At 45.0% G+C, this 57,671-nt stretch carries 47 protein-coding genes and 1 tRNA gene (2 of these 48 cut by a window edge); 21 read left to right on the top strand and 27 right to left on the bottom strand.

What is annotated here, in order from left to right; all coding sequences use genetic code 11:
- Both CXF83_RS04105 and CXF83_RS04100 read left to right on the top strand, forming a co-directional pair.
- A protein-coding gene (locus CXF83_RS04105; protein ID WP_101097980.1) for a VCBS domain-containing protein crosses the window boundary here: on the top strand, positions 1-10,164 show its 3' portion. The gene continues 3,264 nt to the left of window position 1, outside the view; only the last 10,164 of its 13,428 coding nucleotides appear in the window; its start codon lies beyond the left edge, outside the window; its stop codon occupies positions 10,162-10,164.
- A gap of 278 nt (positions 10,165-10,442) precedes the next feature.
- A complete protein-coding gene (locus CXF83_RS04100; RefSeq protein ID WP_101090271.1) occupies positions 10,443-11,591 on the top strand; it encodes a putative sulfate/molybdate transporter in 1,149 nt (382 codons plus the stop codon).
- 185 nt (positions 11,592-11,776) lie between these two features.
- Here CXF83_RS04100 and CXF83_RS04095 read toward each other — a convergent pair whose 3' ends face one another.
- Positions 11,777-13,192, bottom strand: a complete 1,416-nt coding sequence (locus CXF83_RS04095) for an aminotransferase-like domain-containing protein (RefSeq protein WP_101090272.1) — start codon at positions 13,190-13,192, stop codon at positions 11,777-11,779.
- A 267-nt stretch (positions 13,193-13,459) separates the two neighbouring features.
- Here CXF83_RS04095 and deoC point away from each other — a divergent pair, with 267 nt between their 5' ends.
- Positions 13,460-14,233, top strand: a complete 774-nt coding sequence (deoC, locus tag CXF83_RS04090; RefSeq protein WP_101090273.1) for a deoxyribose-phosphate aldolase — start codon at positions 13,460-13,462, stop codon at positions 14,231-14,233.
- A gap of 182 nt (positions 14,234-14,415) precedes the next feature.
- On the top strand, positions 14,416-15,051 hold the full coding sequence (locus CXF83_RS04085) for an alternative oxidase (RefSeq protein ID WP_101090274.1): 636 nt from the start codon (positions 14,416-14,418) through the stop codon (positions 15,049-15,051).
- 647 nt (positions 15,052-15,698) lie between these two features.
- Here CXF83_RS04085 and CXF83_RS04080 read toward each other — a convergent pair.
- From CXF83_RS04080 to CXF83_RS04065, 4 genes are read right to left on the bottom strand one after another with little or no spacing between them, the layout of a single operon-like run.
- A complete protein-coding gene (locus tag CXF83_RS04080) occupies positions 15,699-16,670 on the bottom strand; it encodes a polysaccharide deacetylase family protein (protein ID WP_101090275.1) in 972 nt (323 codons plus the stop codon).
- Positions 16,671-16,680: 10 nt separating this feature from the next.
- On the bottom strand, positions 16,681-17,214 hold the full coding sequence (locus CXF83_RS04075) for an ester cyclase (RefSeq protein ID WP_232775025.1): 534 nt from the start codon (positions 17,212-17,214) through the stop codon (positions 16,681-16,683).
- A gap of 3 nt (positions 17,215-17,217) precedes the next feature.
- The gene (locus CXF83_RS04070; RefSeq protein ID WP_101090276.1) at positions 17,218-18,324 is read right to left on the bottom strand and encodes an alkene reductase; all 1,107 of its coding nucleotides are present in this window, start codon (positions 18,322-18,324) and stop codon (positions 17,218-17,220) included.
- Entirely contained in the window at positions 18,321-18,722 is a 402-nt protein-coding gene (locus CXF83_RS04065; RefSeq protein WP_101090277.1) for a hypothetical protein, read from the bottom strand. Before CXF83_RS04065 ends, CXF83_RS04070 begins: the two co-directional genes overlap by 4 nt.
- A gap of 102 nt (positions 18,723-18,824) precedes the next feature.
- On the opposite strand from CXF83_RS04065, the gene CXF83_RS04060 reads away from it, so the two are divergent.
- A complete protein-coding gene (locus tag CXF83_RS04060; RefSeq protein ID WP_101090278.1) occupies positions 18,825-19,739 on the top strand; it encodes a LysR family transcriptional regulator in 915 nt (304 codons plus the stop codon).
- A gap of 17 nt (positions 19,740-19,756) precedes the next feature.
- Here CXF83_RS04060 and CXF83_RS04055 read toward each other — a convergent pair whose 3' ends face one another.
- On the bottom strand, positions 19,757-19,981 hold the full coding sequence (locus CXF83_RS04055) for a DUF3955 domain-containing protein (protein ID WP_101090279.1): 225 nt from the start codon (positions 19,979-19,981) through the stop codon (positions 19,757-19,759).
- Positions 19,982-20,239: 258 nt separating this feature from the next.
- Here CXF83_RS04055 and CXF83_RS04050 point away from each other — a divergent pair, with 258 nt between their 5' ends.
- A complete protein-coding gene (locus CXF83_RS04050) occupies positions 20,240-22,294 on the top strand; it encodes a TonB-dependent receptor plug domain-containing protein (RefSeq protein ID WP_101090280.1) in 2,055 nt (684 codons plus the stop codon).
- 391 nt (positions 22,295-22,685) lie between these two features.
- Here CXF83_RS04050 and CXF83_RS04045 read toward each other — a convergent pair whose 3' ends face one another.
- From CXF83_RS04045 to CXF83_RS04030, 4 genes are all read right to left on the bottom strand, one after another.
- Positions 22,686-23,660, bottom strand: a complete 975-nt coding sequence (locus CXF83_RS04045; protein ID WP_101090281.1) for a sensor domain-containing diguanylate cyclase — start codon at positions 23,658-23,660, stop codon at positions 22,686-22,688.
- A 222-nt stretch (positions 23,661-23,882) separates the two neighbouring features.
- Positions 23,883-24,419 (bottom strand): response regulator transcription factor, encoded by a 537-nt coding sequence (locus CXF83_RS04040; protein ID WP_101090282.1) that lies wholly within the window; start codon positions 24,417-24,419, stop codon positions 23,883-23,885.
- Positions 24,416-25,720 (bottom strand): sensor histidine kinase, encoded by a 1,305-nt coding sequence (locus CXF83_RS04035; protein ID WP_101090377.1) that lies wholly within the window; start codon positions 25,718-25,720, stop codon positions 24,416-24,418. Before CXF83_RS04035 ends, CXF83_RS04040 begins: the two co-directional genes overlap by 4 nt.
- 50 nt (positions 25,721-25,770) lie before the next feature.
- A complete protein-coding gene (locus CXF83_RS04030; protein ID WP_101090283.1) occupies positions 25,771-26,688 on the bottom strand; it encodes a dTDP-4-dehydrorhamnose reductase family protein in 918 nt (305 codons plus the stop codon).
- 103 nt (positions 26,689-26,791) lie between these two features.
- On the opposite strand from CXF83_RS04030, the gene CXF83_RS04025 reads away from it, so the two are divergent.
- Positions 26,792-28,681, top strand: coding sequence for an alkaline phosphatase D family protein (locus CXF83_RS04025; RefSeq protein WP_101090284.1), 1,890 nt, complete (start codon positions 26,792-26,794; stop codon positions 28,679-28,681).
- Between the two features lie 10 nt (positions 28,682-28,691).
- On the opposite strand, the gene CXF83_RS04020 is transcribed toward CXF83_RS04025, so the two are convergent.
- The 3 genes from CXF83_RS04020 to CXF83_RS04010 form a co-directional block, all read right to left on the bottom strand.
- Positions 28,692-29,609: a pseudouridine synthase gene (locus CXF83_RS04020; protein WP_101090285.1), complete on the bottom strand. Its 918-nt coding sequence runs from the start codon at positions 29,607-29,609 to the stop codon at positions 28,692-28,694.
- A 100-nt stretch (positions 29,610-29,709) separates the two neighbouring features.
- Positions 29,710-30,300, bottom strand: a complete 591-nt coding sequence (locus CXF83_RS04015) for an LON peptidase substrate-binding domain-containing protein (RefSeq protein ID WP_101090286.1) — start codon at positions 30,298-30,300, stop codon at positions 29,710-29,712.
- A 159-nt stretch (positions 30,301-30,459) separates the two neighbouring features.
- Positions 30,460-31,515 carry an alpha/beta hydrolase gene (locus CXF83_RS04010; protein WP_101090287.1) on the bottom strand — a complete coding sequence of 352 codons (1,056 nt, stop codon included), beginning with the start codon at positions 31,513-31,515 and terminating at the stop codon, positions 30,460-30,462.
- 266 nt (positions 31,516-31,781) lie between these two features.
- Between CXF83_RS04010 and CXF83_RS04005 the strand changes: the two genes are divergently transcribed.
- The 3 genes from CXF83_RS04005 to CXF83_RS03995 all read left to right on the top strand — a co-directional run bounded on the left by CXF83_RS04005 (position 31,782) and on the right by CXF83_RS03995 (position 35,388).
- On the top strand, positions 31,782-32,243 hold the full coding sequence (locus CXF83_RS04005) for a YhcH/YjgK/YiaL family protein (RefSeq protein WP_101090288.1): 462 nt from the start codon (positions 31,782-31,784) through the stop codon (positions 32,241-32,243).
- 24 nt (positions 32,244-32,267) lie between these two features.
- On the top strand, positions 32,268-32,801 hold the full coding sequence (locus tag CXF83_RS04000; protein WP_101090289.1) for a protein tyrosine phosphatase family protein: 534 nt from the start codon (positions 32,268-32,270) through the stop codon (positions 32,799-32,801).
- A gap of 301 nt (positions 32,802-33,102) precedes the next feature.
- Complete coding sequence (locus CXF83_RS03995) at positions 33,103-35,388, top strand: aminotransferase class V-fold PLP-dependent enzyme (protein ID WP_101090290.1); 2,286 nt, start codon at positions 33,103-33,105, stop codon at positions 35,386-35,388.
- 83 nt (positions 35,389-35,471) lie between these two features.
- Here the strand turns inward: CXF83_RS03995 and mepA are convergent, their stop codons facing one another.
- The 7 genes from mepA to CXF83_RS03960 form a co-directional block, all read right to left on the bottom strand.
- Positions 35,472-36,353: a penicillin-insensitive murein endopeptidase gene (gene mepA, locus CXF83_RS03990; protein WP_232775024.1), complete on the bottom strand. Its 882-nt coding sequence runs from the start codon at positions 36,351-36,353 to the stop codon at positions 35,472-35,474.
- 531 nt (positions 36,354-36,884) lie between these two features.
- Positions 36,885-40,142, bottom strand: coding sequence for an efflux RND transporter permease subunit (locus CXF83_RS03985; RefSeq protein WP_101090292.1), 3,258 nt, complete (start codon positions 40,140-40,142; stop codon positions 36,885-36,887).
- A gap of 11 nt (positions 40,143-40,153) precedes the next feature.
- A complete protein-coding gene (locus CXF83_RS03980; protein WP_443018861.1) occupies positions 40,154-41,467 on the bottom strand; it encodes an efflux RND transporter periplasmic adaptor subunit in 1,314 nt (437 codons plus the stop codon).
- Positions 41,468-41,492: 25 nt separating this feature from the next.
- A complete protein-coding gene (locus tag CXF83_RS03975; protein WP_101090293.1) occupies positions 41,493-42,809 on the bottom strand; it encodes a TolC family protein in 1,317 nt (438 codons plus the stop codon).
- Between the two features lie 355 nt (positions 42,810-43,164).
- Entirely contained in the window at positions 43,165-43,602 is a 438-nt protein-coding gene (locus CXF83_RS03970; protein WP_101090294.1) for a hypothetical protein, read from the bottom strand.
- A gap of 138 nt (positions 43,603-43,740) precedes the next feature.
- On the bottom strand, positions 43,741-43,917 hold the full coding sequence (locus CXF83_RS03965; protein ID WP_101090295.1) for a DUF3012 domain-containing protein: 177 nt from the start codon (positions 43,915-43,917) through the stop codon (positions 43,741-43,743).
- A gap of 86 nt (positions 43,918-44,003) precedes the next feature.
- Positions 44,004-44,363 carry an STAS/SEC14 domain-containing protein gene (locus CXF83_RS03960; RefSeq protein WP_101090296.1) on the bottom strand — a complete coding sequence of 120 codons (360 nt, stop codon included), beginning with the start codon at positions 44,361-44,363 and terminating at the stop codon, positions 44,004-44,006.
- A 192-nt stretch (positions 44,364-44,555) separates the two neighbouring features.
- On the opposite strand from CXF83_RS03960, the gene arfB reads away from it, so the two are divergent.
- From arfB to CXF83_RS03935, 5 genes are all read left to right on the top strand, one after another.
- Positions 44,556-44,978 carry an alternative ribosome rescue aminoacyl-tRNA hydrolase ArfB gene (gene arfB, locus CXF83_RS03955; protein ID WP_101090297.1) on the top strand — a complete coding sequence of 141 codons (423 nt, stop codon included), beginning with the start codon at positions 44,556-44,558 and terminating at the stop codon, positions 44,976-44,978.
- 93 nt (positions 44,979-45,071) lie between these two features.
- Positions 45,072-45,524: a type II 3-dehydroquinate dehydratase gene (gene aroQ / locus CXF83_RS03950; protein ID WP_101090298.1), complete on the top strand. Its 453-nt coding sequence runs from the start codon at positions 45,072-45,074 to the stop codon at positions 45,522-45,524.
- A gap of 15 nt (positions 45,525-45,539) precedes the next feature.
- A complete protein-coding gene (gene accB, locus CXF83_RS03945) occupies positions 45,540-45,998 on the top strand; it encodes an acetyl-CoA carboxylase biotin carboxyl carrier protein (RefSeq protein ID WP_101090299.1) in 459 nt (152 codons plus the stop codon).
- Positions 45,999-46,097: 99 nt separating this feature from the next.
- The gene (locus CXF83_RS03940; protein WP_101090300.1) at positions 46,098-46,760 is read left to right on the top strand and encodes an SDR family NAD(P)-dependent oxidoreductase; all 663 of its coding nucleotides are present in this window, start codon (positions 46,098-46,100) and stop codon (positions 46,758-46,760) included.
- Between the two features lie 100 nt (positions 46,761-46,860).
- Positions 46,861-47,214: a hypothetical protein gene (locus tag CXF83_RS03935; protein WP_101090301.1), complete on the top strand. Its 354-nt coding sequence runs from the start codon at positions 46,861-46,863 to the stop codon at positions 47,212-47,214.
- 9 nt (positions 47,215-47,223) lie between these two features.
- Here CXF83_RS03935 and CXF83_RS03930 read toward each other — a convergent pair whose 3' ends face one another.
- Positions 47,224-47,865 carry a DsbA family protein gene (locus CXF83_RS03930; protein ID WP_101090302.1) on the bottom strand — a complete coding sequence of 214 codons (642 nt, stop codon included), beginning with the start codon at positions 47,863-47,865 and terminating at the stop codon, positions 47,224-47,226.
- A 289-nt stretch (positions 47,866-48,154) separates the two neighbouring features.
- On the opposite strand from CXF83_RS03930, the gene CXF83_RS03925 reads away from it, so the two are divergent.
- Together CXF83_RS03925 and CXF83_RS03920 are read left to right on the top strand one after the other, a co-directional pair.
- A complete protein-coding gene (locus CXF83_RS03925) occupies positions 48,155-48,589 on the top strand; it encodes a DUF3859 domain-containing protein (RefSeq protein WP_101090303.1) in 435 nt (144 codons plus the stop codon).
- A gap of 85 nt (positions 48,590-48,674) precedes the next feature.
- Positions 48,675-49,541, top strand: coding sequence for an AraC family transcriptional regulator (locus CXF83_RS03920; RefSeq protein WP_101090304.1), 867 nt, complete (start codon positions 48,675-48,677; stop codon positions 49,539-49,541).
- 262 nt (positions 49,542-49,803) lie between these two features.
- Here CXF83_RS03920 and CXF83_RS03915 read toward each other — a convergent pair.
- Positions 49,804-49,894, bottom strand: a tRNA-Ser gene (locus CXF83_RS03915).
- Positions 49,895-49,938: 44 nt separating this feature from the next.
- Entirely contained in the window at positions 49,939-50,070 is a 132-nt protein-coding gene (locus CXF83_RS22950; RefSeq protein WP_257982779.1) for a hypothetical protein, read from the bottom strand.
- Positions 50,071-50,169: 99 nt separating this feature from the next.
- On the opposite strand from CXF83_RS22950, the gene lepB reads away from it, so the two are divergent.
- Together lepB and CXF83_RS03905 are read left to right on the top strand one after the other, a co-directional pair.
- Positions 50,170-50,838, top strand: coding sequence for a signal peptidase I (gene lepB / locus CXF83_RS03910; protein ID WP_101090305.1), 669 nt, complete (start codon positions 50,170-50,172; stop codon positions 50,836-50,838).
- Positions 50,839-51,004: 166 nt separating this feature from the next.
- Positions 51,005-51,517, top strand: coding sequence for a TlpA family protein disulfide reductase (locus CXF83_RS03905; protein ID WP_101090306.1), 513 nt, complete (start codon positions 51,005-51,007; stop codon positions 51,515-51,517).
- A gap of 67 nt (positions 51,518-51,584) precedes the next feature.
- Here CXF83_RS03905 and CXF83_RS03900 read toward each other — a convergent pair whose 3' ends face one another.
- Entirely contained in the window at positions 51,585-52,103 is a 519-nt protein-coding gene (locus tag CXF83_RS03900) for a hypothetical protein (RefSeq protein ID WP_101090307.1), read from the bottom strand.
- 233 nt (positions 52,104-52,336) lie between these two features.
- Here CXF83_RS03900 and ubiD point away from each other — a divergent pair, with 233 nt between their 5' ends.
- Both ubiD and fre read left to right on the top strand, forming a co-directional pair.
- A complete protein-coding gene (gene ubiD / locus CXF83_RS03895; protein ID WP_101090308.1) occupies positions 52,337-53,818 on the top strand; it encodes a 4-hydroxy-3-polyprenylbenzoate decarboxylase in 1,482 nt (493 codons plus the stop codon).
- A 76-nt stretch (positions 53,819-53,894) separates the two neighbouring features.
- Positions 53,895-54,605: an NAD(P)H-flavin reductase gene (gene fre, locus CXF83_RS03890; RefSeq protein WP_101090309.1), complete on the top strand. Its 711-nt coding sequence runs from the start codon at positions 53,895-53,897 to the stop codon at positions 54,603-54,605.
- Between the two features lie 110 nt (positions 54,606-54,715).
- Here the strand turns inward: fre and CXF83_RS03885 are convergent, their stop codons facing one another.
- The 3 genes from CXF83_RS03885 to CXF83_RS03875 all read right to left on the bottom strand — a co-directional run.
- The gene (locus tag CXF83_RS03885; protein ID WP_101090310.1) at positions 54,716-56,002 is read right to left on the bottom strand and encodes a winged helix-turn-helix domain-containing protein; all 1,287 of its coding nucleotides are present in this window, start codon (positions 56,000-56,002) and stop codon (positions 54,716-54,718) included.
- A 231-nt stretch (positions 56,003-56,233) separates the two neighbouring features.
- Positions 56,234-57,079, bottom strand: a complete 846-nt coding sequence (locus tag CXF83_RS03880) for an ABC transporter permease (RefSeq protein ID WP_101090311.1) — start codon at positions 57,077-57,079, stop codon at positions 56,234-56,236.
- Positions 57,076-57,671: the 3' portion of an ABC transporter ATP-binding protein gene (locus CXF83_RS03875; RefSeq protein WP_101090312.1), read on the bottom strand. 409 nt of this gene lie beyond the right edge of the window; the window shows 596 of its 1,005 coding nt (coding positions 410-1,005); its start codon lies off the right edge, out of view; it ends in the stop codon at positions 57,076-57,078. Before CXF83_RS03875 ends, CXF83_RS03880 begins: the two co-directional genes overlap by 4 nt.

Raw genomic sequence — 57,671 nt, 5'->3', positions numbered from 1 at the left:
ATCCGTATCAACGGTACCAACGATCTACCCGTGGTGAGTCACATCAGCTCAAGGGTGATAGATGAAGGTGGCGCTAGCGTTACTGGGAAGATCGCAGCTAGCGATCTCGATCACAGTGATATGGCAACCTTCGCCACCAGTTATCAGCATGCAGGCTTTAGCCTAAAAGCTGATGGTTCATATACATTAGATCCCACCGATCCCAGCTTTAATCATTTAGCCGTCGGTGAGCATGAAACGCTGATCATTCCAATCACTGCCACTGATAACAATGGCGGCAACAGTGCACCGCAGAACCTGATTATCAAGATCGATGGCACAAACGATCTACCCGTCGTCAGCCACATCAGCTCTAAAACGGTTGATGAAGGTAATGCAAAGATAACAGGTCAGATCGCAGCGACCGATCTCGATCACGGTGATACAGCAACCTTTTCTACCAGCTATCAACACGCGGGCTTTAACCTAAAAGCTGATGGTAGCTACACACTTGATCCCACCGATCCCAGTTTTAATCATTTAGCCGTCGGTGAGCATGAAACACTGATCATTCCCATTACTGCTACCGATAACAATGGCGGCCAAAGTGCACCACAAAACCTGATTATCAAGATCGATGGCACCAACGATCTACCCGTGGTGAGTCACATCAGCTCAAGGGTGATAGATGAAGGTGGCGCTAGCGTTACTGGGAAGATCGCAGCTAGCGATCTCGATCACGGTGATACAGCAACCTTTTCTACCAGCTATCAACACGCGGGCTTTAACCTAAAAGCTGATGGTAGCTACACACTTGATCCCACCGATCCCAGTTTTAATCATTTGGCCGTAGGTGAGCATGAAACACTGATCATTCCCATTACTGCTACCGATAACAATGGCGGCCAAAGTGCACCACAAAACCTGATTATCAAGATCGATGGCACCAACGATCTACCCGTGGTGAGTCACATCAGCTCAAGGGTGATAGATGAAGGTGGCGCTAGCGTTACTGGGAAGATCGCATCAAACGATCTCGACCATGGTGACACAGCAACTTTCAGCACTAGCTTCAGCCACGCAGGATTTAGTTTAAATCCAGATGGTAGCTACACACTTGATCCCACCGATCCCAGTTTTAATCATTTGGCCGTAGGTGAGCATGAAACACTGATCATTCCTATCAGCACCACTGATAACAATGCTGGCAACAGTGCGCCGCAGAACTTGGTGATCCGAGTCAAGGGTACTAACGATCTACCTGTGGTGAGTCAGATAAGCTCTAAAACGGTTGATGAAGGTGATGCCAAGATAACAGGCCAGATCGCATCGACTGATCTCGATCACGGCGATAGCGCGACCTTTGCCACCAACTACAGGCACTCAGGCTTTAGTTTAAATCCGGATGGTAGCTACACACTTGATCCCACCGATCCCAGCTTTAATCATTTAGCCGTCGGTGAGCATGAAACCCTGATCATTCCGATCACTGCCACTGACAACAATGCTGGCAACAGTACGCCGCAGAACTTGGTGATCCGCGTAAATGGCACCAACGACTTACCTATCGTGAGTCACATAAGTTCGAAGATGGTTGATGAAGGTAGCAAGCCAATTACTGGACAGATAACTTCGACCGATGTTGACCATGGTGACACTGCCACTTTCAGTACTAACTTCAGCCACACAGGGTTTATCTTAAATACAGATGGCTCGTATACATTAGACCCTACGGATCCAAGCTTTGATCATTTAGCACAAGGTGACCATCAAACCTTAATTATTCCAATCATTGCGACGGACAATAACAAAGGCAATAGCGTCTCTCAAAATCTGATTATTCGAATTGATGGTACCAATGACGGTGCAATCATTAGTGGAGTCAATACAGGTAATGTAACTGAAGAGTCACAGCTGCAAACGAGCGGAAAACTAACCGTTACTGACGTTGATGCAGGAGAAGCACATTTTTCAAATACCGATATTAGCGGCGCTCTCGGCACCCTGCATTTAACAGATACTGGTGCATGGACTTACGATTTAGATAATAAAAACCCAAAAGTACAAACATTAGCACAAGGCCAAAGCACAACCGATACCGTCACAGTGCAGTCGGTTGATGGCACCAAACATCAAATCACTATTACGGTAAATGGCAGTAACGATAAAGCCATTATCACTGGCGTAGATACAGGTAATGTGACTGAAGATGTAAACCCCTATTCCAATGTGTCTGCCTCTGCACATATGATCCACACTCGTGGTCAACTCACGATTACCGACACAGATTCAGGTGAAGATCACTTTGATTTTAAGACCTTCATTCACGTCGCAACGAACCCCGAATGGGCGCCCTATCACAGTCAACTCGGCGGTAGGGTCAGTATGACTAAAAACGGTGAGTGGGAATATGAAATTGATACCACTAAGCCGCAAATCCAAGCATTAGGGGCTGGAGAAACACTCAAAGACAGTGCCGTTATCGAGTCTACTGATGGTACCAAACATACCATTGAGTTCACCATTCATGGCACCAATGATGTGCCAACGTGTTCATCGGAAGTGGTGTTATCAACGGGCACTGAAGATACCGACATCATTCTCACTCAAGCGCAATTACTAGCCAATTCAAGCGACATTGATAACAACGACCTAAACCAATTACATGTCGCTAACTTAACCGCTGATCATGGCACTATCACCGTCAATAAAGATGGATCCTTTACCTTACACCCAGATAAAGACTATAACGGCCAAGTCCAGTTCAGTTATGACGTTAAAGACCTCCATGGCGGCATGGCGCATACAGGTGCATCCACTACATTAACAGCAATCAATGATAATCCTGATGTTTCACCATTAACCGATAGCATCAAAGAAGGGGCAAGCCATAACCTAGACTTGCTAACAGGCGCCACCGATATAGAAGGCGATACGCTACATATCGATCAACTGTATTATTCTATCGATGGTGCACCGAGTACGGCACATTTACCAGCGGGCCTATCTTTAGCTGCTGATGGTCATACCTTAATTATTGATGCTACAAACCCAGCTTATAACCATCTTGCCAATGGTCAATCACTCAAAATTGCAGTTTCTTATCTCGTCGAAGATGGCCATGGTGGCCAAAGCCAACAAACAGCAGATTTAACGATTCAAGGAACAGACGATAAAGCCGCCCTCGTATCCAACATCATTCAGATGACTGAAACACAGGCTATCGATAGCCAGCATAATATGTACAGAGGAACACTTCAGCTTATCGACCCAGATAGTGGTGATAAAACGCACTTTGAATACAGCGGAACATATTTAGGTAAAGGTTTTCCCCCTGGTGATCTCACTGTTCGCGCTGATGGCTCTTATCAATTTATCTTACAGTCCGCCAACAATCGTTATGCTGATGACCATATTGCTAGTTTACGTACTGGCGAATCGATGCAGATCCCTTACGAAATAAAAACCAGCGACGGGCAGTCGCTGACAATCATGGTGAAAGTGATTGGAGAAGATAACCAAGCAAGAATTGAAGTTGCCCCCGGCTCAAGTCTCACTAACCACGGCTATGAAGATCGCACTTCAGCGAGCGACCCCAATCAAATATGGAGTGGCGGTAATTTACATGTAATCGACCCCGACCACGATCAAGCAGGTTTTATTGCACAAAATATCTCTACATCAGAAGGAGGGAAATTTTTCATCAACCCTCGCGGTGACTGGGCTTACACTATCGATAATTCAAAAATTCAACATCTTGGTCAAGGCGAATCTTATCAAAAAACCTTTTCTGTTGAATCTATCGACGGTAGTGCACATCAAGATATTACCGTAACGGTACATGGCACCAACGATGCGCCAGTTGTTTCCGCCGAAGTACGCATAGCTTCGGGCATTGAAGACACTAGCATGCAACTGAGCACTGTTGAGTTACTCGCCAACGCAACTGATATTGATCACAATGATGTGGGCCAATTAAGTATTGCAAATTTAGTCGCTGATCACGGCGTCATTATTGACAATAATGACGGTACTTTTAGTTTTACTCCTGAGAAAGACTATAACGGCCAAGTACATTTCAGCTATGACGTAAAAGATGCACATGGCGGTTCAACTCATACTGGTGCAACAACTACGTTAACAGCTGTTCAAGATAACGCCGTTATTACAGGACAAGATTCAGGTAGTGTCACTGAAGACAGGCATGTTTCTCCTGCAGTTTCATGGTTTGGTAATATGATCGAGACTCAAGGGCAGTTGCATATAACTGATGCCGATTCAGGAGAGAACCATTTTGAATTTAGGTCATTTATCACAGATGCAATGCACCCACAATGGGCCCCCTATACCAGTAATCTTGGTGGTCATCTCAGCATAGGGCCTAAAGGTTTATGGGAATACAAAATAGATACAAGTAACGCAGTTATACAAAAATTGGGCGCTGGTGAGACGGCTCTTGATAAGGTTGTTGTTCACTCAATCGATGGCACTGAACATGAAATTCAAATAACCATCCACGGAACCAACGATGTGCCTTATTGCAGCTCAGAAGTTCAATTAAGCTCGGGTACCGAAGACAAGGATATACACCTCACAAAATCAGACCTACTGATTAACGCAACAGACATTGACCACAATGATATTGGCCAATTAAGTGTCGCTAACTTAACCGCTGATCATGGCACTATCACCGTCAATAAAGATGGCTCCTTTACCTTACACCCAGAGAAAGACTACAACGGTGCAGTTCACTTTAGCTATGATGTAAAAGACCCACATGGTGGCGTAACGCATACAGGTGCAACCACAAGTCTAGCCGCTGTTAATGATGCAGCAAAGGTCACCGAATTCAACACAGAGAGCATCGTTGAAGATGCTCCTCATAGTAGTGTCTTTGCCCATGAGAAATATCAAATCGCCAGCGGAAAACTGAATGTCGCTGATGCTGATGCTGGAGAAGATCACTTTCAATACAGTCAATTTGGCGAAACCGCTATTAGCGACCCATTTCAGGGTCACCTAAGAATAAGTTCAGCAGGTTCTTGGAACTATGAAGTCAAAAATAGTGCGCTGCAATACCTTGCTGCAGGCCAAACTGAAACTGTCGTATATCGCGTTAATACCGCAGATGGCACCCCTTATGATCTGCACATAAAAGTAATCGGCACTAACGATACTCCAACGGTTACCGTTATTACCTTGCCCCATGGTACAGAAGATGTCAGCTATCAAATGCAAGCAAGTCAATTAGGTTTTACCGATGTTGATTCAGGCGATACTTTGCACAGTGTTGCCATCACCAGCGCGCCTGACGCTTCCACACAAGGCTCATTTTATCTCGATGGCAAAGCGGTTACTGCCGGTCAAACCATTGCCGCTGGCGACATAAGTAAAATGCAGTTTGTTCCAGTCAAAGACTTCAATGGTGACGTTGATTTCAAGTACACAGTTAACGATGGCCACGCCGATTCAGTTGAAGCCAGTAACACTATCCATATCGAACCCGTGGCTGATCTCGCGATCATCTCTGGTGATACCTCAGGTCAAGCAACTGAAGATAGCCATATTGTTAATAGCGCATTCTTACAAGCCAGCGGCCAACTTAACGTCACCGATGCCGATACGTTAGAAAATAGCTTTCAAGCAGAAAACCTTCACCAGCAATCAGATGGAAGTGCATCAATGGGCGGTTTAGCCATGCAAAAAGATGGCAGCTGGAGCTATGTTGTCGATAATGCCCGCTCAGAAATTCAGTCGCTAGGAGTTAATCAGCAATTAACCGAAAAGTTCACCGTACATTCGGCCGATGGAACTGAACAAGAGTTAATGGTGACGATACATGGCACTAACGATGCGCCAAGCTTAAGTTTTAACAGCACCACGAATACTAGCGGTCAGCTTTTAGGCAGTGATATTGATAACGGTGATGCTCAGCAACTGCAATACGATGCCATTCGACCCCACGGTCAATTTGGTAGCATAAGCGTTGATTCAGTTTCTGGTGCCTATAATTACCAGCCTTCGAACTCAATAGCAGGTATGAGTTACGATCCACAAACTCATACCTACACTGGCCACGAGGTCTTTGAAGTACGAGTCGGCGATAGCCATGGTAGTGAAACAAGAGAGTTTTTAACCTTCACCGTAACCGCTACAGTGTCAGCACCCGCGATAACGGGTGGCCAACCCACTGTCAGTACTGCGATTAACACAAGCCCAATGTTAACGACGCAAGCGCCAACAGGAGTCACTAATACGCCACCCGCAAACAGCGTCAATTTAGACTTAATGGCCAGTAGTGATAGCGGCACTTCAAATACGGACAACTTAACCAACGACAATACGCCAACAATCACCGGTACTACCGATGTTCCTTTCTCTAGGGTCACTATTTATGACGGCAATACCCCTGTTGGCCATGCGCTATCTGATGCCAACGGTGATTACAGCGCCAACCTTGCAAGCCTTGCAGACGGTACCCATAATTTATCTGCCAAGGCATTAGCGCCATCATCTGTTTTACCTGTCGTGTCCCCACTACTCGATATCAAGATTGATACCAGTATGGCTGTGCCTACCGTAGACTTAACAGCGACTGCCGATTCCGGTATCTCAGATCACGACAACCTGACCAATGCTCACACTCCCATTATCACAGGAACAGCGGAAGCTAATTCAACGATAACCATTACTGACGAACATGGCGCTACCGTTGCCACAGGATATGCCGATGCTAGCGGGATGTACCAGCTCACAACCAGCAACTTAGCAGAGGGCGCACATTCAATAACAGTGGAAGCAACCGATACGGCTGGTAATCAAAGCCATGCAAGCCTATCCCTTGAAGTGGATTACACCGCTCCCACCATAGCTAAGGTCAATTTAAAGATTGAAGCGGTCCATCAACCAACATTTAGTGGCAGTGTCAGCTTAGACACCGCACAAGTCGATATAGTAGTAAAACAAGGCAGTCAAATCATTGAAACCCTGCATGCCACGTTAGACGGCAAAGGGGGCTACAGTGTTGATGCCAGCAACTTACTCGATGGCGCTTACGTTGCCTATATTCAAGCAACCGATAATGCAGGTAATCAAACGCCATCAGGTGCAGCAGGTATATTTGATCGCTTCAGTGTAGATACCTATGCCGGTGCGCCAACTATCAGCTTTGAAACTGCAGGCGCTGATCATATCTATAATGCACAAGAGGTCGCTGCTGGAGCCGTTAGCACTATCACTGCAACCGTTCATCTACCCGCAGATACTCGCTCTGTTGATAGCATCACGATTAACGGCAATAGCCACCAAATCAGCAATGCCGAATTTATGGCAGGCAAAGTGGAGGTAGAAGTTGCCCCAGGCACCACTGTAATCGCAAGTATCACCGATAGGTTAGGCAATATCTCTGCATTGACCAATGCAACGGCACCAAGCGCTGACCTGCTAGCCAATTCATTAACCTTATCCCTGACTCACGATTCAGGCGTTACTGGTGACCAGATAACCAACGATGGCTCATTAACTATTACCGGACAAGAGGCTGGCGCCAACGTTGAATATTCCAACGATAACGGTGTCCATTGGAGTCAAAGTTTTACCCCAATATCAGGGCGAAATACAGTCACAGTGAGGCAGACGGATACAGCGGGCAATGTATCTCCAAGCACCCAACTAAGCTTCACCTTGGACAATCAAGTCGCAGCGCCCAGTATTTCATTACAACATGATACCAGTGCTCATTCAGGGCAACATGCCGATCTCATCACTAAAGATGGTCAGTTAAATATTGCCGCCGAAGCTGGCGCTAAACTCGAATACTCTGTCGATGGCGGACATAGCTGGACAACGCAGTTTACCCCTATTGAAGGCCAAAATAATCTGCAAGTGAGGCAAACTGATATTGCCGGAAACACCTCGGCAGCCACCAGTTTTAGTTACACCTTAGACACCACCCCTGTAACAGTCGCTGTTGATCCGATCTCAAAAGATAATGCACTCAATACGGTTGAGAACAATCAATCCCTGGAGATCACTGGCACCACTTCTAACATTGCAGCCGGCGATCAGGTTTATGTTAAGTTCGATGACAACAGTGTTTACCTTGCAACGGTTAAAGCAGATGGAACTTGGCGCCTAACGCTCAACGCCTCCGAGCATCAAAGCCACATGGCCACAGATAAAAACTACCCCATTAAAGTAGGCGCGGTCGATGTTGCTGGCAACGTAACACCAGAAATAACCACCCATTTATTGCTTGATACCCAGAATCCGATTCCCCACATCAGCGTAAACCCGGTCACTGCCGACAACATTATTAATCTCGCTGAGTCAGGGCGAAATATCGAGATCAGTGGCCAAGTCAGCGGTGACTTTAATGCGGGAGATGCTATTAGCTTAAGCGTCAACGGCGCAGCGATTAGCTCGCTTACAGGGTCTGTAGATGCTCAAGGGCATTACTCAATTTCCGTTCCGGCACAGACCTTAATGAGAGCCAATATCCACAGTATTTATGCCTCGGGGCAGCAACAAATTCACTCAATTGAAGCTACCGTGATCACCACAGATAGCGCCGGTAATCTCGGCAGTGCCACCACTGGCACCCAAGCCTTTACAATTGATACTCAGGCAAGAGCAGCTATTACGTTAGATAACATCACTAGCGATAATGTGATTAACGCACAAGAGAGTGGCACGGATATCAGCGTGACAGGTCAAGTCAGTGGCGATGCCCACCAAGGCGATATCGTCAACTTTGCTGTCGGGCAACATAGCTATAGCGCAACCGTTGGTCAAAGCGGTCACTTCAGCGTTAATATCGCAGGTGCGGAGCTAGCCTCCAACGCATCAATCACCGCAAGCGTAACCACCATCGATACTGCTGGTAATCCTGCTACCGCCAGCCAAGTCATGCACTATGCCACCGATACACAAGTGGATATGCCAACCATTACCTTCGAAAACCCTGGCAGTGATAACGCCTACAGCAAAGCGGAAATAGCTCAAGGTCATGCAGGGACGATTACCGCTACAATTCATGCTGCAGCTGATGCCAAAATAGGCGAGCATCTTAGTATTAATGGCGTTGACCATGTACTAGATGCCAACAGTTTAGCCCACGGTATCGCCCTTGAAGTTGCGCCCAGCAGCATAGTAAAAGCCGTCATGACTGATGAGCACGGTAACGTGAATTCGGCCTTAAACATGGCTGCAGGTGCTAAACCTGAACCCATAGTGGTAACCGCACCACCCGGCAGCCATCACATCGGTGCATCTTTGGGAGTACCAACATTAATACCGACACAAACCCCTGTTCCTGTTGCTGAACAAGGCTGGAAAATATTGGTTAATGGCCACTATCAAACTAGTTACTCCAGCCAGTGGGGAACACTGACCATTAACCCGAAGACGGGTCAATTGAACTACCAAGAACATGCTGATACTCATACCGGGCCACACGGTTCTGCGACAACTGTTGGTGTGCATGAAGATAGATTCGAAGTGGCGCTACAGGGCTCACATCATGATGATGTCATCATGCATGTTCAGGTGAATATATTGAGCCGTGGCCCAGGTCATAGTGGCAAGCTAACCTTAGGCTCTGAAGTGCTCGATATGACGGTCACTCCAACCTACAATCATCCTGCTCCAACAGCTGCTGATGCTCATGATGTACCCCAAAGTGATTTCATTACTGATGTCAGCGTAGATCTAGATGCTATCGTCGTTGCTGATGATTCTGATTTCAATGCAGCAGCTCATACCGAGTATGAAGAACCGTCAACAGCGAGTGCAGCAGAGCAAGCGGAAGCTGATCCAGCAGCAACCTCGCAGCCAGTATCAGCAACACCAGTGGTGGTGAGCGCTGCCGTAACAAGCGACCCTATCGATCACTACTTGCAGATGGTTGGCATGAGCCATCAAGATCTGGCGCCAAAAACAGATAACCCATCGATGAACGAATTACCCGAGATGCAGGTATTAACCAGTGGTGAACCTGATGCCGATATGTTCGATACCAATCAAGTCGATGCGTTTGATAACCCACTGCTTGATGACGACAAGCATGACGCACACCATAAGGACTTAACTACTCTTGATGATGTAATTGAACATCAAAGCGTTGATCAAGCGAACGATGATGACCTGCTCCATCAAGCATTAAACGATATGCATAATCAGCTTTAAACATGCTATATCTCAGCAGTAAGTAAGCCGATGAAAGCAGTGATCACTCTATCACTGCTTTTTTTCATCTCTACCCACTCAATGATATAGCACTAAAGGGGTAGTTGAGGACTCACGAATATTAGACCTATTGACCACAATGTTTACACTCATGCGTCAACTTGTCTCAGTGACTTTGGAAAATAGCTTACTCAATCGGGTTTTACGGTGTATTAACCGTTAAATTCTTGGCACTAAACTTGCGATGGTTAACGGGTTCTTTTCCCACGGCAAGTTATATGAGATGTAAGCCCAACCGCTTTGATAGTGTTAACCAATATTCAGGAGAGTTTAGCGGCGCCTTCGCCGATTTAGGTACCTTTCTACCCTTAGTCCTCGGCCTTATCGCCTTAAACCATTTTTCCCCGCAAGGGATCTTTATGGGTTTTGGTTTGTTCGCCTTATTTACTGCATTCTTCTATCGTCGCCCCATTCCAATACAGCCGATGAAAGTCATCACAGCACTGGTGATAGCTCAAGGCTTAACACCTGGAATGTTACAGGCTAGCGGCATGATGATGGGCGTTATTTTACTGGTTCTCGCTTATAGCGGCGCCATTAAATGGATGGCAAAGCAACTCTCTCCCGCCATTAGTATCGGCATTCAGTTAGCGATTGGTATTCAACTGATTTGGATGGGCGGACAGATGATGAGCCAAACCTGGCTTATCGGACTCATTGCCTTTGCACTGCTTTTTGGCAGCAAATTCTTACCACTGCGCTATTTAGCCATGCCATTGGTGATTACGATGGGTATTTTATGGCAACTAAACAGTGGCACCGCGCCAAGTTTTGATCTTTCAAGCTATACCCCATGGCAACTGAGCTGGCCAAGTCTCGATGAATGGAGCTCTGCCGCTGGTTTGTTGGTACTGCCACAACTGGCGCTAACGCTCACCAATGCAGTAATAGCAGTCTCTGCGATAGCAAAAGAGAAATTCCCAAATGACGCTAAAGATAATTTTTCACCAGAGCGTTTTGCCACCAGCTCTGGTTGGGCAAACTTACTGTTAGCGCCGTTCGGTGCCACCGCAATGTGCCACGGCGCAGGCGGGCTTGCAGTACAGTATCACTTTGGCGCTCGTACTTGGTTGGCCCCGACTATATTTGGCTCAAGCTGTTTATTAATCGCTGCTTTTTGGGGGCAAGGCATTGCCAGCTTGTTATCGCTTATTCCACTGGCGGTATTGGGCAGTTTACTGGCGATTGCGGGGACTCAATTGGCGTGGTCAAAACGCTTTATCGATGGTAAGCCTTTTTGTATTTTTGTGATTTTATCAACCGCTGCAATTTGCCTGCTCGTTAATACTGCAGCAGGACTTGCCGCAGGAATACTACTTGAGACGGGTCGCCGCCAGTGGCATTTGTATTCAGATTTGAAACAATGAAGCTAACGCCATCGTCAGAAATAGTTCACTAAAACTTGTCGCTAAGTAGATAACCAACAGTCAAGTAATGGGGAGTCGGCTCCCCATCATTTTGAAGCGATTTTCAAGTGAAACGCGATAGTGTTATTAAACAAGGAAAAGGAACTAGCGGCTTTATTCACCGCTTCTTCGTGATGATGCTTACCTTATTCATCCAGCATATTTTGGATAAGTTCGGCTAATCGTTTTATCGCACCAACTTCCCGATCCGAACACTCAAATGACGAATTAAGTCGAAAACAATGATTAAACTGTTTGCTCGCGGAAAACATTTTTCCTGGAGCAATACTGATACGCTCTTTCAAAGCTCGCTGGTAGAGCGTTGTCGCATTCAGATGCTCTGGTAATTCAATCCACAAAAAGTATCCTCCTTCAGAGTAATGGATACTCACATTGGCGGGAAAGTATGTCCGTAACACCTGCCAGTTAGCGAATTTACGTTGCTCTAATTTCCTACGCAGTTGGCGTAAATGTTTCTCGTAATTACAGCTGGATAGATATTTAGCAAGCGCAAGTTGGATAGGAGTACTCGCAGATAATGTGCTCATCAATTGAAGTTTTTGGATCGGCAGTGCCATGCGTCCTGCGGCCACCCAACCAATTCGAAAACCAGCAACCAGACACTTAGAAAAAGATGAACAATGCATTGTCATCCCCTGCTGATCAAAGGCTTTCGCTGGCAATGGCTTCTTGCCACCAAAATACAGTTCACTATATACATCATCCTCTATCAGGTAGACGTTGTAATCAGCAAGCAACTGAATTAAAGCCTGCTTTTTCTCATCAGACAAGCTACAACCCAACGGGTTTTGGTGATTTGTCATTAACCAGCATGCTTTTACCGAGTGGGATTGCAGCGCTTTTTCAAGTGCCTCAAGATCAATTCCATCTTGAGGATGTGTTCTAACAGATAGCGCACGTAAATTCAGCTTTTGCAGTGACTGCAATGCACCGTAAAAGGTCGGTGACTCCACTACAACCCAATCACCGGCTTGAGTCACAGCTTGAAGACTCAAATTCAACGCTTCAAGCGCGCCTGCAGTGATCACAATCTCGTCAGGATGCACATTCATCCCTTGTGCAGCATATCGTTTGGCAATCAGTTGGCGTAAGTCTTCATTTCCAGGAGGCAGATTATCCAGTGCGCTCGATGTTGGCATGTTACGCGCCGCGGTCATCAGAGATTTGTTGACTTGATGGCGAGGATAAAGCTTGGGATCAGGATAAACAGAGCAAAAATCGACTAGATGCGGCGTCCGATTCGCTTGTAACACATCAAAAATAAAGTCGTTAATATCGATATTTTCAGTTGTATGAATTGTCACTTCCGATTTCTTTGGACTCAGGTATTGGACTTGAGGTGCGACAAAATACCCTGACCGAGCATGAGAAACTATCCACCCTTGGCTTTCCAGTACCTGATAAGCGTGCAGCACTGTCATTAGGCTCACGCCTGAGATCTCAGTCTGTTTTCGTAACGAAGGCAGCTTATCACCCACCTTCCAAATACCATTTTGAATTTGACGACGAATTTGCTCTACTAAATTTTCATATTTTGCCAACGAAACGACTCCTTCTATACCCAGCTCTCAGCACAATAGCAGCTAATATCTAATCTGTTATAGATAAAAGAGCCATTTCTGTATCTATTATAGTTTGCAGTCTGTTCCTATAATCGCCTCACTTTCATTTTGAACCAAAGATCACTTCCAGCCTTGGGTCGCATATCAATCTGACACCAACGTTCAGATAAGCATTTAACGGCATAGCGACAAATAAAACACCAAGCATTAGACATTCGATAAGCAACAACTCAACAGGAAATAACCATGAGTAATTTAAAAACAGCCGCGCTACGTGCACTTAACTTAATGGATCTGACGACGTTAAACGACAATGACACAGATGAGACAATCATCGAGCTGTGTAAGAGTGCTAAAACGACTGTCGGTAATACGGCAGCAATATGTATCTATCCACGTTTTATTCCTGTTGCCAAAAAACAACTGCATCTACAAGGTACGCCCGACATTCGGATTGTCACCGTCACTAACTTCCCTCACGGCAATGACGATATCGAGATTGCCGTTGCTGAAACGAGAGCCGCTATCATGTACGGCGCAGATGATGTAGACGTCGTATTCCCATACCGTGCTCTGATGGCCGGCAATGAAGATGTCGGCTTTGAACTTGTTAAGCAATGCAAAGCGGTTTGCGGTGACACTCTGTTAAAAGTCATTATCGAATCTGGTGAGCTGAAAACTGCTGCGTTGATCAAAAAGGCATCTGAGATTTCAATTAGGGCTGGAGCTGACATCATCAAAACGTCCACAGGTAAAGTGCCCGTTAACGCCACCCTTGAAGCTGCTGAAATTATATTGTCGGTTATCAAGCAGATGGGCGTTGAAAAAACAGTTGGCTTCAAGGCATCTGGTGGCGTACAGACCACTGAAGAAGCCAAAAAGTACTTAGATATGGTTGATAGTATGTTTGGTGCTGAATGGGCTGACTGCATGCACTACCGTTTTGGCGCCTCTAGCCTATTAAAGAACCTGCTTTATACCCTTGGGGAAGGTGAAAAAATAACTGCAGGCGATTACTAGTCCTATCTCTTGTACCGCCTCTAGGGACTGCAACCGCTACCAGACTAAATAGCTAAAGATAATGTAGTCATACAACAGGGTAGTGATGGCAATCTGTTAATTAGATATTCGCCAACAAATCCATTGGTTTATTACATCATCAGATTGGGATCACTGCCACTTAAACACAGGAAAACTCACCTATGTCAGATTTTGAATTGAAACACAAAACCGCTTCCAAACTGTCGGAACATGTGGCCTATAAAATCACCCAATGCCTCAAATTTTTGTTAAATATATTCTATGGCAAAAAATACGCGAAACGTGCCGTGATTTTAGAAACCATTGCCGCTGTACCAGGGATGGTAGCGGGCATGTTTAATCATCTAAAAGCCTTACGCCGGATGAAAGATGATGAAGGCTGGATCCGTGAATTACTTGATGAGGCAGAGAACGAACGCATGCATCTGATGATATTCTTAAATATTGCCAAACCTAGTTGGATTGAGCGAGTGTTAGTGTTGCTCGCCCAAGGGGCTTTTATTATGGTGTATGGTTTGATATATGTACTTTCTTCTAAAATTGCCCATCGGGTGGTGGGTTATTTTGAAGAAGAAGCCTGTAAAAGCTACAGCGAATACCTAAATAAAATTGATGCCGGAGAAGTAGAGAACCTAGCTGCACCAAAAATTGCCATCGACTATTATCAGTTACCGTTAGATGCCATGTTGCGAGATGTGATTGTAAAAATCCGCGACGATGAAGCTAAACATCGCGATCAAAACCATTTATTTGCCGATGCGTATGAAAGCCACGATCTACCTGCACATCAGCTTTAATACCAATTGCACTAAGTATTTGACCAATTCAGAGCGGCCGACGTTTAAAGCAAATGGCAAAATCCTTTAAGCTTCGTTGTGGGTTTTAGATATACGACTAAATGGTCTATTTGGTTCCATACAAAATATGCTATTGCCTTCCTTCATGGAGATCAAGTGAGGAGGTACGAGTCCACGGATGGACGAAGGTAGAATAATGCAGGAGCAATTACCGAGGACGGGCAATGAAAACATCAATTTGATTAGACAATAAGAAATAGAAAAACGACACAATCAAAACTCATTATATCGTCGTCCTCTCAACAACAGCGGTATGATGATCGTCAATACCGCTGTTATTTTGTCACTAGGGGTTGTTGATCTTTGGAGCTTGGTTTTTGTTCGAATTCAATGATTTTAGTACAAGGCTTGAGCGATGCTGCTTAGCTGGCTAAGCGAAAAGCTTGTAACGCAGTAATAGAAATATTGAAACGAACCCGAAGGCCCGCGCTTCTTGGCTATTTTTACGGTGTTGTAGGCTATTTGTGGAGAATAACTAAACGACATAGCCTCCGCCTTGTCAAAATAGCCAATAAACTGCGGCAAAAACAACCATGAAAGATCAACAGCCCCTAGAGTTCCTAATTATTAAGCCAAATATTTATACATCATCTAGGCTCATTCATCGGGGTATCAGTTTGCTTAAGTGCCCATTGTGCGATGGCATCTTTACGCATAAAACCAACATTAGCGTGACCTTTCGCGTAATGAATAAATTTATCCAATGCATTAACCAATCCCGGTGTACCACCAATACGATCATGTACACTGATTGCCATCATGCGCCTTCTCTGATCTCCCTCTTGATACAGCACATCAAACTCATCTTTTAGCTCCTGTAAAAAAGCGGCTGCTGTCATCGCAGTATTACCACCAAATCGACCGATATCATTGTTCCTCAAAGTATAAGGAACCACTGCAAATGGTTTATTATTGACAGGTGTAACTGAAGGTTCATCACGCGATAAGTCATCAATATGATAGATAAACCCAAGATCTTGCAAAATTTCTAAGGTTTGCGGACTATGGCGCATCCAAAAAGCATTAAATCCAAGCGGTCGTTGACCTGTGATCCGCTTCAGGGTATCAACACTTTCCTCATAGGATGCCCGCTCTTCTGCTGGAGACATATTGAACTGAGGAGACCACGTCTGTCCATGCCCCGAAATTTCATGTCCTTCATCCGCAACTTGTTTAGCCAGTTGCGGATGACGTTCAGCAGCGAGCCCTACCATATGTGATGTTATCTTAATGTCATGTTTTTTCCATAACCTAAGTAAACGAGGAATCCCTTCTTTCATACCATAGGCATACCAAGAAGGCGTAATGGTGTCTTGAAAACCTTCAGCCATGGGTGGAAAAGGCCCTTCGGCATCTAACGGTTGCGCCCCCGCCTCAAATTGCATTGAAATAGAGATGACCAAACGCTCGCCTTTAGGCCAATATTGATTTGCAGAACCGCCACTATCTTTTGCATCAGAAAAAGCTAAACTAGGAATGACTGCTTTGCTTGCTCCGCTAACAGATAACCCCACAGCTATGGCGCTACCTGCAACTAAAAAACGTCTACGTTCATTCATCTTGCGCCCCTTAAAACTCCATTTGAGTAAACAGACTGTTGTAGTCTTCTAAATGCCAATTGTCCGTAATCAAACCATCTTGCACTCGGTATATATCCACAGCGGCAAAATTAATTGGCTGACCTTTACCTTGATGTTGACCAAACTGACCACTGAAATGTCCTTTAAATCTCAAGCGAACCACTGCACGATCTTTTACGATTAATAGCTGCTCAACCTCCGCGGTTAAATCGGGGACTGCTTGTCGAAAGCTTTTTGATGCTTCCAATACCCCAGCAATCCCTTGCTGCCGACCTTCGGGTAAGGTGCGATCAATAAAATGAGGTGAGAGTGCAATGCTGGCGAACTTCTCATCACCCGTATTCCAAAATTGCGCATAGGCTTTAGCGGCAGCTTCAACTGCGGGTGCATTTTCACTCTCATCTTGAATAACCGTTGCCGCGCTCACAGCAACAGGGACATAGAGTAGTAAGGCAAATAGCCCCCATAGCCCAGCTATTTTATGTTGTATGGCTTTAGCCATAATCCACTTAGCCAAAACCATAATTTATATCCTTTCAAAATCAGCATACACAGGATAATCAATATAACCCGCCGCTCCGCCGCCGAATAAAGGCCCTTTATCAAAGTCAGCCAAAGGCAGTTGATGTTGTAAACGATAAGGCAGATCTGGATTGGCAATAAACGAACGCCCAAAAGCGACAAGGTCAGCGTAACCTTTTTCAATCACTGCGCTGGCACGTTCAACATCATAGCGACCCGCCACAATAATGGTGCCATTGAACACTTGTCTTAGCTTGATACGAAAACTCTCAGGGATCTGCGGCGCATCGTCCCAATCAGCTTCAGAAAGATGTACATAAGCAATCCCCTGCTGGCCTAAATACTCTGCTGCCAATAAAATTGTCTCTACAATTTCGGGACAAGCCATATCTTTAAAGGTGACAAACGGTGCCAATCTAACCCCCACTTTATCAGCACCTATTTTTGCACTGACCGCGCTAATGATATCCAATAGAAACTGAATACGCTTTAAGGGTGAGCCGCCATACGCATCGGTTCTATGGTTGGAATTGGTCCGTAAGAACTGGTCTATCAGATAACCATTGCCACCGTGGATCTCAACGCCATCAAAACCGGCATCAATCGAATTTTTAGCTGCTTGAGCAAAATCAGCCACCACCCGATCAATATCCGCTTGGTCCATCTCTCTAGGGGTTGGACAATCGACCATCTGCCCGTCGGGGTGAGCTTCATCTACAATCCAAACTTGCGTATCTGTTGGTTTGATTGCTGAAGGTGCTATTGGCGCTTCACCTCGTTGAAAAACCGGATGAGAGACTCGGCCAACATGCCAAAGTTGATTAAATATATGGCCTCCCACTTGATGTACTGCAGCCGTTACTTTTTGCCAGCCAGCGACTTGCTCATCAGTGTAAACACCTGGGGTGAACGAGTAACCTTGACTATCATCTGAGATCTGAGTGGCTTCACTAATAATCAAACCTGTTAATGCACGCTGCCCATAGTAAGTGGCCATCATCTCGTTGGGTATATTACCTGGCTGAGTGGTTCTAGAACGAGTCATAGGCGCCATCACCATACGATTACTTAACGATAAATGCGATTTATGGTACGGGGTAAAAAGGCTCATAATAGCTCCTGGTGTTGGTTAAAAACGTCGAAATTCTGCTGACTTGATGTATCTAAGGTGATCAATTCAAATATCACCTCTCCGGCACGGACAAAAACTTGTATTACATTGCTATCGGGTACCTGCCGAACATTGTATCTGGTGGCATTTTGCTGCAACTTTTGAGTTAAGGTCTCTAAGCTCATATCGGTATCAAAAGCGATATGGCCGATACCGCACTGTTGCGTATCTGACTCAATAATATGGATTAATGCCTGGTCACCTTGATATAACCATGATCCCTTAAAAGGAAAATTAGGCCGATTACCATTCTTTAATCCCAAAACATCAGTCAATAAATAGGTCGCTTCATTTCCTGCTGAGGCAAGTAAGTTGAGATGGTTAAATGTGATTGCCATTATTAGTTATCTCACTGTTCAAATGATATTAAGCACTCTATACCCATTAACTTATTTTGATAATTAGGCTATTATTAGAATCATTTTCAAAAAATATTTGATATGTATCATCTCAATGATCTTCAACTCGCTATCCGTATTGCCGACTTACAGAGTGTTTCAGCTGCTGGACGCGAACTAGGCATGACCCCGGCTGCAGCCAGTGCAGCCCTACAACGACTGGAGAAAAAACTCGATTGCTTGTTATTTGCCCGCTCAACTCGGCAGATGACACTCACTGAAGAGGGTCATCTTTTTATTGAGTCCGGTCGTCAAGCGCTGGCCATTTTAGATAATGCTAGCAATGCACTCGCCGATAATCGCGGTGAGCTTAAAGGTGAACTTCGTATCGCTTTGCCGTCTGATCTTGGCCGTAATATTGTTCGAGCATGGCTAGATGAATTTGCGCAAACAGCGCCTGAATTGAAATTGACACTATTTTTTGGCGATCAGATGACAGATATTATCGCCAATAATGTGCAGCTAGCCCTACGCTACGGTCAGCTAGAAGATTCAAATCTAATGCGCCGACAGCTGGCGATGATGCCGAGAGTGGCAGTGGCATCTCCAGCCTATATCCAGCGTCATGGCAGCCCTACTCATCCAAAAGATCTTGGCCATCACCAAATACTCCTGCTCAATAGAGGTGGAGAACCTTGGCATAAATGGCGTTTTAGCCACAAAGAAAAACAGTATGAGGTTGATGTCACTGGCAGTAAGATTTGTAATGATGGCGCGGTGATAAAGGACTGGGCACTCGCCGGAGAAGGCATTGCTTATAAGAGTTGGTTTGATGTCGCCAAAGAGGTTCACCAGGGAAAGTTGGTATTACTGTTTGCCGATCAAATAGCAGAACGTATTCCATTGCAGTTGGTTTACCTACAAACCGATTACCCCAGCCACAAAGTGAGAACGGTTATCGACTTTTTAAAACAAAAATCACAACAATTTACACTGCAATATCCCTTGCCGACTTAAATAAAAATACCTATCGCTCATGCTTTAGTCGTTGCATTAACTTTTTTAATGAATAAGGAAACGCCAGAACCAAGTGCAATAGCCAAACAAAACCAAGCGCTAGGAATAAGCCAAAATGTCTCAACGAGCATACCCTCCTTATCGACATAAACGCCTATGTAGTGATAAGCAACGACTGAAGCTAGGCTTAATAATGAGAATATAAGCGTTAGACTAAATAAACGTAAATGTAACACTGTCATTTCCAATCTTAGGTTTTCAAATTAACACTGATTATGACGGCACTTTGGCGAGGTCACAAATTAACTCTCCTTCATAATCATTTTCCGCAACCTTGCTTGAATAAATTATAGGATGACTAAACCAGCATATTCATGCGCGTAGCTCACCTGAAGTGAATTCACCTGCGACATGCTGTCGCAGTTGCTCGATTTTGCTTTGCTAATTTAAATACACACTGACACTATTCGCAGCACACAAAATAAAAACACAATATTATTATGAAGTTGCCCCTATCTTTAGTCTCTTTATCTGTTATTTCCGCTTTATTCCCATTAACGACCTTTGCCGATGATTCTGGCTTTGAAATTATCGAAGTCACTGGCCATCATCAAGGCAGTTATAGTGCTGTAGTACCTGAATCTGCCACACCTCAAACGGACATTAGTGGCCTACTTAGCAACCTGCCGGGCGCCTCCGTTAATGGTAATGGTCCATTAACCGGTATTGCGCAGTATCGAGGTTTATACGGTGACAGGGTTAACACCCAAGTCAACGGCATGACGCTGTCGAGTGCGGGTCCTAACGCTATGGATACGCCGTTAAGCTATGCCAGTTTGGTACTCACTGAACGCCTAGAAATGGTACGCGGTATCGCGCCAGTATCAGCGGGGACTAATACTATTGGTGGCAGTATTCAAGTCATTGAGTCGCAAGCAAGCTTTGATGAAGTCAGTGGTAAGGTTGCAGGGCAATACCAAGACAATGGTGAGCGTAGCTATATCGGCGGCAAGGGCAACTTTGGCAGTGAACAACACGCCGTCTTGGTATACGCAGATATGCTCAAGGGCAATGAGAATACGACAAGTGGCGATGATAAAGCTATTTCCCCCACTACTTATGACAAAACCATGGTCGGCGGACAGTACCGCTATAATTTAGCGGACAGTAGCGGTCACGATGAGTCTATAGCCATTGGATATCAACATCTTGAAACCACTAATGCTGGAACACCGGCCCTGCCAATGGATATCGACTTTATCCGTACAGATAGAGTTAAAATTGAAGGGCAACATGATCTCAATAGCTGGGACATGAACTGGCATATTGCCTACAGCGACGCCCAACATGGAATGGATAACTTTAGCGAACGTACGAAGATGCCAAGCATGAATGCACGGTATAACAATGCTGAGAGCCAAAGTTACGATGCACTGATTTCATTAGCCCAAGACGCTTGGGTATTCGGTTTAGACGCGCAGCTTAGCGAACATAATTCCGTCATAACCGATCCAACTAAGCCAATGTTTAACGTTGATAATTTTAATGGCGTTAACGATAACAGCTTTAGTGCGTTTGCCCAATGGCAGCAAGATATTAACCAGTGGAACTGGCAAATCGGTGCCAGAATCAAGCACTACCAAACGGACGCCGATGAAGTGAACCATTCGATGGCAGGCACCATGCCCGCAATCAAGATGTTAATGACCCAGTTTAATAATAGCGACCGTTCACAGTCTCAAACCGGTGTTGATTTGGCAATAAATGGACGTTATTCGCAAACCGATAAACTGAGTTGGGTGGTTGGCCTAGCACGTAAACAAGATAGCGCGAGCTACCAGCAGCGGTACCTGTGGGTGCCAATGCAGTCAACTGGCGGGCTTGCTGATGGACGCACTTATGTTGGCCAAGCTGATCTAGACTTAGAAACCGCTTATCAAATCGAACTCGGCAGCGATTATCAAACAGATAACTTCAGCTTGAGCCCACGGATATTCTTCCAGCGCATTAATGATTATATTCAAGGTGTTGTTGCTACAGATCCAGCAGTCATCATGGCTGCAGCAATGATGGGTGATGACAACCCAATGCAGTTTTCCAATGTTGATGCACAACTTTACGGCATGGACCTGAGTGCGACCTATCAGCTAAACGAGTATTTCAATGCCGATATGGTGGCGAGTTATGTGCGTGGTGAGCGTCGTGATATTAGCGACAATCTTTATCGTATCAGCCCCGCTAATCTAAACCTTGGCATTAATTACAACGTCAATAACTGGATTGCCCGCATCGAAACTCGTGCGGTTGCGGCGCAGAACAAAGTATCAGACACACAGCTAGAGCAAACTACAGCGGGTTATGCCTTGGTTAACTTATCAGTCGGTTATGATGCGGAAAACTGGTTACTAAAAGCAGGTGTCGACAATCTTTTTGATACTGATTACCAAGACCATCTAGCGGGCTATAACCGCGTGATGGGGAGCGATATTGCGGCTGGCGAACGTATGCCTGGTACCGGGTTAAATGCTTGGCTGAGCGGCGAGTACCGCTTTTAAACCTCTTCGCTGTTAACGTAACGTGTGAGTGGCCATCCACTCCACTTACTTTTACCCCGAGCTGACATCCTCTGTCTCGGGGATTTTTTCTGTCTCAAATTAAAATTCTCCAGCTAGGGGCTGTTGATCTTTCGAGCTTAGTTTTTGTTCGAATTTAATGGTTTTAGTACAAGGCTTGAGCGATGATACTTAGCTGGCTAAGCGAAAAGCTCGTAACGCATTCTAGCCATAAAAGACTAAAAGTATTGAAACGAACCCGAAGGGCCGCGCTTCTTGGCTATTTTTACGGTGTTGTAGGCAGTTTGTGGAGAATGACTAAACGACATAGCCTCCGCCTTGTCAAAATAGCCAATAAACTGCGGCAAAAACAACCGTGAAAGATCAACAGCCCCTAAGCTAATAGCCGCTTTCTTTGCAGCATGTCTTTATCGGCAACATCGAGCAGCTCACTAATAGTGCTTGCACTATTTGCCTCCGTGATGCCTATTGATACGGTAAATACGGGTAATTTAACCATTTGATGATGTGAGCAAAATGCCGCTGCGATTCTATGTTTTACCGCCTGCAGATCTTCCGTTTCATCTAACATCACCAAAGCAACAAATTCATCACCACCGATACGACCAATTACGTCAGACTGACGCACAGATTGCGTCAATACTCGTCCTATAAGGGTGATGACATCATCGCCAATACCATGCCCATGTTGATCATTAATCGCTTTGAAGTTATCGACATCCAAATATAAAAGGCCCAGGGTTGTTTTGGTTCTGTGGGCTAACTTTATACGTTGCTCTGCAAGAACATTAAAACCGCGACGATTATGGACACCCGATAGTGGATCGGTAATCGCCAATTTTTGCATATCTGCATACCCTCCGATTAAAGAAAGGTCTGATTCTAAGATATCTTTAAGGTGGCGTATAAGCTCAAGGTAGGTTGTTTTATAATTCGTCTCTTTATAATCCATAACACAGAAAGTACCAAACGGTTCGCCGCAGGGCCAAAACACTGGCACGCCTAAATAGGATCTAAAGCCATCGCTATGCACTTCAGGGTTGTTATCCCAACAGCTATCAATGATGGCATTATTAACATATAGCTCTTGACGAGTTTCAACAATTCGGCGACAAAAGATATTAACTTCGGGCTCAATAATGACGCCCGCAGGATAGGGGTTAGACGCTTGTGCACTGGCAATGGTAACTTGAAAACCTTTTGGGGTGTACTGCACCAGAAAACCGGCTGGAGCATCAAAAAGTTTAGCCAGCAAATTAACTGTTTTTTGCCATTTATCAAGGGAGATAAGATCGTTGGGATTTTCTAGTAAAAAAGTATCAGTATTAAACACGGCATTTGAGGTCATCGGCTACTCCGGAGCAGAATAAGCTATCATTATTTTTTGGCTGCTTATCTCAATTCAGCATAGCGACATAGCGATGTATTTGTCCAACATTTAACTCACTTTCAGCATAGTGCTTCAATTATTAGCGGTTTTTCAGTTAAATATACAGCTTGGGAAAGCACCTCCTGAATCCTAATGTACTGCTACTTATATACTTTATTAATTTGGAATGACAAAAAGAGGTTAACGATGATCAACCGTCGGCTTTTTGAGCAGTTTTCGTTGTAGAGTGCGTCGATGCATACCCAGTTGCCGCGCTGTCGCAGATACATTGCCTTTATTGGCATTAAGTACTTGTTGTATATGCTCCCATTCCAACCTTTTTGTTGAGAGCGGCTCCTCAGTCAAAGGTTCGAGCGCTGAATCTCCGGCAGTGATGGACAGCGCGCTTAAAAGGGTTTGGGTATCGACCGGTTTAGCCAGATAATTATCGGCGCCAAGACGAATAGCCTCAACTGCTGTTGCAATACTGGCATAGCCCGTCAATAACACCATGGTCACTTGAGGTAATAACTGCCGCAGTGGCGAGATGAGTTTAAGTCCATTTTCCTGCTCAAGCTTCATATCCAGCAGCACATGCGTTGGCCTAAACTGACGGGCAAGTAATAGCCCTTGCGTTGCGTTGTGGCATTGCTGGCACTCAAAACCATGTTTGCTCATACGCCGACACAATACACCCGCGAGCGCGAGGTCATCTTCAATAATCAGCAAGCGGCTCATGATAATTCACCTTTAGATGATTCGATATCGAATTGCAGCGGAAAGCTCACTTCGGCAATAGTCCCCCCGCTTGCCGTACTGCCCAATAACAGGCGCCCCCCCAGCCGTTCGAAGCTTGCATGGCTTAGCAGTAATGCCATGCCCATGCCTTGTTCACTCTCAATTAATTGATGCCCCACCTGAGCTCGCATCGCTTTTGAAATTCCAATGCCATAATCTCTCACCGAGATACATAAACGCTGGCTTTGTGGAGCGATAATAGCAGAGACGGTTACCCGCGTATCTCCGGTTTCAGCCAAGCTTGCACTCGCGGCATTCTCCACTAAAGACATCATTGCGGGTAGCAGACTGGCATCAGACAGTACCGAAGTTGAAGCATGTTGTTCGGTGGTCTCATCATCAAAGAGTGTGAGTTCGAGCTTCACTTGCGGCATCAGCAGTAACACCTGTTGCTGCAGGGTTTGTAGCAGCGTATTCGCCGTCAGTACGCTTTGCCTCTGCTCACGGATCGATTCAGTTGCAGCGCGCAGCGAATGTAACGTTTGCTCACAGCGCAGCAAGGCACTATTCATTTCAGATAAAACAGGCGAGTCGTTTTTACCTTGCTCTTGCGCTTCCTCTGTGGCCTCATCGACTAACAACCGCAAGCTGGCCAATGGAGTCGCAAGTTGATGCGCCATCTGGGCTGATGCAGTGCCGAGCGCTAATAACTTCTCTTGCCTCAATTGGGCTTCCCGCATAAAGCTGAGCTCAACATCTTTTTTACGCATTCGTTGTGCGATGTAAGCGACGCTTGTGGTCAGTACCAATGATGAGATAAGGAAATTGAACCACATGCCAAGGTAGTGCGAGCTCATGTCCATGCCATGGTGTTTCATTTGGCTTTCAGGCACAGAAAAGATCATCAAACTATAAGCAACTGCTGATATTAGCGTGAGCGTCCATGGCGCCCATTTGGGGAGTGTTATCGCAGCGAACGCAATAGGTAATAACAATAAAGAGATAAACGCATTGGTGGCGCCCCCAGTAAAATAGAGCCAAGAGATCCAAAATACGGTATCGAGCAGCAACACAATAAATAACCCTGACTCGATACGGCTGATAGGCTCACGTAGCCTAAAGGTAAACGCCAAATACATGGCCTCTAAACACATGCCCCAATATAAAACCGGACTGCTAAGCGAGAGACCAAAGGTGTCCGCGGCAAAAAACGTCAGTCCGATCTTAAGGAGTAACCCTCCAAATCGTAGTAACGCTAATTGATCCGTCACGCCCAAGTTACTATTAAAAAGCTTTCTAATTCGTCTATTTATCATCTATCACTATTATTTTCTTAGCACATTAGGGAGGGTTAACCTGCTTGTTTAAGCATAGCCATCGCACTTGGTGACTGCTGTAATGCCTGTCCGATTCCAACCTTAAACGGTACCTTGGTTTGAATCGACAAACTGGCCAGTCTCTCACAACTTAATGTGCAGTTATGGGGCCGATTTACGCTATCTGTGGGCGACATCACAGGGTTAAGATGTTGAGTACCCAGTCCGAGTAACTCCCCCATGATCAATAGCATCTGATACTTGCTCATGGTGTCGCTAGCACTAAAATGATAATTTCCCGCTAAGGTGGCTCCAGAGGCTTTAAGCACCACCATTTGCGCTATTGCCGTGGCAACATCTGCAGTAGATGTCGGGCTGCGCACCGCCCAATCGTCAATATATTGCTCTGTAGCATCGAGTAGATTATTGAGTAACACCATCACCGCAGACTCTTGCACCGTTTCAACTTCGCCATAAAGGATCGGCAAACGTAACATGGCAAAATCTTGCTTGGCGTCAGTAATAATCATTTCACCTTGGCGTTTTGAGTCGCCATAAAAATTAACTGGATGGGTAAGTGCATCTTCAATATAAGGGGGCGCAGTGCCATCAAATACATAATCAGTCGAAATATACAGCAACCACGCACCGGACTGACTCGCAGCATCGGCTAGCGACTGTGTTGCTTCAGCATTTAGAGCGAGCGCCGCAGCAGGATTTTGTTCCGATACATCGGGGCGACGTTCTGCAGCGCAATGTACAATAATATCGGGACGGTGAGTTTCAACAAATACCTTAACGCTGGCAGATTGCGTTAAATCCAGTTTATGCATATCCACATGAGCACGGCTAAAACCACAAGCAATTACCTGATTATTAGGATTTGCCTGTAACTCACGCACCACCGCTCGTCCCAATAAACCTGTTGCTCCCGTTACCATTACGTTAACCATCGCTTTCCCCCTTGAATTAGCCGCTGCTTAGCTTAAGTGCTTTTCTTCATCTAAGCACTGGTTTACTCTTAATCAAGATTACTTTTTACTAAAGAACTACTTAATGTCGTCTGAAAATGCGCTGCCACTCATCATTGCGGGCCCCAGTTTACGTCACTGTGATCAGCAACATTTTACGTTATGGTTCGTGAGCCGCGAACGGTTATCAAGGTTAACCTTAACGATAGCCAACGCCGGTTTTTCACGCGAACTCACAGATGATGAAGTTCATATTATTGAACTTGGCCAGCATGCTTTTCAGTACTTAATATGCGTATCACAACCCGAACTCCTACCTCGCGACACCCCTTTGGCTTATCAACTAAGCTGCGCTGACAAAGCGAATATATTTGCTGACGTAAAGGGGCTTACTTACAACGACAGTACCGACATTGAATTTATCGTTAAGCCACAAATTGATAATTTACTCCATGGATCATGTCGCAACCCCCACCACCATAGTGGCGATGCTCTCGTTGCCGCCGACACCCAGATATCGCAATTAGCCACACTGCAACAGCGTCCATCATTGCTAATGTTAAGTGGCGATCAGGTTTATGTGGATGATATTGCGGGGCCAATGATCTATGCGATTGGTGAAGTGATTTCACTGCTGGGCTTAACCCAAGAGCGCTTTAATGATTGCAGTCTCGCGGGCAGTGAACAGATAAGTTATCAGCCTGAAGCCATGTATCAACGCCATATTAACTTGCTACCCAAAACGCAATATAAGGCTAAAACGGCAATTAAGCGTTGGTATATCAACCACCCTATTTTCACCTCATCCATTGCAGAAAATCATCTGGTCAGTCTCAACGAACTGATTGCGCTTTATCTGCTGAGTTGGTCACCGGAGCTGTGGGAACTGATCGATATCCCCAAAGATGTTAGTGGCTTAAGCAACGCTAATACATTGCGTTGGCAGCGTGAATGGACTCACTTGCTGGCGTTTAAAAGCGGCCTGCTGCAGGTGCGTCGCTTATTTGCCCATATACCGACCTATATGATTTTCGATGACCACGATATTACCGATGATTGGAATTTAACCGCAAGGTGGGAACTGGCGGCGTATAATCACCCCTTTTCAAAACGCATTATAGGCAACGCACTTATCGCCTATACGCTATTTCAAGGTCTCGGTAATGCGCCAACCAAATTTGATGCTGAAATTCGACCACAACTGGACGCCCTCTTTAAATCACCCACAAGTTCAGCCCAAGATGCCCTTATCGATACCCTGCTTAGCTTTGAGCACTGGCATTACAGTTTGGACACTAGCCCTAAACTTATCGTGCTAGATACCCGGACTCGCCGCTGGCGTAGCGAGTCCAACCTGGGTAAACCGTCTGGCCTGATGGATTGGGAAGCGTTAATGGAGTTTCAAGCTGAACTGGTTAATCAACCCAATGTGATTATTGTTTCGCCAGCCCCTATGTATGGAGTCAAGCTTATTGAAACCATACAAAAAATGGCGACGTGGTGCGGCGCGTCATTACTGGTGGATGCCGAAAACTGGATGGCACATCCAGGCACCGCTAATACACTGTTGAGTATTTTCCAACACCGTAAAACGCCCGAGCAATTTGTGATCCTCTCAGGTGATGTTCATTATTCGTTTAGCTACGATATTAGTATTCGATTTAGAGATGCTGGACCGGCGATTTACCAGATCACCTGTAGTGGTATTAAAAATCAATTTCCAGAGAAACTACTGCCCTACTTCGACAAATTCAATGGTTGGTTATACGGCTATTTCTCACCACTCAATTTTCTCACTAAGCGTAAACGTATGTCGATCCGTGGTCGTCGCCCCAATGGCGCACGCAGCAAACGCTTAATGAATAAGAGTGGGATAGGCAGAGTCGAACTGGCTAAAAACGGCGCGCCAACCAAAATTGCGGTATTACATGCCGATATGAGCGAAACCGAGTTTTTACCGCCTAGGCACCGCTAGATAACCATCCTTACAGCTGCAGTCCATCACAACTAATGTCGATAGACTCCGCTGACAACGGGTCAACAAACGCCAGTCTTTTAGCAACCAGCATTAATGGTTTGTTAAAATCATCGGCCGCTTTATCGAGTAATTCAGGATAAAGTCTGTCATTCAAAATAGGCATACCCAGACTCATCATATGCACCCGTAACTGGTGCGTTCTGCCTGTCACGGGGGTGAGCTCAAACAGCCCCAAATTACCGTTGACTGCGACTAAACTAATTTCAGAATGACTATTAGCCTCGCCATCAGCCATTTTCATCATAAAGCTAGGCTCAGCCTTCACTAATCGATTTTTCACCGTCCAGCGAGTCGGCAAGCTTAGCTCGGTAGCTTCAATAAGCTTTTGTATCGAAGCGGATAAAACGGCGACTGCCTGATAGGTTTTAGTGATATTACCATTTTTAAAAAGTTGATGATAATCATGGCGGGTGCTGGCATTGAGAGACAATAACATCACTCCAGCCGTCGCTCGGTCTAGTCGATGGGCAGCAACAATTTGCTCATTAGCTGTCTTTATCCGCAGGCGATTTACCAAGCACTCATTAACAAAATTACCACTGGGATTAACCGCCAAAAAATGCGGTTTGAAGGCAATAATAATTTGCTCATTTTGTAGCAGTATTTCTTCTTCAAATGGGATCAACGATTCTTGCTGCACTTCGCGGTAATAATAAACCCGAGCTCGCGGGATAAATACGCTGTCCAAGGTAACGAGTTGTCCGTCGCGCCAATGCACTTTTCCGCTTTCGATCCGAGCAATCCAAACGGCCTCATCAATCGCTTTAAAATGGCTGACTAAAAAACTTAATACGGATGGCTTATCGGTAACCGTTTCTGGTAAAACGATATAGGAGGCTTGGGCGGCGCGTACGGAATGGCTCATAAAATTAATACTGATAGCATAAAACTGAGCGCTACTTTAACAAAAAATAGCTCATAAAGGGCAGATCTAATCTCAAAGCTAATACCAATATCAGTTTAGCTTAATAAGATTTGGCATTGGCGTGGGACTTAATCAGCTCAAGCACAAAATTCATAGTTTTATGACAATTAGGCTGATTCAATAAGCGTAACTTATCTTTATTGTACAGCGGTAACACCTCTAACCAGCGCTGACTGACCCATGATGCATCTTCGAGATGTACATCATTATCGTACAAGCCAAAGAGATCAGGGTTTACTTCATAAAACTGCTCTAAAGCGGCACTAATTAACTCGAACTCACCGTAAATTGGCTCTTGCTGCCAATTATTACAGGCTAATGTTCTGCTGATCCAAACACCATCTCGACGCTGAGCAGCAGACAAAATGCGTACTCTTTGCTTACCTTGTAAAACGATGCCGAGAGAATCATCATCCAGCTGGTTGAAATCAATGATCTCGCACTGGGTCGCCATTTCATAACAAGGCGGATGACTATTGGCTTTACTCATGCCGAACACTAATGGGTAATGCAATTTCAACACTTCGGCTATCATGCTCAGATAAGCCGGATCAACCACACGGATCTCTGCCCTTCCCTCAGGTAACAGCAAGGTATCGTGCATCAATAACGCCATCTCTTCTGTTCGCATAACAACCTCCTCGATAGGTAGGTCAGACCATCATTTTGACGATCATCAGTAAAGATAAAGTGTAGCAGCTGGTTAAATTTCAGCCAGAAAGCCACTTTATTGAACTGTTCACTAATTAGACAGGTAAATACGTTACTTTATTGCACTTAGATCAGGTTTTTACAGTCGCTCGAGCCTGCCAGCAAGAGATTTTTTATCGATAACATCGGCCAAATCATCTGCTAAGACTTGACTCATCGCAGCCGTTTTACGCCAATATTGAATTCTTGAATCGGAGTCAAAATGAGTAAAATCATTACGATCCGGCAACTTACTGTGGGGGAGGCTTCTTATATATGTATCCGTTGGCGCCAGGATCAGTGCATTGTCGTAATTCTGTTTTGCATCTCGCCAAGGTAACGATTTATCGAACCATCCAGGTGACATTCGTGGAAAGAAATGTGGGTAAAGCGTGAGCCCTGTTGGCGCCGTTAATGGAATATCGAAGTGATAATCGGTAATGCCACCATCATAATAGTGCCCATTCGGTGCGCCCTTGATCTCCGTGACTGGCGCTAACACCCAAGGGATAGATCCTGTTGCCAGTAACACTTGGTGAATATTGTCTACAGATAAACCACAAAATTGACTGGGAAGATCTGTGAGCTTAGAAAAAGGAGATAATGACTGCTGCACGCCAAAGACATAACGTTCAAAATGCCACGCTAAGCTTTTACGGCTAACAAGATTGGTCGCCGCAGCTACCGCTAAACCCAATGCCAGTGGCGCTTTACCTGTAACACGATTCAAATGACGTCCACGACAGGCAATATAATGACTATTTATAAATTCATTTGAAACAATTTCAGCTCCCCCTTGCTTGCCTAGCAAGCCCCCGAGGATCCCTTTTACTTGAGTCGACACTTCTTCTGCTGTTGGTTTGCTATCGTAACGTTGTCCGATATAAAGATCTTCTAACCGCTGATATGCCGCCAGTGGATTATTCTGTGCTAAACAAGCCAGACGCCAAGCTCCTGAAGAAGCGCCTAAGGTATGCAAAGGTTGCGCGAGTGATTTGAAAAACTCACCAAATAAATATTTGTCTAGCCCCGCAATACCAATCCACTTAGGCCCACCCGATGCCGCTAATAGCTGGCTAAACAACTCTGGTTTTAAACCATTTTCGTTAAGTGTTTTAAAAGCCTTTGGACCCGCAATAAATCGTAAAGAAGACACATTAAACCCTAAAATTAATTAACTTTTTATTGGATCCTAGATACCGTAAACTTGATCTTCAATGGAAGCAACAAGGATGTATTATGGAAAATACAACGATCATTAAGCCATACCCATGAGTGGGCTATGCTGTTATCGGAATCACTATCACCTTTGAAGTTAAATCCTGTATCGCCTAATAGCAGATAACGCTAAACTTCTATTTATTAAAATTCTACGCTAACAGTCATTATTTAGCTTAGAAAGACCTTATGAATGAGAACATTATGATTGTAGATACCTTAGCGAACCGAGCACTATACAGCCACATCAGCCCCCGCATCGCTAAAGCGCTTGCCCACCTGAGTGAAACCAATTTTAGCCTGCTTGAAGTCGGAACATACGAGCTTGAAGGCAAAGATCTGTTTGTTATCGTCAATGATTATCAGACTAAGTCTCGAGAAGTTGAGCCTTTTGAAGTCCACCAGCAGTATATTGACGTGCAATATGTTGTCAGTGGTGAAGAGGAGTTTGGCTATTTGCCTTTGGCAGACCAAACACCTTCAAAGCCCTATTTTGCTAAGCACGATTACGCCGAGTTTGACTACCTATCCAATAAAGAGGCTGCAGCCTTTATTCCCTTCAAAGCTGGGATGTTTGCATTGTTTTTTCCAGAAGATATGCATATGCCTGGAACCAGTGCTACGCCAAAACAGGTTCGAAAGGTCGTCATCAAAGTTAAAATCTAGCGCAACATAAAAAGGGACAATATAATGAGATTTATTTTTCTACTCGCCAGTTTGCTTAGCTCAATAGCTGTTGCAGAAATTGCACCACGGCAGTTACAAGACTTAAAAGCAGTGCAGTTTAATCAGGGCAGCATCATCACATCTGGGCTACCGACTAAAGCGGAGTTTCCTATATTGCAGCAATCGGGTGTTGAGTTAGTGATCAACCTCATTCCCAAAGGCAATGCTAGTGGCCATGACGACGAAGCGAGTTTAGTCACCAGCGCTGGCATGCAATATCAACAGATAGACGTAGACTGGAAGCAGCCTACTGTCGCCAATGTGGAGCAGTTTTTTGCCATCATGGACGCCAATAAAGGCAAAAACATTCTGATCCATTGTGCCGCAAATTACCGCGCCTCGGCCTTTTATTATCTGTATGAGCTCAAGCTTGGAAAAACCGACTCCATCGATTTTAAACAACAAACAATGCAACCTTGGGGGGACTTATCGAAAAGCTTAGTTCAATACCCGCAATGGGATGCGCTTATTGAGACAGTTAAAGCCAAGACCCAATAAGACACGGGACAAACTCAATTTAAGCGCTGATTTATCGGCGCTTTTTTATATTTTCTAGCACACGATGCTTCTCTTTATACCAATTGCATTCAATTCATCGCTTGAGCTTAAAGCGATTCACACTGCCCTTGCTGACAATTCTATCACCGCTTCGCCCTCACCTTTATTGCGACCACAATTGAGATAATGTGATCTTGATCATTATTACCAACCTGCTAATATAGCGCCAAGATATTAGTTATTCCCAAAAGTTATAAGCGGAATTTGGCAATAAAACAATAACAATAAAGAGCTAAAAACAATGAATAACACCCCTAAACTGACCCAAATTTACCTTGATGCAAATGCCACTACTCCCGTGCTGCCTCAAGCTGCTGCCGCCGCTTTATCGGCCATGGAAACTCTTTTTGGCAACCCAAGCAGTAGCCACATAACTGGGTTAAAAGCGAAAAACTTAATGGAACAAACTCGCCTAAGAGCAAAAACGCTGCTTGGAACGGGAGAGGGAAAACTAATATTTACCAGTGGTGCGACGGAAGGGATCCAAACATCAATCTTATCGGCGCTGATTGCAGCAAAGAGTAATATGTCAGCAAATCAAAGCTACTCGGTACTTTATGGTGCCACTGAGCATAAAGCTGTACCTGAATCATTGAAGCACTGGCTTGACGTGTTGGGGATTGCGGCTGCAGTAAAAGCGATTCCAGTTGATGAGTTTGGCTTACTTGATCATGACTTTATTAGACTCGAGGCACCCAATGCACTGATGATTTGCACTATGGCAGTTAATAATGAAACTGGTGTATTTCAAGATCTATCAGCTTTGGAAAACACAATTCGCAGCGCCAACCCGGGTATTTTTTGGATGGTTGATTGCGTTCAGGCATTAGGTAAAACCGAGCTAGATCTCAAGAACACCAGCATCGATTACGCTCCTTTCAGTGGTCATAAGCTGTATGCCCCGAAAGGCATTGGTTTCGTCTATATTCGAGATACTGCGCCGTTCACGCCTTTTATTGCCGGCGGAGGTCAAGAAGGCGGTCTACGTTCAGGCACTGAAAACCTGCCAGGTATGGCTGCGCTTAACGTTATATTTGAGATGTTGCTGTGCCCTGAGAACTCAACATTTTCAACAAGTGAACAACTGACACACTATCGACAGCAAATGGCTAATACATTAGTTGAGTGCTTTCCTGAGATTGTGTTTAACAACAGCTTTAGCCATAGCGTTGCGACTACCATTAACTTTGCCGTGCCCGGTTTTAGCAGCAAAGAGATCATGGACCTTTTTGATGCTGCCAACATTCGCGTCAGCTCAGGGTCCGCCTGCAGCTCTAAAGTCAGCAGAAGTTTCGTACTAGACGCAATGGGGCTACCTGCTTGGCAAAGTGAAGCCGCTATTCGCATGTCCTTTGGACCCGCTATGACTCAAACAGAAGTCGATACTGCCTGCTTGCGCATTAAAACCGCTTCAAAAGCCCTCACTCAAAGCTGCATGATATTAGACGACAGCAGTAATATCTCCGACAAAACACCATTAGATGGCTTATTGCAGTTACGCTCTGGCGCGAGTTGCACTTGGGTCTATGTCGACTCATCAAGTAAACAAGCGTTAATTATCGACCCATTGCCAGAGCTGATCCAGAGACTCGACACCTTGCTGCAATGTCAGCAGCTGACTCTAGTCGCCGCCATCGATACTCATGGCCATGCCGATCACCAATCTGGTCGTGAGCTTCTGGTTGAACGTTATTTAGCAAAGCAACAATCTGATGTATTAGGTTGGCCAGAAACTCAAGAAACCACTGAACACTTAGGTCAGCAATACCAAACGATTAGCATTGGTTCAAAACAGTTGGTCAGGCTACCGACTCCCGGCCACACTCGCGATAGCATTAGTTTACTGTTATGCGCAACGCCCTTAGCATTGGATAATATGCCTCAGCAAACACAATACGCTTTTTGCGGTGATACCATATTGATGGGTAGTCTAGGCAGAACTAATTTTGACTCAAGCTGCAGCCAGGACCTGTTTCATAGTTTGAAGTTGATCAGAGATAGCATTAGTAGCAGTACATTGATTTGTGCCAGCCATGATTACAATAATGAATTTACCACTAGCTTAGAGGCTGAGATTAGTCGCAATAACTTACTCAATGCGGTACTAAACGAAGCCCTCCCAGAACTTAATTTTCAGCAACAAAAAGCCTTACTGGATACGCACCTAAATGACGAAGTTGGCACCGAAATCATGTGTGGTGCAATCATTGGCAACTGTCATAAATCGAAGATAAAAGAGTATGACGCGATGAGTCTCAAAGCGGCAATGAGGCAAGACAATAACGTGAAGATTATTGATATTCGAGAGCCGCATGAATATGCGCTAAACCACTCACAGCAATCGAGTCAGAACGTGCCATTAACGCGTTTAGTGCAGTTTATTCAAGAGCACCAAGATGATAAAAATGAACAATGGGTATTGGTTTGTCGCAGCGGCAGTCGCTCAATGATTGCAGCGCAAGCGATGCACCGACTAGGATTTGAGCAAGTGTCTCACCTAAAGGGCGGCTACGCGCTAAGCTCGTAAACTAGTACTCAAAAATTAGTACTGAAAACGAAAGCCCTGCATCGGCCGATGCAGGGCTTTTTTATTGATACTGAAGGTAAGGGTTATTTCGCTGCACTATAGTCGAGTAGCTGTGCACACTGCTTTGGCTTAACCTTTTCTTTTTTCTTTTTAGCCGTTTTTGCGGACTTTTTAGAGGTGGATTTAGGCTTGGTTTGAGTCATCTGTTGCTTCCACCAGCTCAGTTCATTACAACCATTACCCTTAGGTATCGGGGCCTGATTAATGCAGCGAGCATCACCTTCAGGACAATGCAGCCTTACATGCATATGATAAGTATGCCCCCACCACGGGCGGACTTTACTAAGCCAGTTATCATTGGCCAACTCCATATTGCATACGTGTTGTTTAATCACCGGACTAACAAAAATACGCGCTACGCGGCTGTCTTCAGCTGCCAATTTCAGCATGCGAGTATGCTCGGGCAGCCATTGCTGATTATCAAGCGTGAATTGCTTAGTATTAACGATATCAAAAGGCTGTGGTTGCTCTCGCTCTGCTACCGTTAACGGTTGCTCAGTCAGCTTAAGCCAAATATCCACATCTAGCCCTATTTGATGGCTTGAATGACCATGGCTGAAGTTACCTCCGCGTGGCATAGACATATCCGCAATTAATAGATCGCTATGGTTATTTTGTTGAAAGTCACTGGCAAAGTCAGTGATAAATGAAATAAGTAACGGATGACCATAATAGCGCTGTCGCTGGGTGCGAATAACTTGGAATCCCTCTCCAGACAAAGGCAGTGCCTCCGCTCCAGCCAAGCAACCATTAGCATAACTGCCCATCGCGGCAACACTTCCTCCATAAGGAGAATCTGCTTGCTCCCATTGATTAGCTGACGAGGAAAAACAAACCACAACCAGCATCATACTAAGCAAAGGTAATATTCGCCTAGCTTGGCCTATATATAAACACTTACGCACCTTTCCCTCCATGTACAACAAACCTTTATACTGCAGAATACCGCTCTAAGCTTAACTCATAACGCTCTATTCGCTAGATCACTTGATGGTTTTTTTATTGCGCTACTGCCTTGCCAAAAAGACACTTAACAAACGTTAGGATTAGCTGATAAATAACAACTGGAAAGTGGAGAAATGCGGGAACTGAAATGAGAAAATATCTTAGCGTCCATCTTTAAACCGCCAAAAAAAGCGGAGCAATCCTGCTCCGCGTACTAAATTTACCAGTCGCACATTAGCCAATGATGAAGCAGGTTAGGCAACCTCGCCGTAATGCTAGTAAACAGCCAACGCTTTTGACTCTTTCACACCGCAACGCCTTAATCATAAGCCCAATGCCGTAACGACCAGCAAGCCGTATCGATAAAGGCTGAATAAGATACTCAGGCAGACTAATGCTGTGTATCTCACTTTCAACCTCTTTCAGCAGCCTTGCCAAAGGAAAATTTAAAATGCCCCAGCTAAAATCCGCTTAGGGCGTTTGAAGTATGACTAGTCGAGCGTTTCAAAATCCTTACTTAGACCTGAATCGTTAGTCTTGCTACGGTTTTGATACAACCAGCGGTAAAGTGTGGGTAATACTAGCAACGTCAGTGCAGTTGAACTGAATAAGCCACCAATAATAACTATGGCTAAAGGTTGCTGAATTTCGCTGCCAACACCCGATGAGATTAAGATTGGGATCAATCCTAGCGCCGAGGTCAATGCCGTCATTAATACCGGACGTAGACGACCCACAGTGCCTTCATAAACCGCGTCATAAAGTGACGCATTGGTTTCAAATTTAACACTAGCTCGACGCTGATTTATCGAATCCACCAGCACGACACCATTCAGTACTGCCACACCAAACAAGGTAATAAAACCAATCGAGCTCGGTACGGAAAGGTAAGTACCGCTGGCATAAAGCGCAACAACACCACCAATCAATGCTAAAGGTACGTTGGCCATAATGAGCGCCACTTGCTTAATCGAACCAAAAGAGAAGTACAGCAACAGTGCTATCAACGCTATTGAGATAGGCACTACCAGCATGAGCTTCTGTTGAGCACGCTGTTGGTTTTCATATTGCCCACCCACCACAACGGTATAACCCGGTGGAAGTTCCGCTTGTGGAACCACAGCATAGATATCATCAACCACTGAGCCCATATCGCGGCCAGCAACGTTAGCTTGCACCACTACGCGGCGCTGCACATCATCACGACGAATGTTTGGTGGTGCCATTTCAATGACAACGTCAGCAACCTCTCCTAGACGAACCGTTGCGCCACTCACTCCGGTTAACAGCAAGTCACGCAAGGCATCAGGAGAGCTACGATACTCTTTAGCTAAACGCACATTAATATCATAACGTGCATTACCATCAATCACTTGGCCGGCACTCACGCCACCAATACCTTGGCTAACTAGACTCATGACTTCATCGACGCTGATACCGTAACGCGCTAATAGATCACGCTTCGGACGAACGACGAGCTGTGCTTCACCGCTTACTTGCTCCAAAGAAACATCAACAGCACCAGGGATTTTAGCCACTAGGTCGGTTAACGCTTGGCCACGCTCAGACAGTACGTCCAAGTCTGGTCCAAAAATCTTAATCGCTAGCTGAGCTTTGACACCTGACAGCAGTTCATCTACACGGGTCGCAATCGGTTGGGAAAAAGTAAACAACAGACCAGGATAGATACTGAGTTTATCTTCCATTTTACGTTGTAGCTCTAAGCGTGTTTCTGCATGCTCCCACTGATCTATCGGCTTAAGGCCAATATAGATCTCGATATTGCTCACAGGCTCCGGATCGCCACCGAGTTCAGGGGCACCAATACGGCTTAGGGCATAGTCGACTTCAGGGAACTCAAGCAACATAGCTTCCAGTTTTGGTGCAACTTCCAGAGAAGTCCCTAAACTGGCAGTGGGTGCTAGCGTCACACGTAAGTTAATCGTGCCCTCTTCAAGTTCAGGTACAAATTCAGTTCCCAATCTTGGTAGTAGCATCATGCTCATGGCAAACATCACCACAGCAGTTATAACGACCACTTTAGGACTGCCCATTGTGGCGGTCAACAACTTGCGATATACCGCATCAATAGGTTTGAGTACCACACTTTCTTTGAGTGTCACACCATGCTTGAAGAGATACACCGCTAGTGCCGGTACCGCGATGAGCGCGACAAGGAGTGCCGAGATCATGGCGAGAATGATACTTATCGCCATCGGTTGGAATAGCTTACCTTCGACACCTTCTAAGGCGAATAAAGGGGCAAACACCACGATAATAATCGCGGTCGCAAAGAAGATTGGACTGCACACTTCTTTAGCTGCCAGCGTGATCCGCATCGCGATACCGCTACGCTCATCCAGCTCAAGACCATCTTCACCGGCATGGTGCGGATCATCCTCACCCGATGCACGTGCTTGCGCATCAGCTAAGTGACGTCGGTCTGGTTGGGTAAGGTGTTTGAAAATATTCTCAACCATCACCACTGAGCCATCGACCAACATACCAATCGCAACCGCTAAGCCACCGAGTGACATTAAGTTTGCCGACATACCAAAGTAAGACATCACCAGTAATGCCAAACCAATAGAGACTGGAATAGAGAGCAGTACTAACATGGTGGCGCGAATGTTGACTAAAAATAACGCTAAGATCACCACGATAAACACAAAGGCCATTAACAATGCATCACGCACTGTCTCTACTGCTCTGTTGACGAGATCCGCTTGATCGTAAAACACCTCAAATGATACGCCATCAGGTAGTGCCTGCTCTATCAATGCGGTACGCGCACTAATATCATCAATGGTTGCTTTGGTGTTCGCGCCCATTCGCTTAAGCACCACACCCGCAACAACTTCACCCAAGACTTGTTTATTACCCGCCTCATCACGGCGAGTCATGGTTACTGCGCCAACACGGATTTCGCTGCCGTACCCAACATTAGCAATATCACTCACTCGTACCGGTGTGCCACCAACTTCAGTGAGTGGGATTTGCTTAATCGCTTTTAAACCCGCGTCGCCCGCTGGAAGTAAACCATAACCGCGCACCACTAGCTGTTCTTGGCCTTGGTCCATAAACCAACCGCCCGCGTTACGGTTATTACTCTCTAATGCGCTCGTCACCTCTGCCATCGATAAGCCGTAGCTGCGCATCTTGTTGGGATCGATCTGAACTTGATATTGACGAACTTCACCACCAAACGACAAGACTTCAGTGACGCCGCCAACGGGCATCAAAATCAGCTTTACCAGGTAATCGTTTAAGCTTCTAAGTTCCGACGCGTCAATACCAGAACCTGGGTCTGCACGCAAAATGTATTGGTAAATTTGCCCTAAACCAGAGGTGTTGGGACCAATTTCCGGTACCCCAACCCCATCAGGGATCATCTCTCTGGCGGCTTGCAACTGTTCAAATACTTGCTGACGAGCAAAATAGATATCAGTGCCTTCCTCAAATACCACGGTCACAATCGATAAACCGGTACGAGATAGAGAACGCACTTCGGTTACCGATGGCAGCGCGTACATTGCCGACTCAACGGGATAACTAATTAACTTCTCAACTTCTTCAGCAGCAAGTCCTTCAGCCGCCGTATTGATGGTTACCTGTACATTGGTAACATCAGGAAATGCATCTAAATTTAGATTTGGCAGCATAGCCACACTGGCGATTACCGCGCCGACGAGTGCAAGCACCACCATCAAACGGTTGCGGATCGCCGCATCAATTAATTTCTGTAACATAGCGACCGCCTTTAGTGATTGTGAATATCGAAGCCAGACTTCGCTTGCTCAGAAGCTAAAAAGAACGCTCCAGAAACCACGACTTTAGAACCTGACGCTAAACCACGCACTAGGTTCATGCCACGTTGACGTTCAATAACCTCAACCTCCTGAGCTTCAAAACCATCTTCATCTTCAATAAACACCTGCCAGTCGCCATCGCCACCACGCGTCAACGCCGCATCAGGCAGTATCACCCCACCTTGTTGCGCATCGGGTAAATAAAGTTCAGCAAACTGTCCGGCGTGTAATACATAGCCCGCATTTTCAAAGCTCACTAAAATTTGCTCGGTACGCGTCACACTATCGAGCTCATGTGAGCGACCAATGATCTTGGCGTTTAGACTTTTATCTCCCACTTTCACAATCGCTTTAGTGCCTATGCTCACTTTCTCAGCTTGCGCTGGTGTAAGCTCAGCTTGCACCCATAAATGCGACTCATCAGTCAGCTGCATTATTGCAGTACCCGCTGGAATAATCTGGCCTAACATGGCTAAGTCCTGTTGAACTCGGCCATTGATCGGCGCTAACAGTTGATAGCTGCCGATGGTTTCTGGGCTTGATGCCAATGCCTTTATCTGCTCAGATGTCATCTTCATCGCTTCAAGTGTGGCGCGCTTAAGCTCAGCATCGACTTGGGCTTGTAAGCGACGACTGGCACTTACTGCACTTTTACTCATGCGTTTAACTCGACTCCACTCCGCTGCGGCATTAATGTAATCAGCCTGTGCTTGAGCCACTGCGACCCCCCCTAAAGTCAGCAAAATATCACCTTGCTTAACTTCTTGACCTGGTACCACATTGCGCTTTTGGACGCGCACATCAACTTGTGGTGCAATGGTAACGGTGCGGTCGCGATCAACGACTAATGTTGCCGTAGCAACGGCTTCTAAACTAAAACTCTGCTCGGTTAACGTCACCACCTCTATCCCAGCCAATTCACGCTGTTCAGTGGTAAGTTTTAGCGCATCGAGCCCATGCTCTTCTTCTGTTTCTGCTTCACCGACAGCATCATGGCCGTGACCATCGTCTGCTTTAATGCCAGTGCTTACGTCCTTGCTAACTGAAGTTTCTTCTACACTCTCTTGCTCATGGGCATGCCCTTCACCCGCCGTTGCCACTAGCGGCATAATAAACGCACTGCTTAACGCCATGATTAAACCAAAGCTCATTGCGCGGGTAATCGCATTTAATCCAAAAACACCCTTGTTAGCGCACATGTTGAGTGAAGTATTCATTTTTTCTACCGTCATCATATTATTGGTCTTAATATTAGTGATTTTCATGCTATTGCTTTCCATAATCAGGCCCTTACTTAACCGTGGTACGCGCTGTTTGTGGAAGCTGGCTATTGAGGTAATACTCAAGTTGGCCACTTGCTCCCATCCATGTCAGCCAGTTTTCATACAGGGCTGATTCCAAAGCGAGTCCAGCCAAATAGCTATTGCTCATCTGTCTTTGGCTTTGTAAGTAATCACTGGTGTTAATATCACCGGTTTTCCATTGCTGCGCTAAGCTCTTTGCCGCCGCCAAACCTGAAGTCAGTACCAACTCACGCCAATCTTGATAATGCTGAGTGAGTCTAGGTAGGCTTAAAGTAAACTGCTTTTGCTGCTGCAGTAATACACGTTCTTGTGCAAGGTAAGTTTGCTCTGCAATCGTGATCCCTTCATTAGCCACCGCAATCACTTCGCTGTAGTTATTTCTAAACTGCAGCGGTATTGACACACCAACACCGACTTTATTTTCATCACCTTCTCTCTCAGCACTTAAGCTAATCGTGGGGTCTGCAGCGTTATCGGATTGGGCCTGTTTAGCTGCCACTTTAGCGACTAATACTTGCTGATACGCACTTTTCAATGCCGGCAGTTCAGGAGATACATCGACCTTGCTGGCTTGAATAGTTAAGGTATTTAAGAAGTCAGCAAACGGTAAGTTCACCTCTCCAAATAACCCTAAAACAGCACCATCTGCCGCAATTGACGCTTGCTCAGCTAAGGCGTAAACAGCAGCATTACTGGCGACCTCAAGTTGCATTAGCTGCAACTCAACATTAGACAAATCGCCCACTTCTGTACGTTGGCGGGCAATATCCAGTTGAGCTTTCGCGAGTTTGAACTGCTGTTTTTGAAATTGAAGAGCTTTTTGAGCTTGGGCTTGATTCGCTAACGCTTGCAGACGTTCAGCCAACATTTGACTGCGCTCGAGCGTAATATCAGACAGCAATATTTCGTTTTCGAGTTGTGCCATCCGCATTGCAACACCACGCTTGTCTCCCCAATCGATGGTTTGGCTGATGTCGAGCGTATAAGTATCGTCTGATGCTTCAGAGTCATTTTTTTGATAGCTCATGCCCAATTCTGGGTTATAAACCGCTTTGTCTGCGGCTTGAACACTCAATTGAGCCTGCTGACGTCGTGCGCTTTGCGCTTGGATTTCTGGCAGTGCGTTAAAGCTCAACATCACTTTAGGCAGCCAGTCGCTAAACTGGCCAGCCTGGTGACTTGATGCGCTGATTTGTGAGGCTGGCATTGCGGCCATTAAGTCTGCTTCTGCTGCTATTACTGGTGAGGTTACGGCACTTGCCCAACACCCGAGCAACAGAGTAGCGATTATGGTTTTTTTCATCGCGATTCCTATCAATCCGACGATATTCTCTATTTTAGGTTTACCTCAGAGATCCATAAAATGAATGCTCAAAGACACCTTTAATTGGAGAACAATTACGTCAGATATCATACAAATCACCTACAACTAAAGCGTTGTTGGTCGATCTGTATCAATCTTTATAAGAGTAGTATGGAAGCGCCATTTGATGCATTACCCGTGGTGATATGACTCACTAAAAGTAGTCTGCTAGGCACTTTTCACACTAAATAAATGGTAAAGATTCAGCAAAGATAAAATACAACTGCAGGTTAGCGACGAGAGCAAAGCGCTATCATCGTGACTCAGAATTTTTGTATTTTGGTGCTGATAGGGATCAAACTATAGGAGGGCGGTAATCTTGCAATGGTACGGGTGGTAGATATTGCTTATTACTGGCATGCAACATATCGTCGACTGGAATGGCAGGTGTTATCGACGCAATTGACATTGCGGTGACATGACCACCATGACAAGGGCAATCAAGACACAAATCAAAACTCTTCGACTCTGTCTTAACAATAGTATGTTTATGCAATGCAGAGCCTTGTTCGCTAGCTTGTTGCTCTAGCGAACAGGTACAGTCATCAATACATTGCACTAATGTGCTGACTTCAGCATTAAATTTGACGTGTGGGTGACATTCGCTCTCTTGCTCATGATCGCCTAAATGTAACTGGTGCGCGCCAAGATTTCCGCCTACAAATTGCAGGAGAACAATCGCGATAAGCACGGCTGTTAGCTTTAGAAGATGTTGAGGAGCAAATAAACGCAAACTTCACCTATCAATTGAATTAAAAAACACAGCGGTCTGCCAGATATGACCGACATAGTATCTTAAAGTTCACTTCGCACAACTTTTTATATTGCCCTTAGTGAACTTCATCGCATTTAGTGCCGCGGGATGATAGCGTTATTTAAATACACAATGTTTCGCATAATCAGTAGCTTCATTAGTGCTCCAGTCCCCAGACGGTTTCTCACTCATCTGCTGGCACCAGGCTTCACTACCCACTTCAGGCGCACAGGCGGTCATACCCATGGCCAACACTAACGCCAAACATGTTGCTGATAATTTTGACAGAGACATCTTTAATCCTTTTTATAGACTGAGAGCAAGTACTCACCCGTATTTATTCTTGGACTAGTATACCAATACCTATGCATATATAAACTCTAGGTACGCGCAGCAATCCAATCGATCGCTTGTTGTTTTTGCTCTAACGGGTACCACGCTACTTCACCTTGCATAAAGGGCCCTAGCAACCTAACGGCATTACCAAACCAGTCAGGGCCACCGACCAGTACCAAGGCCTCGAAATTGGGTAATTGCACCTTGCCACTCCCCGCTAACGACTCATGCTGCCAACCTTCAAGCAAGACATCTGCTTCAACGTATAAACACACTTTGCCATTGTTATCTCGGTATTTTTCAATCATCGGCTGCAATATTTGAGCGTAATCTTCAGTGGATAATCGACCACTGGCAAATAAGCTAATGACGCCTTTGGCGATATCTGGGATCTTACACAGCATATATAGGCTCCATAACGCTACACTTTAGTTTAAAAAGTCGTATCAATAATCGCTTGATGATAGCAAATCAAAATTGAAGGAAAAGCGGCTTAAGCCCTTATTTTAGCTTAAAGTCTGTTAACATTGACCTTCATCAAGCTTAGCATCGTCAACTTGGGCTTGAAATGAACCTTTTAGAGTAGGCATTATTCCTTGGCATTAATTAAAATATCCAACGCGGTTTCTATTCAAGACAACGAAATTGAATGGCAATTTATACGCTCCAGTGGCGCTGGTGGTCAACACCTCAATAAAGTATCTACTGCAGCGCAGCTGATTTTCGATATTAAGAACTCATCTTTACCTGAGTTCTACCAAGCACGTTTGCTCTCTAAAGCCGATCATCGCATCACAAAAAGTGGCAAGATCATTATCAAATGCCAACAGAGTCGTAGCCAGGACTTTAACCGTCAAACGGCGCTAGAGCAGTTTGTCGCTTTAGTTGCGAGTGTCGCTGTCGTACAAAAAAAGCGAATTGCCACTAAACCGACTAAAGGCAGCCAACGTCGCCGCATTGATAGTAAAAAGCAGAAAGGGGCAACCAAAGCCCTAAGACAAAATAAAAGTGAACATTGAACATTGAACACTAATTTTAGTTCAACAACCTATTGATTGATTTTAAATCAATCAATAGCGTACTTTAATACGGTTTATCCAAGGGGATTTTTTATGAGCAGCCAAGCCAAAATATTACTCGTCAATGGTCCTAATCTGAATTTACTCGGACGCAGAGAGCCCGGGCATTATGGACATCATACCCTTGAGCACATTGTTAATGGCCTAAAACAGCAAGCTGCTGATGCCAACGTGCTGTTAGATCATATTCAATCTAACGCCGAGCACCTATTAATTGAGGCGATACATAATACCGATGCCGATTTTGTCATTATCAATCCCGCGGCTTTCACCCATACCAGTGTTGCGCTGCGCGATGCACTTTTAGGCGTCGCAATCCCCTTCATCGAAGTGCATCTATCTAACGTCCATAGTCGCGAACCTTTCCGCCACCACTCCTATTTCTCCGATAAAGCCGTGGGGGTTATTTGCGGTTTAGGCGCTCAGGGTTATCAATTTGCACTGCAATCGGCGATCGCTCAGCTGAACGCATCAAAACAAAAATAAGGTCACTGGCCCAATATGGATATTCGTAAGATAAAAAAGCTGATTGAGTTAGTTCAAGAGTCGGATATTGCCGAACTAGAGATCAAAGAAGGTGAAGAGTCGGTGCGTATTTGCCGTCACAGTCCGCTGCCTATTCAAGCTGGCGTACAAACATTTCTAGTCCCCGCAAGCAGTGTGGCCGCGCCGACGGCAGAGCCAAGTTCCAATACTGGCGCGAGCAAACACTATGATGATTTAGACAGCCATAAACTGCTATCACCCATGGTTGGCACCCTCTATCTGACTGATAAAAATACTGACAAGCCATTATGCTTTCTAGGGCAACAGGTAAAGCAAGGCGACATTGTTTGTATCATTGAAGCCATGACGATGATGAATCGTATTGCGGCGGATAAAAGTGGCACCATCACCGCTATATTAATCGAAGATGGTGAGCAAATAGACTTTGAACAACCACTGCTAGTAATAGAGTAATTATACCTAAATACGCCTACAATTACGCTGGCGCAACACCTCTGCAACGAGCATATTCAGGTCGTTGTGTATAGACAGAATCAAAGGAAATAGACCGCGATGGTATTGATCACAGGTGCAAGCTCAGGTTTAGGCGCAGCGTTGGCGACACTATACAGTCAAGAATCCGCAGTTTGCATCAGCGGTCGTAATGCAGAACGTTTAAACACTCTCGCGGCAAACTTGGGGGCCAATGTCACCCCTCACAGCTGCGATCTCAGTAATGAGCACTCTGTCATCAGCTTATTTGATTCATTGCCACAAACGCCCTCTGTCATCATTCACAGTGCGGGGAGTGGCTATTTTGGTCGTTTAGAAGAGCAATCCGCAGCGGCGATAAATGCCTTGATCAGCAACAATGTCACCTCGGCAATAATGCTCCTGCGCGAGGCCGTAAAACGTTATAAAGATAAGCCTGTCACGGTGGTGATTGTGATGTCAACGGCCGCACAAATGGCTAAGGCTGAAGAGTCCACTTATTGCGCCGTAAAATGGGCGGTGCGAGGTTTAGTTGAGTCGGTTCGACTAGAGTTAAAGAGCCATCCGATGAAACTGATTGCGGTATATCCAGGGGGGATGGCAACATCATTTTGGGATACCAGTGGTAAATCCCTTAATACCAGTCACTTTATGAGCGCAGAAGAAGCCGCTCTGATGTTAAAGCAAGCCCTGACGGCAACAGAACATGGCTATATCTCTGATATCACCATTAACCGCGGATAATAGTGATACACGAATTAAAGCGTGAAATAAAAATAATGGAATCGTTTTCTATACTTATAAAAATTGATTTACATCACTCAACGTCCACTTAGGAGTATTGATGCGAAGTTGCCTTATATTCACCCTATTTACCGCACTGTGTTTATTTATAGGCTACCACGCTTATTTTTTCATTATGCCTAGCGTTGAGATCAACAACCAGTCCGGGCAACTACTGACCCGCGTTGAAGTCAGTCTCCCCAACAATAATCTGGTATTCGATAATATCGAACCGTCTAAAAGCATGCGTATTCACCACAGCACCGAACAAGTGGATGGTGAATATATCTATCGCATCCGGCTGTCTTCTGGTGAACAAATTAACGGCCGCTGCGGTTATGTTACCCACAACCAATATATGAAAGTACTCGCCTTAACCGTCAACAATGAGCACCACGTTAACTGTGTAGAGTAGCCCTAGCCACTAGACTTCGAGTTTGGCCTCTTTCATCAGCAGTGCAATTTGGTTAAAGCTGGTTGGTGCATTTTTATAATCCAACTCAATTAATATTAAGTCGCCATTTAGCGCCAGCACCAAAGAGGGAAAGCCCTGAATGGGTAACCGTCTTGTTTGACTTATCTCTTGCTGCAATCGACTTTTGGTTAAATCACTATTGAGCGCTTTAGCAAAAGCCTCACGATCCATTGCTAACTTGCTGGCGATATCAACCAATGTTGTATCATCTGAAGGGTTCTTCGCTTCAAGATAATACGCCTGCTGCACCGCAAGATAAAACTCGGCTTCTAGCCCTGCATCCCGCGCCAACAATATTGCACGACACGCTGGATAGGTGGCTCTTTTTGGCTGACACTCAGTCCAAAAATCAAAGTTAAATTGAGTGCCTAACTGCACTGAAATACGCTGCCATGTCTGCTGTAAAAAGACCTGCATATCTTGCGGCATCGGCTCGTCGGTATCGGCTGCTAGCCCGCCTAAACGATACTCAATAGCGAGGTCTGGGAATTGTTGTTTTAGTTGGTTTTCTAACAGTGACCATGTTGGTTTATAACCCCAACACCAGCTGCACATAGGGTCGTAGACGTAAAATAGAGTAGCAAGATTCATAAAGTTGACTTCATCCTAATTGAATTGAGAAGTAAGTAAGCGGCTTATGCAGTTTCAATCCATAGCATCAACACTACCTAGCTATCAAATTGATGATTATAAAAATGCTAATGTTCGATACATAAGTCCACATCAGATTACCTTGCCTGCTAAAAATGTCCACTCGAACAGCATTTTATGCTGTACAGAAATATTCACGTTTAATCCTATTAGCTGCGTAACATGAAAGTTGGCGCTATTTTGGGTATCCTTATTACCTCTTAAACTCTTACATGAAGACTTGCCACTCATGTCTAAACTCAAACCTGATGTCAATATCATTCGTAGCGGTATTTTCACCCAATGGGACGAAGACAGTGATGACTTGCCTAAATTGACGAAAGCAACGATACACGTGCCCGCTGAAGTCGACATTGAGTTTGGTTTTGTCGCGCAGATAAAAAAAGCCAAGAACCAAGTATTACGCTACTGCATATACCATCCCGACATTCCCGATGCCAACGGCGATATTCGGCCCCCCTTTGACGGTGAAGTTTACATAAAGTCTAATGACTGGAAGTTCTACATTGGCGACACCATCTGGGCACCAGAACACAATAAAGTCGGCAAATGGCGCATGACACTTGAGCTCAAAGGCAAAGTCATTGCCGAGAAAACCTTTAAAGTACACCTCAATGAAGAGGGTGACAAAATAGGTGCATTCTGGAAGCGACGCGGATTTTAACGATTAATAAACTAGTCAGCAATTTCGGTCAGGTAACGTCTGTGGTTCACTGTAATAATAGCTTCGCACTTGAGGAGAGATTGAAATGAGCCAGCAGACAAGCCAACACTATTCAGCCAAAATTGTCGCGATTTGCGATTATATTGCCCTGCATTTAGACGACGACCTAAATGTGCAACAGTTGAGTCAGGTGGTTCATTTTTCGAAATATCATTTTCATCGACAGTTTCAGGTTTTTACCGGGATCAACGTTGGGAGATACATCTTGATGATGCGTCTTAAAAGAGCCTCATATCGATTAGTATTTCATGCTAATGAGCGGATAACGGATATCGCGCTTGATGCTGGCTTTGAAAACTCAGAATCCTTCTCTCGTGCGTTTAAAAAGGCATTTATACAAACTCCATCTCAGTTTCGACTCACACCGAATTGGCAGCTGTGGAGTGACGAATATGAGAAAATGAACCTAACGAGGAATGATACTGTGAATATAGAATTAACCCATAGAGAAGAGACACAAGTTGCTGTATTGGAACACCACGGCGCGCCGCAAACACTCAACGACTCACTCCAAAAGTTTATTGAGTGGCGCAAAGCCACAACCGACTCTCCAGTGGCCAGCAGCCAATCGATAGGCGTGCCGTATAACGACCCCAACACTGTACCTGCCGAGCAGTTTCACTTTGACATTTGTGGCTCCCTCACCCAAGAGTTACAGGCCAATGATTACGGCGTGATCGCCAAAATGATTCCCGGCGGCCGCTTTGCCAAAATAAGACATTTAGGATCGCATCAGCAGATGGATGAAAAAATCTATCAATTCTACCGCGATTGGTTACCTACAAGTGGAGAGCAATTAAGAGATTTTCCGCTGTTCTTCCAATATATGAACCTGTTTCCAGCAGTCCCTGAAAACGAGCTGATTACCGATATCTATTTTGCATTGAAATAGTGGCTATCGCCTTACACCAGAGCGATTAAATAGCGTTATCTTAATGCGGCTGACTCTAATCAAGAGGAACAATAGGATTCTTATTATCCCATACGAAAAAGGGCTACCATTTCTGGTAGCCCTTCATCTTAATGTGGCGGAGAGATAAGGATTTGAACCCTACGTGACTGCGCTACAAACCCTAAGCAGACTCTAACTATCATTATCTTTCTTTTCCCATACGAAAAAGGGCTACCATTTCTGGTAGCCCTTCATCTTAATGTGGCGGAGAGATAGGGATTTGAACCCTAGATAGGCTACAAACCTATGCCGGTTTTCAAGACCGGTGCATTCGACCACTCTGCCATCTCTCCGAACGCCGTGAATAATAGGGATATCGAGTTAGAATGTAAAGCCTCTATTTGTTCAACTGGGCAACAAATAGACCATTTAATGCATTTTCTGCAATATAGCGGTTTTCTTGCTGTATTATCCAGCAAATTGGCACGTAAAAATCATCGATACAACCCTCTACAGACTCGCAATTCATATTTGGTTACCTTTATATCTAGCTGAAATATGAATTTTTGCAGAGTGACATAGTCTCAAATTGGAGAATAAGCACCAAAATCAATAAAGGAACTATTGTATGAGAAGATTTCTAACGCTACTAAAACAGAACCGCTCACTTATTTTGTTTATTTCATTAATGCTGGTGTTCAGAAGCGCAGTTGCCGACTGGAACAGTGTCCCCACAGGTTCAATGAAACCCACCATCGTCGAAGGTGATCGTCTACTGGTGAATAAAATGGCTTACGATCTCCGTATTCCGTTTACCCATATATCCATTGCCAAGCTTGCTGATCCGCAACGTGGCGACATCGTTATCTTTGACTCAAAGGCCAGTAACAAGAAATTGGTCAAGCGAGTAATAGGCCTTCCCACTGACACAATAGTAATGCGCGACAATGTGTTATCGATTAATGGTGAAGTACTGCAGTATAGCGACGCGTCCGAGCCAAAATTGGATAATTCAGACATTCGGGTTGAGCACCTTTTGGGCTTAAGCCATCAGGTAAAAATTGCAGGGATGTCGGGGCAAGGTGTTATTACACGTCAATCTAGTTTTGGCCCCATTACAGTACCAGAAGGGCATTATTTGGTGCTTGGAGATAATCGCGAACATAGTGCGGATTCAAGAATGATTGGTTTTGTGCCAAGAGCCGAAATCGTTGGCCGTTCAAAAACCGTGGTATTTTCGGCTAACTACGATAATTACTACCTGCCAAGACCAGAGCGTTTCTTCCATTCGCTATAATATTGAGTAAAGGGACCCCGTCCTTTTCTCACAGGCTAGCTGCCTATGGTCTCTAAGCACTATCAGCCGACTTTGCTAATGCTGCATACAACAAGCTTTAAGAAGCCTTATACAAATGGGTTAGGCTTTGTTACTTTAGGGCGACTTACAGATGAATGGATGCCCTATGAGAGCCCTAACACTGATCCTAATCAGCTTGTTTATATTGACGACAACAGGCTGCGCAAACAATATCGAACACGCCACTGCTCAGCAAAACAAAACAGAATACTTAACCTATGTGGAAGCCGGTGACAAAGTGCCTGTAACCCATTTTGTTGATACTCAAGGAAACAGCATTGACCTGAGCGAGTCGCGTAATAATAAGTTACTCATTTTATTCGCCACTTGGTGCCATGATTCACAACGCACCATCAAACACCTCACCGCGTCAGATATTTATTTGAGCCCTAATGTCGATATTATTGGTATTGGTCGAGAGGAAAATAACGCGGCGCTCGATAAGTTTGCCCAAGAGTATGAACTCAACTTTGCCCTCGTTGCTGATACCGATAGAAGTATCTATAACCAATTTGCCAACACAGGTATACCCAGATTGATATTACTCGATGCTGACAATAATGTGGTCAAGACCCTTATTGGTGAAACTGAGAATGTAATAACTGAAGTGGTTTGGTGATTTGCATTAGCGTGAGGTCGCGCTTATATGTGCGACCTTGTTAATACATGTTTGACACCAAACTAAGTTAATCAACCTTGTTGTAGGTTTTACTATTCCAGTCAAACACGTACTCGACCCCTTGCCACTCATAAACAGTGTGACCATCTTTTTGTACCACACGGGCATTTTCCGGCAAATGCGTTAAGCCCGTTGCATAGCTAACACTGGTTGTCACTCGTTCTGGAGGCGATATAACTTTAGCCTCTGCTTGACGGTAAACAGGCTGCTGATAACGATAAGGGGATGTATATTGGTTACGATTATAACCCCAACGAGAACCATAGTGGCCCCAGCCTGGACGGTAATAGCGGCCACGATATGGGTACGAATACCACCCATTTGATACACCAACATTCCAGCGCCATGGGTCATTAAAATTTGAATTCCAACCACTGCCCCAGCCTACGCCCACACTAACGTTACTCACAGCCCATAGTGGCGGTGCGACAAAGCGTAAATGCTGCTGTGAAACCGCATTACCAGCCCATGCAGAACTCGACACCAGCAGTATTACCGTAAATAACCTCACTAAAAGTTGTTTCATCGCCATACTCCTACGCTAATATTACATTAGCAAAACATAAAGCATTGACCTATTTTACGCCCAAATACGATTTACACCAATGCCATTTAAAGTCGTGTCGAATGTTAAAACCAACCTATAACTAACGACTGGATCTTTAGCGTACTCGGCTTTGATGAACAGGCGTTTAACGCCTACGTGAATAATGCTATAGTGCGCGCCATATCACACTTTATAGCGATGAGAATTCCCCTATGAGTTTTAAGGATTTACGCAGTTTTATAGACCACCTAGAGAGCAATGGTGAGCTTAAGCGTATTAGTCATCCAGTCGACCCTCATTTGGAAATGACAGAGATTGCCGATCGCGTTCTGCGCTCAAAAGGCCCCGCTCTGTTATTCGAAAACCCTGTCGGCAATGACATGCCAGTGCTAGTGAATCTGTTCGGTACGCCGAAACGAGTCGCTATGGCTTTAGGTAAAGAAGATCCTCTCGCACTTCGAGATGTCGGTGAACTACTCGCGTTTCTAAAAGAACCAGAGCCACCGCGCGGCTTTAAAGATGTGATCGCAAAAATCCCGATGTTTAAGCAAGCCTTAAACATGCCGCCTAAAACAGTGCGTAATCCACCTTGCCAACAAGTGGTCAAAAGCGGCGATGAAGTTGATCTAACCCGACTGCCAGTCCAACACTGCTGGCCAGGAGACGTTGCTCCCTTGGTGAGTTGGGGGCTGACAATTACTAAAGGTCCACGCCAAAAGCGCCAAAATTTGGGGATCTATCGTCAGCAATTACTTGGTAAAAACAAACTGATTATGCGCTGGCTTGATCATCGCGGCGGCGCATTGGACTTTAAAGATTTCAAAGAGAAATACCCCGGTGAGCGCTACCCCGTCGTCGTGGCTATTGGCGCTGACCCTGTCACCATTTTAGCAGCCGTGACCCCTGTACCAGACACTATGAGTGAATATGCCTTTGCGGGATTGCTCCGTGGTGAGCGCACTGAAGTGTGTAAAGCTATCACTTGTGATTTAGAAGTTCCCGCCACCAGCGAAATCATTCTCGAAGGCTATATCGATCCTGATGAGATGGCTGAAGAGGGTCCATACGGTGACCATACCGGTTACTACAATGAGACAGACTCTTTCCCTGTCTTTACTGTGACCCACATGACCCATCGAAAAGATGCGATATACCACAGCACCTACACCGGCCGTCCACCTGATGAGCCAGCTATGCTAGGTCTAGCATTGAATGAAGTTTTTGTGCCTATTTTGCGCAAACAATACCCAGAGATCATCGACTTCTATCTGCCACCAGAAGGTTGCTCATACCGTATGGCAGTGATCTCTATCCGTAAGGAATATCCGGGTCATGCCAAGCGTGTGATGATGGGTGCGTGGTCGTTCTTACGTCAGTTTATGTACACCAAATTTATTGTTGTCGTCGACGAAGACGTCAACTGTCGAGATTGGAATGATGTGATCTGGGCCATTACGACTCGAATGGATCCCAAGCGTGACACAGTAATGATAGAAAATACGCCTATCGATTATCTCGATTTTGCTTCGCCTGTTACTGGACTCGGTTCCAAAATGGGCATGGATGCAACCAATAAATGGCAAGGTGAAACCGATCGTGAATGGGGTACACCTATCGTGATGGATGAAGCCGTCAAACAAAAAATAGATGCTATATGGAGCGATCTAGGAATAGATGACGCCCCCACCCTATAACGCGGTATAGCCCCTAGGCGATACGCAAAATGTATGTTGAATAAGCTTCCAAAGAGAGGCTCATCAAGGATTAAAGATGAACACCATTAGTTGTACAATTGAAAAAGTCGCACCGTTTAATGATGCGGTATTTCAGGTTATTTTAAAGTCTGCTGTTGCCTTTGATTTTAAAGCTGGCCAATACCTTTGCGTCGTGATGGGAGAGACTGACAAGCGTCCTTTCTCTATCGCTTCAGCGCCTGATAGCCAACACTTAGAGCTTCACATTGGTGCTGCGGTTAGCGAGAGCTATCCAATGCAAGTGGTTGAGCGCCTTAAAGACTGCTTAGCGAATAACAGTACAATTGAGATTGAAATACCCGGTGGCGACGCTCATTTACGCCATGACAGTCTGCGCCCACGTTTACTGATTGCTGGTGGTACTGGATTCTCTTACATCAAGAGTATTGTTGAGCACCAGATAGCACTCGGACAAGAGATTGAGACCACGCTATATTGGGGTTGCCGCACCATTGATGCGATGTACTATGAATCGATTGCTCGTGAGTGGCATGATGCACACCCTTGGTTGCACTTTGTGCCCGTGGTAGAAGAGGCGCCTAGCGACTGGAATGGCAAACAAGCTAACTTGTTAGAGCAACTAAAAACTGACTTTGTGAGCTTGAATGGCTACGACATCTATATTGCAGGCCGGTTTGATATGGTCGGTGCAGCGCGAGAAGTGTTCCGTAGCATGGGGGTTGAAGAAGACCATTTATACGGTGATGCATTCGCATTTATTAAATAACAGTCCCCATTAATCTGAGTCCAGTTTAAATCACATCAAAAACTAATAGGGCACTCATATTCATTATTGAGAGCCCTATTTTGTGCAGATTTTTTCTTTAGATCTGGTGTTTAGATCCTTACCTGATCATACTTATACCAAGCGACAATGCTGCCCAATATCGGTGAAATCCACACGGCACTATTCTCATCAGTATGCACTCGATAAAAATACAACACTTCATCGGTAATATCGTGTTTCCTAATCGCTCGATAGAAATACATTGCTGACGGACTAACACTTTCAGGTTTAATAAACTCTTTTTGACTCACTTTCACTTGAAACACATCAACATCTAAACCATTAATCTGTTGCTGATATTGCTTAAACGTACCACGCAGCTTGTACTTAATCGGTGTCGTTAGGCAGTCTTCATCAGTAATACAAGCCGCCGAATAAAATTGCCCGCTATTATCCCCCTCATAGATCAATGACAGACTGAGATCAGAACGTACCAATAGCTCTCCCGCCACAGGAAAATAGACATCGGCATGATAGTGGTGCTCGGTAATGTCTCCGAGTTCATTTTCATTTTCATTGCGAGGAATTATAATCTTGTTGTAACGGATCCTTTTCTCAAGCCGCTCAGTAAGCTCAGCAAATTGACTGATATTAAGCCCTGCTGGATTAGGATCAATTGCGGTGATGTTCATCAAGTTATGGCCAGTACATTCACCATCAATAACGTTGGGACAGACCGCCATTGAGTAGTTACGCCCATCTGTGGCGACATAGCCTTCGAAGTCGTCAATATGGGTTAAATGGTTACTTTCGGGGGCTAGATGCTTTTGCCACATTGACTGATGTAGATGCTCAACATTACTTTGATAAAACATCGGTACGATCTCTTTAGTGCCGCCGATGTTTAATGCTATTTTTTTATCCGCATTCCACAAACTGCTGTTCTTAACCGTGCTGTGATAGTCACTGTTATACCAACACCACAAAATGAGTATTAAAACGACTAAAATCCCGCCGATTTTGACCAACATAGGAACATCTATAAGCGCTGTTTTTATCGATTCAGCATCATTCACCGCCAGCATTTTAATATGCGATCGCTTCGATACATATAACTCATAGCCACGGCGAGCCACGGTTTTAAGTTGTACTTCTGGATAGGCTTCTAGTTTTTTCCGCAGCGTGCTAATGCATTGTGTTAAAGAGGTAGCGGCAACAACACGATCAGGCCAACCGGCATCGAGTAATGCCTCTTTTCCACATACGCTATCGGCAATCAACAATTGATATAAAACTGCAGATTCTGAAAACGTCAGGCTGATCGTCGTATTATTAGCACGATCGACCAGTTGCTTTGCCTGCTGATCTAGCTCCAGATATGGAGTAACTCTTAGCAAGATTAACCTCTTAAAATTTAGTCATTTGAGTGAGCTAATTAAACCTGCACATTGTCACAAATTATAGTGATAGAAATAAATTGCTATTGTGACAAAAACCTCAATTAAGTGTTCATAGTTAATTGAGGTATGTCATTGTTCACAAAATGAAAAGTATTTATGAACAATCAGATTTAGCACTCTCTAATTTTGCGTCATCATGCCACATTTAGACTAGATAAAGGAAACCCTTTATAACGGTTTACGACTAAAGATCCTTTGAGAAATAACAACCAAAGCACAGATCCAGACCAACATTAACGAATACATCACCGACATACCCCAATCGATTTCGCCGATCATTGCAAACGCAGTACCCGTGCTATCCGCATCAACAGACACCAAATTAATCGCTCGATAGAGATCGGTTGGGTTCAATGCAATCAGGATATTCAGCACCTGCTTATCCATAAACACCACATCAGATACCAATACCGTGAGTAGCAGCAGATCGTAAATTAACACCAAAATGAACCACACAAACAATAGCCCAGCGACTGCCTTAGCCTTCTCTGTCGCACGCAAACTAACGATATAACCCAACAAGATAAAAATCAGCGCTAATAAATTACTGCTAATGATGAATTGCCCAAAAACACTCACCACTTCGACCACTGAGTATTGGCTACCAAAAACAAGCAATAGCACTGCCGTCGAACCAAAAGCACAACTGGTGGTAATGAGCATAACCACGCTATGGCCCAGCAGTTTACCAATGAGAATTTGGCTACGACTGATAGGATATGACAATAACAACAATAATGTACCAGCCTCTTGCTCACCGACAAAGCTGTCGTAACTGAGCAAAATCGCCGCTAAGGGGATAATAAACACCGAAGTGGTGGATAGACTCGACATTAAATTGGCTAGTGGAGGTAAAGCCAACTCCCCTGTTACCGCGCTCCCCGCAAACGTGACGGATAAAGACAGCAACATAAATATACTGCCCATAAATAAGATCCAACGATTACGTAAACTATCACGTAGCTCTTTGTAAGCAATGACCAGAATAGGAGAAGTTAACGATATGCTATTCATAATAAACTCTGACCTGAGATAGGACTAAATAAAGACTGTAGTGACTGCAACCAACCTTTTTTCGACGTAGCCGCCACGGCAATATCCGATGGCAACGGACTCAGGGGTTGTTGTTGCATAAAGTGATGGTAAATAGCCTCTAAACTTGGCTCGATGACGCTGAAATCAGTACAAAACTTCTGTCGAACTAAATATTCAATGACAGTCTTACGCTCGCTGCTAGCCACTAATAATGCTTGTCCATGACTAAAAGACTGTAAAAAACCATCGCCCTGCACTTTATCAGTGAAATTTGGCAGCCTAATCTGGGTCTTTAGGCCACTTGCGTGGCGCAAATCATCGAGTGTTCCAGAGCCGACTCGACGTCCCCCCGCCAGCAAGAGAGCACTATCGAGATGCTTCTCAACAATTGACAGTTCATGAGTACATACAATCACTGCGCAGCCCTGTTGCTTGAGCGACGCTATTTTTTGATACAAAAACTGTGAGGCTTGTGGGTCAAGGCCAACGGTCGGTTCATCCAGTAATAAGATATCAGGGTGCGACAAAATAGCCTGAGCCACGCCAAGTCGTTGCTTCATTCCTTTTGAGT

It is taken from the genome of Shewanella sp. Choline-02u-19 (assembly GCF_002836205.1).
Classification (GTDB): Bacteria; Pseudomonadota; Gammaproteobacteria; order Enterobacterales; family Shewanellaceae; genus Shewanella.
The sequence above is the reverse complement of the archived record's forward strand: the minus strand, read 5'-3'. Positions and strand labels throughout refer to the sequence as shown.

Coding starts and splice junctions, on each gene's coding strand:
- CXF83_RS04100 (WP_101090271.1), top strand. CDS start 10,443: ATGAGATGTAAGCCCAACCGCTTTGATAGTGTTAACCAATATTCAGGA.
- deoC (WP_101090273.1), top strand. CDS start 13,460: ATGAGTAATTTAAAAACAGCCGCGCTACGTGCACTTAACTTAATGGAT.
- CXF83_RS04085 (WP_101090274.1), top strand. CDS start 14,416: ATGTCAGATTTTGAATTGAAACACAAAACCGCTTCCAAACTGTCGGAA.
- CXF83_RS04080 (WP_101090275.1), bottom strand. CDS start 16,670: ATGAATGAACGTAGACGTTTTTTAGTTGCAGGTAGCGCCATAGCTGTG.
- CXF83_RS04075 (WP_232775025.1), bottom strand. CDS start 17,214: ATGGTTTTGGCTAAGTGGATTATGGCTAAAGCCATACAACATAAAATA.
- CXF83_RS04070 (WP_101090276.1), bottom strand. CDS start 18,324: ATGAGCCTTTTTACCCCGTACCATAAATCGCATTTATCGTTAAGTAAT.
- CXF83_RS04065 (WP_101090277.1), bottom strand. CDS start 18,722: ATGGCAATCACATTTAACCATCTCAACTTACTTGCCTCAGCAGGAAAT.
- CXF83_RS04060 (WP_101090278.1), top strand. CDS start 18,825: ATGTATCATCTCAATGATCTTCAACTCGCTATCCGTATTGCCGACTTA.
- CXF83_RS04055 (WP_101090279.1), bottom strand. CDS start 19,981: ATGACAGTGTTACATTTACGTTTATTTAGTCTAACGCTTATATTCTCA.
- CXF83_RS04050 (WP_101090280.1), top strand. CDS start 20,240: ATGAAGTTGCCCCTATCTTTAGTCTCTTTATCTGTTATTTCCGCTTTA.
- CXF83_RS04045 (WP_101090281.1), bottom strand. CDS start 23,660: ATGACCTCAAATGCCGTGTTTAATACTGATACTTTTTTACTAGAAAAT.
- CXF83_RS04040 (WP_101090282.1), bottom strand. CDS start 24,419: ATGAGCCGCTTGCTGATTATTGAAGATGACCTCGCGCTCGCGGGTGTA.
- CXF83_RS04030 (WP_101090283.1), bottom strand. CDS start 26,688: ATGGTTAACGTAATGGTAACGGGAGCAACAGGTTTATTGGGACGAGCG.
- CXF83_RS04025 (WP_101090284.1), top strand. CDS start 26,792: ATGTCGTCTGAAAATGCGCTGCCACTCATCATTGCGGGCCCCAGTTTA.
- CXF83_RS04020 (WP_101090285.1), bottom strand. CDS start 29,609: ATGAGCCATTCCGTACGCGCCGCCCAAGCCTCCTATATCGTTTTACCA.
- CXF83_RS04015 (WP_101090286.1), bottom strand. CDS start 30,300: ATGCGAACAGAAGAGATGGCGTTATTGATGCACGATACCTTGCTGTTA.
- CXF83_RS04005 (WP_101090288.1), top strand. CDS start 31,782: ATGATTGTAGATACCTTAGCGAACCGAGCACTATACAGCCACATCAGC.
- CXF83_RS04000 (WP_101090289.1), top strand. CDS start 32,268: ATGAGATTTATTTTTCTACTCGCCAGTTTGCTTAGCTCAATAGCTGTT.
- CXF83_RS03995 (WP_101090290.1), top strand. CDS start 33,103: ATGAATAACACCCCTAAACTGACCCAAATTTACCTTGATGCAAATGCC.
- CXF83_RS03985 (WP_101090292.1), bottom strand. CDS start 40,142: ATGTTACAGAAATTAATTGATGCGGCGATCCGCAACCGTTTGATGGTG.
- CXF83_RS03980 (WP_443018861.1), bottom strand. CDS start 41,467: ATGAAAATCACTAATATTAAGACCAATAATATGATGACGGTAGAAAAA.
- CXF83_RS03975 (WP_101090293.1), bottom strand. CDS start 42,809: ATGAAAAAAACCATAATCGCTACTCTGTTGCTCGGGTGTTGGGCAAGT.
- CXF83_RS03965 (WP_101090295.1), bottom strand. CDS start 43,917: ATGTCTCTGTCAAAATTATCAGCAACATGTTTGGCGTTAGTGTTGGCC.
- CXF83_RS03960 (WP_101090296.1), bottom strand. CDS start 44,363: ATGCTGTGTAAGATCCCAGATATCGCCAAAGGCGTCATTAGCTTATTT.
- aroQ (WP_101090298.1), top strand. CDS start 45,072: ATGAGCAGCCAAGCCAAAATATTACTCGTCAATGGTCCTAATCTGAAT.
- accB (WP_101090299.1), top strand. CDS start 45,540: ATGGATATTCGTAAGATAAAAAAGCTGATTGAGTTAGTTCAAGAGTCG.
- CXF83_RS03940 (WP_101090300.1), top strand. CDS start 46,098: ATGGTATTGATCACAGGTGCAAGCTCAGGTTTAGGCGCAGCGTTGGCG.
- CXF83_RS03935 (WP_101090301.1), top strand. CDS start 46,861: ATGCGAAGTTGCCTTATATTCACCCTATTTACCGCACTGTGTTTATTT.
- CXF83_RS03930 (WP_101090302.1), bottom strand. CDS start 47,865: ATGAATCTTGCTACTCTATTTTACGTCTACGACCCTATGTGCAGCTGG.
- CXF83_RS03925 (WP_101090303.1), top strand. CDS start 48,155: ATGTCTAAACTCAAACCTGATGTCAATATCATTCGTAGCGGTATTTTC.
- CXF83_RS03920 (WP_101090304.1), top strand. CDS start 48,675: ATGAGCCAGCAGACAAGCCAACACTATTCAGCCAAAATTGTCGCGATT.
- CXF83_RS22950 (WP_257982779.1), bottom strand. CDS start 50,070: ATGAATTGCGAGTCTGTAGAGGGTTGTATCGATGATTTTTACGTGCCA.
- lepB (WP_101090305.1), top strand. CDS start 50,170: ATGAGAAGATTTCTAACGCTACTAAAACAGAACCGCTCACTTATTTTG.
- CXF83_RS03905 (WP_101090306.1), top strand. CDS start 51,005: ATGAGAGCCCTAACACTGATCCTAATCAGCTTGTTTATATTGACGACA.
- CXF83_RS03900 (WP_101090307.1), bottom strand. CDS start 52,103: ATGAAACAACTTTTAGTGAGGTTATTTACGGTAATACTGCTGGTGTCG.
- ubiD (WP_101090308.1), top strand. CDS start 52,337: ATGAGTTTTAAGGATTTACGCAGTTTTATAGACCACCTAGAGAGCAAT.
- fre (WP_101090309.1), top strand. CDS start 53,895: ATGAACACCATTAGTTGTACAATTGAAAAAGTCGCACCGTTTAATGAT.
- CXF83_RS03880 (WP_101090311.1), bottom strand. CDS start 57,079: ATGAATAGCATATCGTTAACTTCTCCTATTCTGGTCATTGCTTACAAA.